The sequence below is a fragment of the Burkholderia sp. LAS2 genome, assembly GCF_018417615.1.
GTDB classification, from domain to species: domain Bacteria; phylum Pseudomonadota; class Gammaproteobacteria; order Burkholderiales; family Burkholderiaceae; genus Burkholderia; species Burkholderia sola.
In genome coordinates this window covers 513,480-571,150 of the sequence record NZ_CP071053.1, presented here as the reverse complement: position 1 = coordinate 571,150, position 57,671 = coordinate 513,480, and the positions used below count along the sequence as shown (strand labels likewise).

At 68.4% G+C, this 57,671-nt stretch carries 46 protein-coding genes (2 of these 46 cut by a window edge); 25 read left to right on the top strand and 21 right to left on the bottom strand.

The window, feature by feature from the left end; all coding sequences use genetic code 11:
• A protein-coding gene (gene asnB / locus JYG37_RS22925) for an asparagine synthase (glutamine-hydrolyzing) (protein WP_050015037.1) crosses the window boundary here: on the top strand, positions 1 to 1,639 show its 3' portion. 332 nt of this gene lie to the left of the window's left edge; only the last 1,639 of its 1,971 coding nucleotides appear in the window; its start codon lies beyond the left edge, outside the window; the stop codon is at positions 1,637 to 1,639.
• Positions 1,640 to 1,682: 43 nt separating this feature from the next.
• On the opposite strand, the gene JYG37_RS22920 is transcribed toward asnB, so the two are convergent.
• From JYG37_RS22920 to JYG37_RS22900, 5 genes are all read right to left on the bottom strand, one after another.
• Positions 1,683 to 15,203, bottom strand: a complete 13,521-nt coding sequence (locus JYG37_RS22920; protein WP_213346483.1) for an LWXIA domain-containing protein — start codon at positions 15,201 to 15,203, stop codon at positions 1,683 to 1,685.
• 252 nt (positions 15,204 to 15,455) lie between these two features.
• On the bottom strand, positions 15,456 to 16,244 hold the full coding sequence (locus JYG37_RS22915) for a lytic transglycosylase domain-containing protein (RefSeq protein WP_050015041.1): 789 nt from the start codon (positions 16,242 to 16,244) through the stop codon (positions 15,456 to 15,458).
• Positions 16,244 to 16,918, bottom strand: a complete 675-nt coding sequence (sctR, locus tag JYG37_RS22910; RefSeq protein WP_006480865.1) for a type III secretion system export apparatus subunit SctR — start codon at positions 16,916 to 16,918, stop codon at positions 16,244 to 16,246. The genes JYG37_RS22915 and sctR overlap by 1 nt, the downstream gene beginning before the upstream one ends.
• 3 nt (positions 16,919 to 16,921) lie before the next feature.
• Positions 16,922 to 18,076, bottom strand: a complete 1,155-nt coding sequence (gene sctQ / locus JYG37_RS22905) for a type III secretion system cytoplasmic ring protein SctQ (protein WP_213346482.1) — start codon at positions 18,074 to 18,076, stop codon at positions 16,922 to 16,924.
• Positions 18,077 to 18,488: 412 nt separating this feature from the next.
• Entirely contained in the window at positions 18,489 to 18,887 is a 399-nt protein-coding gene (locus JYG37_RS22900) for a winged helix-turn-helix domain-containing protein (protein WP_050015044.1), read from the bottom strand.
• A 417-nt stretch (positions 18,888 to 19,304) separates the two neighbouring features.
• On the opposite strand from JYG37_RS22900, the gene JYG37_RS22895 reads away from it, so the two are divergent.
• The gene (locus JYG37_RS22895; RefSeq protein ID WP_050015046.1) at positions 19,305 to 20,507 is read left to right on the top strand and encodes a Fic family protein; all 1,203 of its coding nucleotides are present in this window, start codon (positions 19,305 to 19,307) and stop codon (positions 20,505 to 20,507) included.
• Positions 20,508 to 20,628: 121 nt separating this feature from the next.
• Here JYG37_RS22895 and JYG37_RS22890 read toward each other — a convergent pair whose 3' ends face one another.
• Together JYG37_RS22890 and JYG37_RS22885 are read right to left on the bottom strand one after the other, a co-directional pair.
• Positions 20,629 to 22,839: a xanthine dehydrogenase family protein molybdopterin-binding subunit gene (locus JYG37_RS22890; protein WP_050015048.1), complete on the bottom strand. Its 2,211-nt coding sequence runs from the start codon at positions 22,837 to 22,839 to the stop codon at positions 20,629 to 20,631.
• A 2-nt stretch (positions 22,840 to 22,841) separates the two neighbouring features.
• Positions 22,842 to 23,303 (bottom strand): (2Fe-2S)-binding protein, encoded by a 462-nt coding sequence (locus tag JYG37_RS22885; RefSeq protein WP_050015050.1) that lies wholly within the window; start codon positions 23,301 to 23,303, stop codon positions 22,842 to 22,844.
• A 181-nt stretch (positions 23,304 to 23,484) separates the two neighbouring features.
• Here JYG37_RS22885 and JYG37_RS22880 point away from each other — a divergent pair, with 181 nt between their 5' ends.
• The 9 genes from JYG37_RS22880 to JYG37_RS22840 all read left to right on the top strand — a co-directional run bounded on the left by JYG37_RS22880 (position 23,485) and on the right by JYG37_RS22840 (position 32,137).
• Complete coding sequence (locus JYG37_RS22880) at positions 23,485 to 24,411, top strand: AraC family transcriptional regulator (RefSeq protein WP_050015052.1); 927 nt, start codon at positions 23,485 to 23,487, stop codon at positions 24,409 to 24,411.
• 340 nt (positions 24,412 to 24,751) lie between these two features.
• Positions 24,752 to 24,970 carry a hypothetical protein gene (locus JYG37_RS22875; protein WP_162484455.1) on the top strand — a complete coding sequence of 73 codons (219 nt, stop codon included), beginning with the start codon at positions 24,752 to 24,754 and terminating at the stop codon, positions 24,968 to 24,970.
• A 1,213-nt stretch (positions 24,971 to 26,183) separates the two neighbouring features.
• Entirely contained in the window at positions 26,184 to 26,507 is a 324-nt protein-coding gene (locus tag JYG37_RS22870) for a hypothetical protein (RefSeq protein ID WP_089489544.1), read from the top strand.
• 111 nt (positions 26,508 to 26,618) lie between these two features.
• Positions 26,619 to 27,209: a hypothetical protein gene (locus tag JYG37_RS22865; RefSeq protein WP_050015056.1), complete on the top strand. Its 591-nt coding sequence runs from the start codon at positions 26,619 to 26,621 to the stop codon at positions 27,207 to 27,209.
• A 73-nt stretch (positions 27,210 to 27,282) separates the two neighbouring features.
• On the top strand, positions 27,283 to 27,564 hold the full coding sequence (locus tag JYG37_RS22860; protein WP_050015058.1) for a hypothetical protein: 282 nt from the start codon (positions 27,283 to 27,285) through the stop codon (positions 27,562 to 27,564).
• 44 nt (positions 27,565 to 27,608) lie between these two features.
• Positions 27,609 to 29,234 carry a chemotaxis protein CheA gene (locus JYG37_RS22855; RefSeq protein ID WP_213346480.1) on the top strand — a complete coding sequence of 542 codons (1,626 nt, stop codon included), beginning with the start codon at positions 27,609 to 27,611 and terminating at the stop codon, positions 29,232 to 29,234.
• 153 nt (positions 29,235 to 29,387) lie between these two features.
• A complete protein-coding gene (locus JYG37_RS22850) occupies positions 29,388 to 29,972 on the top strand; it encodes a hypothetical protein (RefSeq protein WP_213346479.1) in 585 nt (194 codons plus the stop codon).
• A gap of 107 nt (positions 29,973 to 30,079) precedes the next feature.
• On the top strand, positions 30,080 to 31,501 hold the full coding sequence (locus JYG37_RS22845) for a sigma-54 dependent transcriptional regulator (RefSeq protein WP_425542634.1): 1,422 nt from the start codon (positions 30,080 to 30,082) through the stop codon (positions 31,499 to 31,501).
• A gap of 129 nt (positions 31,502 to 31,630) precedes the next feature.
• Positions 31,631 to 32,137 carry a hypothetical protein gene (locus JYG37_RS22840; RefSeq protein WP_124555998.1) on the top strand — a complete coding sequence of 169 codons (507 nt, stop codon included), beginning with the start codon at positions 31,631 to 31,633 and terminating at the stop codon, positions 32,135 to 32,137.
• 71 nt (positions 32,138 to 32,208) lie between these two features.
• Here the strand turns inward: JYG37_RS22840 and JYG37_RS22835 are convergent, their stop codons facing one another.
• Entirely contained in the window at positions 32,209 to 32,700 is a 492-nt protein-coding gene (locus tag JYG37_RS22835; RefSeq protein ID WP_011547320.1) for a hypothetical protein, read from the bottom strand.
• A 376-nt stretch (positions 32,701 to 33,076) separates the two neighbouring features.
• Between JYG37_RS22835 and JYG37_RS22830 the strand changes: the two genes are divergently transcribed.
• On the top strand, positions 33,077 to 33,754 hold the full coding sequence (locus tag JYG37_RS22830) for a LuxR C-terminal-related transcriptional regulator (protein WP_050015069.1): 678 nt from the start codon (positions 33,077 to 33,079) through the stop codon (positions 33,752 to 33,754).
• A gap of 19 nt (positions 33,755 to 33,773) precedes the next feature.
• Here JYG37_RS22830 and JYG37_RS22825 read toward each other — a convergent pair whose 3' ends face one another.
• Entirely contained in the window at positions 33,774 to 35,327 is a 1,554-nt protein-coding gene (locus JYG37_RS22825; protein ID WP_050015071.1) for a methyl-accepting chemotaxis protein, read from the bottom strand.
• A 459-nt stretch (positions 35,328 to 35,786) separates the two neighbouring features.
• On the opposite strand from JYG37_RS22825, the gene panE reads away from it, so the two are divergent.
• From panE to JYG37_RS22785, 8 genes are all read left to right on the top strand, one after another.
• Positions 35,787 to 36,734, top strand: coding sequence for a 2-dehydropantoate 2-reductase (gene panE, locus JYG37_RS22820; RefSeq protein ID WP_050015073.1), 948 nt, complete (start codon positions 35,787 to 35,789; stop codon positions 36,732 to 36,734).
• 236 nt (positions 36,735 to 36,970) lie between these two features.
• The gene (locus tag JYG37_RS22815) at positions 36,971 to 37,930 is read left to right on the top strand and encodes an AraC family transcriptional regulator (RefSeq protein WP_050015075.1); all 960 of its coding nucleotides are present in this window, start codon (positions 36,971 to 36,973) and stop codon (positions 37,928 to 37,930) included.
• Positions 37,931 to 38,050: 120 nt separating this feature from the next.
• On the top strand, positions 38,051 to 38,995 hold the full coding sequence (locus tag JYG37_RS22810; RefSeq protein ID WP_050015077.1) for a substrate-binding domain-containing protein: 945 nt from the start codon (positions 38,051 to 38,053) through the stop codon (positions 38,993 to 38,995).
• Between the two features lie 5 nt (positions 38,996 to 39,000).
• Positions 39,001 to 40,578 carry a sugar ABC transporter ATP-binding protein gene (locus tag JYG37_RS22805; RefSeq protein ID WP_373452507.1) on the top strand — a complete coding sequence of 526 codons (1,578 nt, stop codon included), beginning with the start codon at positions 39,001 to 39,003 and terminating at the stop codon, positions 40,576 to 40,578.
• Positions 40,565 to 41,578 (top strand): ABC transporter permease, encoded by a 1,014-nt coding sequence (locus JYG37_RS22800; protein WP_034175227.1) that lies wholly within the window; start codon positions 40,565 to 40,567, stop codon positions 41,576 to 41,578. Before JYG37_RS22805 ends, JYG37_RS22800 begins: the two co-directional genes overlap by 14 nt.
• A gap of 46 nt (positions 41,579 to 41,624) precedes the next feature.
• Complete coding sequence (locus JYG37_RS22795; RefSeq protein WP_050015079.1) at positions 41,625 to 42,713, top strand: alcohol dehydrogenase catalytic domain-containing protein; 1,089 nt, start codon at positions 41,625 to 41,627, stop codon at positions 42,711 to 42,713.
• Positions 42,714 to 42,742: 29 nt separating this feature from the next.
• On the top strand, positions 42,743 to 44,290 hold the full coding sequence (locus JYG37_RS22790; RefSeq protein WP_124555990.1) for an FGGY-family carbohydrate kinase: 1,548 nt from the start codon (positions 42,743 to 42,745) through the stop codon (positions 44,288 to 44,290).
• Positions 44,287 to 45,045, top strand: coding sequence for an SDR family oxidoreductase (locus tag JYG37_RS22785; RefSeq protein ID WP_204384372.1), 759 nt, complete (start codon positions 44,287 to 44,289; stop codon positions 45,043 to 45,045). Before JYG37_RS22790 ends, JYG37_RS22785 begins: the two co-directional genes overlap by 4 nt.
• A gap of 50 nt (positions 45,046 to 45,095) precedes the next feature.
• On the opposite strand, the gene JYG37_RS22780 is transcribed toward JYG37_RS22785, so the two are convergent.
• The 8 genes from JYG37_RS22780 to JYG37_RS22745 form a co-directional block, all read right to left on the bottom strand.
• A complete protein-coding gene (locus tag JYG37_RS22780) occupies positions 45,096 to 45,236 on the bottom strand; it encodes a hypothetical protein (RefSeq protein WP_012339712.1) in 141 nt (46 codons plus the stop codon).
• 172 nt (positions 45,237 to 45,408) lie between these two features.
• Complete coding sequence (locus JYG37_RS22775) at positions 45,409 to 45,993, bottom strand: nucleotidyltransferase family protein (protein WP_089489535.1); 585 nt, start codon at positions 45,991 to 45,993, stop codon at positions 45,409 to 45,411.
• A 102-nt stretch (positions 45,994 to 46,095) separates the two neighbouring features.
• Complete coding sequence (locus JYG37_RS22770; protein WP_213346477.1) at positions 46,096 to 46,338, bottom strand: M15 family metallopeptidase; 243 nt, start codon at positions 46,336 to 46,338, stop codon at positions 46,096 to 46,098.
• 108 nt (positions 46,339 to 46,446) lie between these two features.
• The gene (locus JYG37_RS22765; protein WP_213346644.1) at positions 46,447 to 46,842 is read right to left on the bottom strand and encodes a type II toxin-antitoxin system VapC family toxin; all 396 of its coding nucleotides are present in this window, start codon (positions 46,840 to 46,842) and stop codon (positions 46,447 to 46,449) included.
• Complete coding sequence (locus tag JYG37_RS22760; RefSeq protein ID WP_021158157.1) at positions 46,839 to 47,078, bottom strand: type II toxin-antitoxin system Phd/YefM family antitoxin; 240 nt, start codon at positions 47,076 to 47,078, stop codon at positions 46,839 to 46,841. The genes JYG37_RS22765 and JYG37_RS22760 overlap by 4 nt, the downstream gene beginning before the upstream one ends.
• A gap of 85 nt (positions 47,079 to 47,163) precedes the next feature.
• Positions 47,164 to 47,847: a Fe2+-dependent dioxygenase gene (locus JYG37_RS22755; RefSeq protein ID WP_213346476.1), complete on the bottom strand. Its 684-nt coding sequence runs from the start codon at positions 47,845 to 47,847 to the stop codon at positions 47,164 to 47,166.
• Complete coding sequence (locus tag JYG37_RS22750; protein ID WP_124638452.1) at positions 47,844 to 48,599, bottom strand: tetratricopeptide repeat protein; 756 nt, start codon at positions 48,597 to 48,599, stop codon at positions 47,844 to 47,846. The genes JYG37_RS22755 and JYG37_RS22750 overlap by 4 nt, the downstream gene beginning before the upstream one ends.
• A 3-nt stretch (positions 48,600 to 48,602) precedes the next feature.
• The gene (locus JYG37_RS22745; RefSeq protein ID WP_213346474.1) at positions 48,603 to 50,846 is read right to left on the bottom strand and encodes a TonB-dependent receptor; all 2,244 of its coding nucleotides are present in this window, start codon (positions 50,844 to 50,846) and stop codon (positions 48,603 to 48,605) included.
• Between the two features lie 321 nt (positions 50,847 to 51,167).
• Here JYG37_RS22745 and JYG37_RS22740 point away from each other — a divergent pair, with 321 nt between their 5' ends.
• Positions 51,168 to 51,407 (top strand): FitA-like ribbon-helix-helix domain-containing protein, encoded by a 240-nt coding sequence (locus tag JYG37_RS22740; protein ID WP_060733370.1) that lies wholly within the window; start codon positions 51,168 to 51,170, stop codon positions 51,405 to 51,407.
• Positions 51,404 to 51,823 (top strand): type II toxin-antitoxin system VapC family toxin, encoded by a 420-nt coding sequence (locus tag JYG37_RS22735; protein ID WP_050017416.1) that lies wholly within the window; start codon positions 51,404 to 51,406, stop codon positions 51,821 to 51,823. Before JYG37_RS22740 ends, JYG37_RS22735 begins: the two co-directional genes overlap by 4 nt.
• Positions 51,824 to 51,962: 139 nt before the next feature.
• On the opposite strand, the gene JYG37_RS22730 is transcribed toward JYG37_RS22735, so the two are convergent.
• Positions 51,963 to 53,258 (bottom strand): aspartate carbamoyltransferase, encoded by a 1,296-nt coding sequence (locus JYG37_RS22730; RefSeq protein WP_050017417.1) that lies wholly within the window; start codon positions 53,256 to 53,258, stop codon positions 51,963 to 51,965.
• A 223-nt stretch (positions 53,259 to 53,481) separates the two neighbouring features.
• On the opposite strand from JYG37_RS22730, the gene JYG37_RS22725 reads away from it, so the two are divergent.
• A complete protein-coding gene (locus JYG37_RS22725; RefSeq protein WP_050017418.1) occupies positions 53,482 to 53,616 on the top strand; it encodes an entericidin A/B family lipoprotein in 135 nt (44 codons plus the stop codon).
• Positions 53,617 to 53,710: 94 nt separating this feature from the next.
• Here JYG37_RS22725 and JYG37_RS22720 read toward each other — a convergent pair whose 3' ends face one another.
• The 3 genes from JYG37_RS22720 to JYG37_RS22710 all read right to left on the bottom strand — a co-directional run bounded on the left by JYG37_RS22720 (position 53,711) and on the right by JYG37_RS22710 (position 56,370).
• Positions 53,711 to 54,259, bottom strand: a complete 549-nt coding sequence (locus JYG37_RS22720) for a permease (RefSeq protein ID WP_213346472.1) — start codon at positions 54,257 to 54,259, stop codon at positions 53,711 to 53,713.
• Between the two features lie 201 nt (positions 54,260 to 54,460).
• Positions 54,461 to 55,393 carry a DMT family transporter gene (locus tag JYG37_RS22715; protein ID WP_213346470.1) on the bottom strand — a complete coding sequence of 311 codons (933 nt, stop codon included), beginning with the start codon at positions 55,391 to 55,393 and terminating at the stop codon, positions 54,461 to 54,463.
• 182 nt (positions 55,394 to 55,575) lie between these two features.
• Positions 55,576 to 56,370 carry an AraC family transcriptional regulator gene (locus JYG37_RS22710; protein WP_213346469.1) on the bottom strand — a complete coding sequence of 265 codons (795 nt, stop codon included), beginning with the start codon at positions 56,368 to 56,370 and terminating at the stop codon, positions 55,576 to 55,578.
• A gap of 170 nt (positions 56,371 to 56,540) precedes the next feature.
• Here JYG37_RS22710 and JYG37_RS22705 point away from each other — a divergent pair, with 170 nt between their 5' ends.
• Positions 56,541 to 57,374 (top strand): molybdenum cofactor biosynthesis F family protein, encoded by an 834-nt coding sequence (locus JYG37_RS22705; RefSeq protein ID WP_124638470.1) that lies wholly within the window; start codon positions 56,541 to 56,543, stop codon positions 57,372 to 57,374.
• Positions 57,371 to 57,671 carry the beginning of an SDR family oxidoreductase gene (locus tag JYG37_RS22700; protein WP_050017423.1) on the top strand. Its footprint extends 509 nt past the window's final position, so the window shows 301 of its 810 coding nt (coding positions 1-301); its start codon is at positions 57,371 to 57,373; its stop codon lies beyond the right edge, outside the window. The genes JYG37_RS22705 and JYG37_RS22700 overlap by 4 nt, the downstream gene beginning before the upstream one ends.

Here is a 57,671-nt window from a genome sequence, read left to right as displayed (position 1 = left end):
CGCGGCGATCGTCGCGTGGGGCGTCGAGGCCACGTTGCGGCGCGCGACCGGCATGTTCGCGTTCGCGCTGTGGAATCGCGCGTCGCGGGTGCTGACGCTCGCGCGCGACCGGATCGGCGAGAAGCCGCTCTACTACGGCCGGATCGGCGACGCGCTCGTGTTCGCGTCCGAGCTGAAGGCGTTGCGCGGCTATCCGGGCTTCGACGGCACGATCGACCGCGACGCGCTGTGCCTGTATCTGCGCCAGTCGAGCGTGCCCGCGCCTTACACGATCTATCGCGGCATCCGCAAGCTGCCGCCCGGCACGTACATCCAGTTCGAACATGCGCGCGACACGCCGCGCGTGCGTGCGTACTGGACGCTCGAACAGGCGATCGAGGCGGGCCGCGCGCAGCCGTTCGAGGGCAGCGCCGGCGAAGCCGTCGATCAGCTCGACACGATCCTGCGCCAGGCCGTCGCGCGGCAGATGGAAGCCGACGTGCCGCTCGGCGCGTTCCTGTCGGGCGGCATCGATTCGTCGGCGATCGTCGCACTGATGCAGGCGCAATCGGCGTCGCCGGTCGACACGTTTACGATCGGCTTTCACGAGGCCGGCTACGACGAGGCCGGTTACGCGAAGGCCGTCGCGCGCCATCTCGGCACGCGCCATACCGAGCTTTACGTGACGGCCGACCACGCGCTCGGCGTCGTGCCGAAGCTGCCGTCGATCTACGACGAGCCGTTTTCCGATGCGTCGCAGATCCCGACTTTTCTGGTGTCCGAACTGACGCGCCGGCACGTGAAGGTGAGCCTGTCCGGCGACGGCGGCGACGAGCTGTTCGGCGGCTATACGCGCTACTTCCTGACGCCGCGCCTGTGGCGCAAGCTGCATCGCGTGCCGGCGGCGGTGCGCGCGCGGATCGCCGCCGCGCTGCATGCGTTGCGGCCCGATCACGCGGACCAGCTCGCGGCCGTCGCGCAGGGCGCATGGGGCGGCGGCGTGGAAGCGCGCGAATCGTCGTCGCGCATCGGCGATCGCCTGCACAAGCTCGGCCATGTGATGACCGCCGAGAGCCGCATCGGGCTGTACCGGCTGCTGATGTCGTCCGTGCATCATCCGGAGCGCATCGCGCTGGCGGGGCAGGAGCCGCCGACGCCGCTCGACACGGTATCCGCGTGGCCCGCGCACCTGAGCTTCGCCGAGCAGGCGATGGCGATCGACACGCTCACGTACCTGCCGACCGACATCCTCGCGAAGGTCGATCGCGCGGCGATGGCCGTGAGCCTCGAGACGCGCATGCCGTTCCTCGATCATCACGTCGTCGAATTCGCGTGGCGCGTGCCGGCGTCGGTGCGCTTGCCGGAAGGGCAGTCGAAGGCGCTGCTGCGCCGGCTGCTCGACCGGTACGTGCCGTCCGCGCTGATCGACCGGCCGAAGCAGGGCTTCTGCGCGCCCGTCGACCACTGGCTGCGCGGCGCGCTGCGCGACTGGGCCGACGCGCTGCTGCGGCCGTCGCGCCTGCGCGACGAAGGCTTCTTCGATGCGGCGGCGGTCGAGCGGCTGTGGCGCCAGCACCAGACGGGCCGGATGAACTGGCAGCACCAGCTGTGGACGGTGCTGATGTTCCAGGCGTGGCTGGAACATCAGCGGGCGACGTGATGCGGCGTGCCGCGCGCGGCGCCACGCGCACCGCACGCGGGGATCAGCCGACGATCAGCGGCGTGCCGACCGACAGGCGGTTCGGATCGCGTGACACCGACGGATTGAGCTGCAGGATCTCGTTGAACGCGCGCGTATCCTGCTCGCCGCGCGTCATCGCCTGCTGATCGGCGCGCGACACGTGCGCGGCGTCGAGCAGCGACTGGCGATGCTGGTCGGCGATGACCCACAGCGAATCGCCCGCGACGACGATGTAGGGCTGCGGCGACGCCGACGGTTGCGCGGTCGACGGCGTGGCGCTGGCCGATGGCGAAGCCGGCGCGGCAGGCGACGCACTGGGCGATGCGCTCGCCGAAGCGCTTGGCGCGGCGCTTGCCGAAGGACTGGCCGAACGGCTGGCCGACGCGCTCGGCGACGCACCGGGCGCGAGATTCGATTGCGACGAATTCGACGAATTCGACTGATTCGACGAACCGGACCCCGAGCCGAAGAACGTCGTCAACAGACCTTCGATCAGCTTGTACGCGAACGCGCCGACCGGAATCAGCACGACGGCCGTCGGGATCTTCTTGATCAGCGGCGTCGCGTTCGGGAAATGCGTGTTCAGACGCCCGCCGAGCAGCAGCGCGGTGGACACGCCGGTCGCGATCGCGAGATCGTAATGGCCGCCGCTCCACTGCACGCCGGTGCCGAGACCGCCGTACGCGACGGCCATGAAGTCGCTCGCCGAATCGGTGAAGCGCACGATGCGGCTGCGCTTGTCGGCATTCACGCGGTGCGCGCCGATCGTGTAGACGAGGCCCGCATACGTGGCGCCGAACGCACCGCTCGCGATGGCGGCCGAGCCGTAGGCGAGATCGAACGCCCCGTGCGCGTGCACCACGCCGCTGATGCCGACCGCGAGCGTCGCGGTCGACGTGATCGCGGCGCCCGCGCGGCCCGCGATCCCGAACAGGTGACGCGGGTTACCGGTATGGAGCTGCTGCAGCGACGTGCCGCCGACGGTGCCCTGCATCTGCGCGAGCACGTCCGCGGCGAGCGCCTTGATGTGGGTGGTCGCGTCGTCGAAACTCATCAGCCCGACGCGGTTCAGTTCGACATACTGCGCGGCCAGCGTCCGCGCTTCGTTCGAGATCTGCTCGAGCTGTGCGCGCCGGTTCTGGCCGTAATCGTGCGCGCCCGAGCGCAGCTGCCGCGACAGCGTGACTTCGAGCCGCGTGAGCACCGCCTGCGCGGCTTTCGGATCGCCGGCCTGCAGGCTGCGCACCGCGCCCTGGTGCATGACCTGGAACACGCGACCGAGACGCGAGCCCAGCAGGAACGACGACGTCGCGCTGCTCAGCATGTCCTGCCGCAGCACGTGCGTCGCGCCGAGCGTATCGGCGATCACGAGCGCGCCCGCACCGGTGACGAGCGAGCTGAAGCCGATCGACTTCCACAGCTCCGCCTTGCGGAACGACGGCCGATGCACGCGCAGCGCGTTGATCTGCGCGAGCGCCTGCAGTTCCTCGATCATCTTCGCCTGTTTCGGGTTCGCCGCGATCTGCCGGCCGACGCTGATCGGCTTCGACGGATCGTTCTTCAGCGCTTCGCGCTCGACCACCGATTGCCAGTACGCGCGACTGTCGGGCAGCGGCCCGGCGGGATCGGCGGTCGACACGACGGTGCCGCGCGCCGGTGCGCGGTCGCCCGCTTCCGCGAGCCAGCGTTCGCCGAAGCGGCGGGCGAGTTTTTCGGTGCGCGTGGCGGGCGGATGATCGGCCGACGCCCACTGCGTCATCGCATGCTCGATCGTCGCCTTGCGCGCCTGGTTGACGAGCGCGGTCGTGTTGCGTTCGTACAGTTCGCCGCGCAGCGTCGCGAGCGCGTCGTCGGACAGCCCTTTCGACTTGCCGATGCGCGCGATCTCCGCGAACAGCACCTGTTGCTGGTTCGCGAACGCCTCGGGGCTCACCGGTTCGAACACGCGCGTGAGCGCATCGGCGCCGTGCAACCGTGCGAACTTGCCGTGACGGTCGGTCTGGTAATAGTCGACGATCCGTTCCGCCAGCGCCCGCGTCAGGTCCTGGTTCGCGATGAAGTCGGCGCCGTGCGTGCCGTACGACAGCCCGACGTGCAGCCAGTCGATCGCCTTGCGGTCGAGTAGCGCATCGAGCAGCTCGACGTGGCCGGCGCCAGGCACCGGTTCGAGCACGGCGTCCCATCCGTGAAAGCTCAGCATCACGTTCGGCGCGGGCTCGCCGGCGTGATCGTGCGACCACGTCTCGAACGACGTCATCAGCCGTGTGTACTCGGCATAGCTGTCGTTGGTGCCGGCGATCGTGCGGCGGTCGTCCGCGGAGACGAGCGGGCGGCCCGACGCCGCTTCGAGACGAAGCTGGAAGCCGTGGCGCGATGCCGCGGTGAGCCATTTGTGCAGATGCGCGATGTCGTCGAGCTCGAGCGTGCGCGTGGTGCCGTCCGGCGCCTCGCGCGTGATCGTCGCGTCGGCCTCGTTGTAGCGCGCGCCGATCGGGGAGCCGAACTGGCGCGCGCGCCGGATGAACGCCGGATCGTGCTTGCCGCCGCGCGCGGCCGCGAGCGTATGCGGATCGACCGGAATCGACACCACCGGCATCGCGCCGCCATATTGCTCGACGTAGCGCACCGCGAGCGCGGGATCGTCGCGCAGGTTGAACGCACGCGCCATCGGCGCGACGCGGTCCTGGATCTCGGCCGGTGCGCGCACGAACGCCTGGATCGCGCGCTTGTCGATCATGCGTGCCGCGCTGTGGCGCGTGGCGTACGCCTGCATCCACTTCACGAAGCGGTTGTGATCGCCGCCGGGATCGGCGACCGGCCCGCGCGACGGCATGCTCGACACCTCGCGCGCGAGACCGATGGGGATGCCGAGCGCCTTCAGCATCGGTGCGTCGGCCAGGATCGTCTGCGGTTCGTCGGTCAGCGCGAGGCCGCCGGCATCGGGCTGGTTCTTGCGTGCGGTGACCGCCTTCACGCGGTCGATCGTCGGGAACCAGTCGGCCACCTTCGCGGCGCCGTAGCGCATCACCCATTCCGCGACCGTGCTCGAACCCAGGCTCGGCTGGTAGGGCCGCAGCGTCAGCGGTTTGGCCGCCGGCGTTTTCGGCGGCTTCGGCGCATTCGACGCGTTTGCCGCGTTCGCGGCGCGGCGGTTGCGCCGGCCGCCCTTGCCGCGCAGCGCATTGCGCACCCGGCTGGCGGGGCCGGTTGCGCCGCTGGCGCCGCCGCCCGCCGGCTGCGCGGCTTGCTGGGCCGCGGCGAGGTCGGCCTGAGCGGCTTTCACGCGATCGATCTGGCCGGCGATCTGCGTGCGGATCCACCGCGTGGCGAGGTCGAACTTCTGCGGCAGCGCATCGAAATACGACTTCTCGTCGAGCAGCTGCGTGAGTCGTTGCGCGAGCGCGGCTTTCTGCGTGGCGGTCGCGCGCGGATCGAACGCCTCGGGCGCGAGCGTCGACAGCAGGAAGTGCTGGTTCGCGCCGAACGGGCCGCGCCCGAGCGGCATCTCGTCGAGCGGGCGGCCCGCGTCCGGGTGGTCGCGCAATTGCTCGGCGTTGTCGTACCAGAGCGCGTTGCCGTCGTGGATCGCGATGATGCCGCGGCGCGTATGCAGCGATTCGGCAACCGGATGATCGGTCTCGTACACGTACACGTAGTGATCGCCGCCCAGCGCCTTCAGTTCCAGCGCACGCATCAGGTGCAGCGTGTTCGCGCCGCTGAAGTCGATCGCGAGCTGCTTGCTGTCCGGGACGAGCTTCGGCGGCAGGAACGGACTGTCGGCGCCTTCGATCTCGGCGATCTTGCGGCGCACGCCGGGGTCGGCTTTCGCGAGGCCGCGCTGCACGCGCGTGCCGAGTTTCTGCATCGGCGGCTTCTCGTCGCCGAGCGCCTTGCGCATTTCCGCCGGCGCGAAGCCGCCGTAGCGTTCGACCGTGTCGTGCGCGACGTCCGTCACGACGAATCGCACGCCGCGCCGGCCGCCGGACAGGTTGCGCGCGCGCCGGCGGAATGCGGCGCCGAGATCGCGCGGCGCGATCGTCGCGTCGCCGAGCGAGGTCGACTCGTGATAGGTCCAGTCGTGCGCGGCGTTGCGCGTCGCGTAGCCGAGCACCTTGCCGGTTTCCTTGTCGATCGCGTAAAGCGTCGCGCCGTCGCCGGCCGCTTTCGCCGCCTGCTTCGGCCGGCGAAAGCGCGGCGCGTCGGCAAGCGACTTCAGCGTCGTGACGACGTCCGCGTCGGGCGTCGCGGCCGCCTGTTCGGCTTCCCACGTGCGGCCGTCGCTGCGCGCGGTGATCCGCGCGGCGCCGCCGTACTCGCGCAATTCCGCGAGCGGCACGGGCGACACGTAGAAATCGACGTCCGCCCGTTCCGCGCTGCCGTTGTCCTTCAGCGCGCGATAGACCGCGTCGGGGATCGACACGGCCGGATCGGCGGACGCCTTGTCGACGAACGTACCGTGCTCGTCGGTGCGCATGCTCGCGACGAATTTCGGCTGCGCATGGCGCGCGTCGATCGACGCGTCCGGCCGCGCTTCATGCTCGGCGATCAGCACGTGCGCATTCGTGCCGAACGCATCCTTCATCTGCTGGAGCGACGCGAGTTGCGAACCGTCGATGCGGATCAGGTCGCGCTTGCCGTGCGAGGCGAGGTGATCGAGCGCATGCTGGCGGCGCGCGGCGTCCGCCGCCGCTGCGGGCACCGGCGCGTTCGACCCCGGCTGCGGCGCGGGCGCCGGCATCTCGCGCGGCACGCCGAGCGCGTGCATCGCGTCGGCCTGGCTCGCATAGTACGCGCGATAGGTCGCGTGGCCCGGCACGGACGGCGCGACGTCGCCGAAGGCGGTCGCGAGCCGGCGCAGCCCGGCTTCGTCGCCGGGCATCACGTGGTCGGCTTCGCGTGCGATCGTATCCGGCAGGCGGGCGTCCCGGGCGATGTCGATGCCGCCATCGTCGAGGATTTCGCGGCGCACCGCGAACGCATTCGCCTGCGCGCGCGCTTCGGCCATCAGCGCGCTGTCGGTCAGCGCGTCCGGCGACGAGCGGTCGAGCGCGAGGCGGCGCGTGATCGTCTCGACCGCATGCTGCGCTTCGTGTGCGAGCGTGTAGACGAGCGTGCCGGCGCCGTGGAACTGCCCGTCGAGCACGATCCGCTGCTTCGCGGTATCGATCCGGCTGCCGCGCCCGGGCCGGCCCACCACGATTTTCCAGCCGGCCTCGCCGGCCAGCGCGACCTGCTGGCGCAACAGGCTCGAGCGGTCGACGAGCGCATGGGCGGCCTTGGGCAGCGGCGCGCCGCCGAACCGCATCCGGATGCGCGTGATGACGGACGGCTTCTGCACGAACGCGTCGGGCGGCAAGTGCTCGGTGATGCCGGGATGCGCGAGCTCGATCGCGCCGCGCGCGATGCCGTCCTCGAGCATCACGCGCAGCGTGCCGATCTCGCGGACGATGCCTTCCACGTTCAGCTTCGGCGCATCGGTCATGACCGTCGACGGATCGCTCAGGTAGAAGTCGCCGTGCGCATCGAACACGCCTTCGAAGTCGTAGTACAGACGGTGCTGCGCGGTGATGTCGCGCGCGCGGTCGAGCTGCGCGAACGCGTCGCGGGTGACGCGCGACGGCAGCATGCCGGCCATCACGTCGTGGCTGCTCAGCGACGCGAACGGCGCGTACATCACGGCCACGCGATCGAATGCCGCGAACGGGCCGCCGACCGTCAGCGTGCGCAGCCCGTGTGCGCGCAGCGCCGCGAGCCCTTCCTGTTCGAGGCGGATCGATTCGATGTGGCCGAGAATCGCGCGATTGTCGGTGCCCTCGTAGAGACCGATCGCATTGCGGCGGCCCAGTTCGAACACGGTCTTCTCGATGCCGGCGCCGGTGGCCGCGCCGGTGAAGCGCTCGACCGGCACGCGTGCGGCCGGATCGCCGCTCGCGTGGACGCCGTTGCCGTCGACGTCGAGCGCGCCGAGGTCCGGGCGCTGGTGCGGCGCCGGATCGTAGCGCAGCCACGCGTTGGTATGGCTGAGCCGCGCCTCGGCGCCGAGTCCGACCGCGATCGTCGGCGGCGCGTAGACGGGGCGCTGCCAGACGTTCGCGAGCCAGGCGGCGGCGTCGCGGCCGTTGCGTGCCGACAGAATCACCGACGAGCCGGGCAGGCCGAGCACCGAGCGGTGCGCGAGCGTGACCTCGACCGGCGTGTACGGCCGGCCGTCCGGATCGACGAGGCGGCCTTGCGCGTCGGTGACGCCATGCACGATCACGATGCGGCCGTCGCGGTCGTAGGACAGCGGACCCGAGCGATCGAGCGTCAGCGCGTCGACGCCGGCGACCGGCTTGCCGTCGAACGGCGAGGCCTTCACCGCACGTGCGCGCGACCATGCGGTTTCTTCGGCGAGTGTCGCGGCCGTCTCGCGTGGCGCCGGCATCGTCACGCCGGCGCGCTGCGCGGCCTGCGCCTGGCGCCGGTACAGCTCGCCGTAGGTGACGCCGCCGTCGAGCGACGTCGGGCTGTGCTCGAACGCGTCGGCGAGGCGCGCGAGCGAGGCGGCGTCGCCGGCCCGCGCGCGGCCGTATTCGTTGGCGATCGCGTCGGGCAGCGCGACGTGGCGGCCGATGTCGATGCCGAGGTTCGCGCGGATCTCGTCGCGCACCGCGAATGCGTTGACCTGCGCGCGCGCCTCGGCGAGCAGCGCGCTGCGCACGTAGCGCTGCGTCGAGCCATAGTCGAGCCCGAGCGTGCCGGTCGCGGCCTCGAGCGCATGGCGGGCTTCGTGCGCGAGCACGTAGACCATCGATCCGGTCGACTGCAGGCCGCCGTCGATCGTGACGCGCCGCCGTCGCGTGTCGATCTTGCTGCCGCCGCCCGGCTTGCCGCGCACGACTTTCCAGCCTGCGTCGGCGCCGAGCCGAAGCTGCTGCGACAGCAGGCTCGATGCGTCGATCAGCCGGTACGCTTCCTTCGGCAGCGGCGCGCCGCCGAAGCGCATCCGCACGCGCGTGATGACCGACGGCTTTTGAACGAACGCATCGGGCGGCGGCGTTTCGGCGAGTCGCGGATGCGCGAGTTCGACGTGGCCGCGCTCGAGGCCTTGCGTCAGCGCGCGTTCGATCACCGCGAGCCGCTGCAGCGTGGTGAAATGCTCGCCCGCGCCCATGCCGATCGCACCGGGGTCGCTCAGCAGGAAATCGCCGCCGCGTGTGAAGAGGCCTTGCAGGTCGAAGCCGATGCCGGTGCGTTCGACGACTTCGCGAATCTGCCGGATGTGCTCGAGCGCCGCGCGCGACACCACGCGCGGCAGCGCGCCCGTCTCGAAGCCGAAGCTGTGGAACACGCCAAGCGGCCGGTACAGCACGGCGACGCGATTCAGCGCGGAGAACGGACCGTCCATCGTCACGGTCTTCAGCCCGTACGACGCGAGATCGTCGAGTGCGATGCTCTCGTCGATCGCCGCCTCGATCTGGCGCGCTTCGGACGTATGCGGGCCGTTGTCGTAAACCGCGAGCGCGGCATCGTGACCGAGCGCGAACACGGTTTTTTCGGCACCGGCGCCGAGCAGCTCGCCGACGTGACGCTCGACGTCGATCCGCGCCGCCGGATTGCTTTCGAGGTGCACGCCTTCGGCGTCGGCCGCCAGTTGCCCGAGATCGTGCGGCGCCGCGGGCGCGGGATCGTAGCGGCGGAATGCGCCGGTGTCGAGCAGCGCCGCGTGTTCGCCGACCGCGTGCGGGGGCGGCGCATACACCGGCCGCTGCCACAGATTCGCGAGCCCGGCGGCGGCCGCCTCGCCGCCGTGCTTCGCGGACAGCACGATCGAATAGCCATCCTTGACCAGGAACGACGGCGCCTGGTCGAGCGCGTATTCGTGCACGCCGGCCGGCCGCCCGCCGGCGAGCAGCGTGCCGTCCGGCAACGTGTCGGCGTGCAGCATCAACACGCCTTCGTCCTCCAGCATCGTGAAGTGGCGGCTGCGCGCCGCCTGCAGGTCGGCCGCCGCGGGCACGGGCCCGTCGCCGAACGGCGACGCATATTCGGCATGCGCGCGGCTCCATGCCACGCGTTCGTCGAAGCTGCGCACCCCGTGCGGCACGTCGCCCGTCTCGTGCGTCTGCGGCGCGGGCATCCGGCGCGGGATGCCGCCGCGGCGCTTCTGGCGCGACCATACGTCGTCGTAGAAATCGCGGTAGGTCTCGCCGTCGCGGCCCGACACGGGCGCATCGGCGAATGCGTCGACGAGGCGTCCGACCGTGCCCGCATAGTCGCGCGACGGCGCGCGCCATGCGGCGCCTTCGCGCTCGATCGCATCCGGCAGGCGCACGTGCGCGGCGATGTCGCCGCCGCCCGCGAGCTCGATTTCGTAGCGTGCCTCGAACGCGTTGATCTGCGCGCGCGCCTCGGCTTCGAGCGCCTTGCGCGTGAAGCGGCTGCGGTTGCCGTAGTCGAGGTTCAGCACGCCGGCCATCGCCTCGACCGCATGGCGCGCTTCGTGCGCGAGCGTATAGGTGATGCTGCCCGGATGCTGGAGCGCGCCGTCGATCGTCACGCGGCGCTTGCGCGGATCGATGCGGCTGCCGCCGCCGCGCTTGCCGAGCGTCACGCGCCAGCCGGCGTCCTGCAGCATGCGCAGTTGCGTGGCGAGCGTGCCCGACTGCATCGCGAGCGCCTGCGCGGCTTCGGGCAGTGCCGCGCCGCCGAAGCGCATCTGCATCCGCGTGACCCAGCCCGGCTTCGCGGCGCCGGCGTCGGGCGGGGCGGTCTCGGTCGTTTCAGGGTGCGCGGCGGCGAGGCCGATGTCGTCGTTCGCCGCGGTGCGACGTTCGCCGCCCGTCGGCGCGCGGTCGGCCTGGCCGTCGGCGTCGTCGAGCGCGCGTGCGCCGCGGTTGGCCGCGGCGGTTTCGCGTTCCGCCATCCGCTCGGGCGTGCCGGCGTGTTCCGGCTTGACGAGCACGAGCACGCGGTTCGGCGCGCTGAACACGCCATCGAGCGCGTTGACCGGCTCGGGCGGCGCAGCCGTCCGCGGCATCGCCGGTTCGTTCGGGCCGCGCTTGCCGGCCAGCACGATCACCGTGTCGTCGGCAGCCGCGCGGGGCGCAGCCGGCGGCGCTTCGTCGGGCGCGATGCCGGCCGGCAGGCCGGCTTCATGGGCCGCGACCGTCTCCGGCGCGGGATCGAAGCGCAGCACGCGCGCGCCCGCGCGCAACTGGCCGTCCGCCCCGAATGCATCGGGCGCGGCTGCATAGACGGGCTTCTGCCAGCGGTTCGCGAGCTCGGGTGCGAGCGCCGCGTCGTGTTCGCCGGCGACGACGATTACCGGTTCCGCGAGATCCTGCGGGCGCGGCGACGATGGCCGCGCACCCGGCGCGTCGGGCGTCGCGCCGCTGCGCACCACGTAGACCGTGCGATCGCCGATTTCCATCGGCTCGGCGTTCGGCCCGCGCGGCACGGCGATGCCGGCCGGATCGGACGTCGCCGCGCGCGCGACGGGCGCGTCGTCCGTCAGATCGACGACCTTCGCGTTGACGCGCGGCGGCGTGCCGTCCGGCTTCGCGCGCGTGCCCGGGCCGGCCGGCTCGTCGGCCGCGACGGGCCGCCAGCGCATCGATTGCGTGTCGGCGCTGCGCCGGTTGGTGCTCGCGGTCGTGCTGCTTTCGGCATCGGTTTCGTCGCGCTGCTGCTGTACGCGGGCGTGTTCCTCGCTGGTGCGGCGCGTGCTGCGCGCGTCGGCGGATACGCTCGCGGCTTCGCCTTCGGCCGCCGTCTGCGCGAGGCGGCGCGGCGCCTGCGCGCCGGCGACCGTCTGCCGGTATGCGTCGCTCGCCTGGTCGAGCACGTGTTGCAGCACGTCGAGCGGCGTCTTCGCGACGATCTTCGGCGTCACGCTCATCTCGCCGTCGGGGCCGAACGACATGCGTTCGCCGGTGCCGGCCACGTCGTCGACGCGCGTGCCATTGGTCCAGGCCTTCGGCGACACCGAGACGACGGACAGCGTGCCGTCCTCGCCGAGCACCACCGATTTGCCCGGCGGCAGGCGCTTCGCGGATGCGCGGTCGAGCACGCGAATCGGCGTGTTGTCGTAGGTGAGCACCTTGTCGCCCACGCGCAGCGTGCCGTCCGGCGACACCTTGACGGCTTCGCCGTCGAGCGTCACGCGCGTGCGACCGGCCGCGAGCGACGACGCGTCGCCGCTGTTGAGAATCCGGCCGATCGTCTGGCTGTCGACGCTGACGGTCTTGCCGTCGGCCCCGCGGATCGGCACCGGCTGGCCGATGCGTGTGCGCACCGACGTCACCGCGCGTTCCTTGAGGCCGCCGGCGGCCATCAACGCGACGTTGGTGATCCCGGACTTGAGCTGCTCGCCGGCCGCTTTCTTGTCGCCGGTGACGAAATACTCGTAGCCCGCTTCGCCGAACGCCTCGACCGCGCCGCCCACGCCCGTCACGACCGCGGTGGTCCGCGCGCCGGTGGCGAGCACCGACGCGACCTTCGGCGTGCGCGTGAGCGCCGTGACCGCGCGCGTGAACAGCTTGCTGCCGGCCAGCTTCGCGGCGCCCGCCGCGCCCATCGGCACGAGGTTGATGAAGTCGGCCCGCGCGCCCGGGTCGGTAAACGGATTGAGACTGCGCCCGTGGTCGGCGCGATTGGCGAGATCGAGTCCGGCGCTCGTCATCGTCGCGCCGATCGCCGTATACATCATCCCCGCACCGAGGATGTTCAGCGGCACGCCGACGATCGCGCCGATGCCGGTGCCGTCGAGCAGCGTGCCGAGACCTTCGAGCGCCATCCCGCCGACCATCATGCCGATGTTCAGGCCCGTGCTCGTCAGCGTGTTCAGAAAACTGTCGAAGCCGCTTTCGTGATGCGCGGCCTTCGACACGAGCTGCAGCGTGCCGTCCGCGTTGTGGCCGGTCGCGATGTCGACGGTGCCGTCCGTCGACAGCTCGTTGTTGTCGATGTAATCGTTGATGTCGTCGTAGTTGCTCGCCGTCTCGTCGACGTACTGCGTGCCGTCCTTGCCGCTGACCTTGAACAGCGCGCTGGTGGTCATGCCGGCATCCTTGGCCGCGTAGACCATCGGCAACACGCTGACCTGCGTCGTCGCGCCGCCGCCGATCGACAGCAGCTTGTCGCGCACGCTGTTGATCGTCTTCAGCTTGTCCTTGTCGGTGTAGCGCGCGACGTCGTCCTTCGTCGGCGATACGGGATCCGAACCGTCGCTCGACGCCGCGTCGTTCTGGACGTCCGGCTGCATGCCGAGCGCGACGCCGATCAGATTGCGCTGCTCGTTGTCGGTCAACTTGCCGAACGCGATCGTGCCGCCGTTGTTCGTGCTCGCGCTGGCTGCGTCGAGCAGCGAATTCGACAACTCGCCGCGATGCGCTTCGTAGAAATCGTGCAGCGCCTTCTTGTAGTCGTTCTCGGCGTCCGAACCGGGCGCCGCATAGCGCAGCCGTTCGTCGAGGCCGGCGTCGAACCCGTCCATCAGCACCTGCTGGTGCGACGTTTCGCTCAGCAGTTGCAGACGCTGTACCGCGTTGTCGGCCTGCGTGACGGCCGCCTTCGCCTTGTCGAGCTCGTCCTGATACAGGTTCGGACGCGGCGCCGACGGCGCCGGGATCATGTCGTCGCCCGAGACGGTGCGAAAGCGCATGGGCGGCGGATTCGCGGCTGCCCAGTCGTCGTACTTTTTCTGCACTGACTCGAGCGTGCTCTTCGCCTGCGTCTGCTTGATGTGCGCCTGCGACAGCGCGAGCTGGGTCGCGCGCTCGTTGACCGAATCCGACATCCGGCTGTCGGCCGCGCGGATCGCGCCCGCGACGGTCTGCATGCGCTTCACGTCGAGCATCGTCGGGCCGGCCTGTGCGGCGGTCGGGCCCGACGACTGCGGCAGCAGGAACGGGCGGTCGAGCAGCGGCGACGCGGGCAGCGACGATGCGCCATTGGACCCGGGCAACGTCGGCGAGGCCTGCGGCGACGCGCTGGGCAGCGTCGGCGTGCCGGTGGGGGCGGCCGACGTCGCCGTCGACAACGACGATGCCGGCACACCCGGCAGGCCGTTCGCGGTCGACAGCGACGGCGTCAGCAGCGGCGTTTGAAGCGTGGGTTTCGTGAAGATCGATTGCGCGTTCACCCGCGCCTTGAGCTGCGACGCCTGATCGTCGTACTGCTGCGCGAGCGACGCGCCGTACGCGACGACGAAGCCGTCGTGCGCGATGCTCGCCTGCTGCTTCGCCTGATCGAGCTTCGCATACGCATCGCCGAGGTCCAGGTCGACCTGCGGATCCTTGATCATCGCGTGCGGATTGTCCTTGTGCCACGCGCTGGATGCGTCCTGCTTCTTCGTATAGTCGGCCTGCAGCGTGTCGACCTGCCGCTGCGCGGACAGCATCTGCAGATAGCCGCCGCTCGTGTTCGCGGCCGTCTGCGCGCGGGCGAGCGCGGTCTTCGCGTCCGACACCTCGTTCGCGACGACCACCGTCGGTCCTTCCTTGCCGCTGGCCGAATCGTAGCGCTGCTGCGCGTTCGTGAGCGCCAGGCTGTCGTTGGCCGCGCCGTACGCGGCGTTCGCATAATTCGCATCCTTCGCGGCGGACGTGACGGCCTGCTGCGCGGCATCCTGCGAAGCGGGCGCATCGGGCATCGTGACCTGCAGCTCCAGCGGCTGCAACGCGTCGTTCAGCCGCCCGACGCCCGCATCGAGCGCGGCCTTGTAGTCCGGATCGGCGAGGTACGACTGGAACTGCGTATACGCGAGATTGGAATTCGCGACGTCCGCGAAGTATTTCGACGCACCCACGGCCGCCTTCGCGCTCGCGGTCTGCCAATTGTCGTAGAGCCGGATCTGCAGCGGGTTCTTGCAGTCGCCCGGTTGCGGCACCCAGTTCGGATCGTTCGCATGATCGGGGAAGGCGTCGAGCAGCGTCTTGAACTGCTGGTCGGCCGCGTGCTGCGCGTCGCCTGGGTCGGTCACCTTGCCGGAATCGTCGATCTTCATCCCGGCCGGCATGTCGGCGTTCGCCTGTTCGCCGTACAGGATCATGTAGCCGGCGTCGGTCGTCACGTTCAGCTCGCGCTGCGCGGTGTCGGCCGTCGTGCGCGCCTTCGCGTAGTCGGCCTGCGCGGTCTTGCGGTCGTCGGCCGTCGACTCGGGATCGCGGTTGACCAGATGCAGCACGTTCTGCGCGCCTTGCAGCGTCTGCGACGCGTTGTCGTATTTCGTTTGCGCGTCCTGGATCGCTTTCTGTACCGCGCGCGTCTTGTCGTTCTCGACCGTGATGTCGGGCGGCGGCGCCGTATATTGCGCGGCCATGCTCTGGATCAGCGACGTCGCGGACTGGATCTCGGCGTTGGTCGGCTTCGACGGATCGGTGGCCAGCGATGCGGTGACGGGAATCGGCGGCGCGGCGCTCGGGTTCGCGGGCCCGGCGGCCGGATCGTCCTTCTTCGGCGGCGGTGGAGGCGGGGGCGGCGGTGCAACGATCGGATTCAGCGTTTCCGACAGGAAGCGCTGCCAGTTGACACCCAGTCCCAATCCGTCGATCAACAGCATGCTCGTCTCCGTTGAGCCGCGCGATGCGCGGCACGCGCGGCGTCCTGCACGCCGCGACGTGATCGTTCGAGTGTACGGACGCACCCGGCGGCGGGAACGCCGCTGTTTCGTAGCGGCAGGAAGCGCTCGGCGCCCCGGCGTCGCGCGGGCTACGAGATGCGCGCGGCGTGCGGCAGCCATGCCGCGCGGCGTCGTTCGGACCCCTGAAAGCGGCGCGGACGCGCGCGCCCGGCGCCGCGCGCGATCATGCGATTACTGATCGAGACACCGCACGCACAGCCGCTTCGCCTGGCTCGCCGGCAAGCCGCGGCACATCATCACGACCGGGCGCGCATGGCACGACGGGGCGTCGGCGGAGGCGGCCGGCAACGGCAGCCGGCGCGCGCGGTCGGGCGGCGTGGTCGCGGCCGCCTCCATGCGTCGCTGCCGCGCCGGCGGCGGCACGTCGCGCACGACCGGGATCGGCTCGATGCCGCCTTCGTGCGCGTTGCGCTGCGCGCTCGCGACGACGCGGCTCACGTAGCCGCTCGAGAAGCCCGTCGTGAAGTTGCCGCTGTAATAGCACGACAGCGCCGCGCGCAACGCGGCCTGCGTCGCGCCGCCGGTGCCCGACGAGCGCGCGAAGCATTCGGTCAGGATCGCGCCGCCGGCCCGCAGATTGCGGCACGGCTCGAACATCGTCGCTTCGTCGAGCCCGTATTTCGCGAAATTGCGTTCGTTCACCTGCGCGAGACCGACGCTGTAGCTGAAGCCGCGCGACGACAGTGCGCGCGCGGTCGCGCGCGCCTCGTCGAGCGAGGCGGGCTGGCGCGCCAGATGCCCGCCGACCACGCCGATCGCATACGGATTGAAGCCCGACTCGGTGCGCACGAGGGCGGCGAGCGTAGCGGGGTCGACGTTCGGCGCGCACGCGCGAGCGAGTTGCGCGAAACCGGCGGCGCTGCCGGTTGCCTGCGCGACGCCGGGCTGGCCGCACGCGAGCACGAGCGCGACGAGCGCGGCAACGCACGCGGCGGCGGTTCGCAGGGCGCGTGCGCGCATCATCCGGCTCCGGCGACCCGATACGACAGCACGAGCCCGTGCACGAGCAGCGACCAGCCGTCGAGCGCGACGAACAGGAGCAGCTTGAACGGCACGGAGATCGTGGTCGGCGAGATCATCTGCATCCCTAATGCCAGCAGGATGTTCGCGACCAGCAGGTCGACGACGATGAACACGATGTAGATCACGAAGCCGATCTGGAACGCCTTCGTCAGCTCGGCGAGCGTGAAGCTCGGCACCAGCACGAGCAGGTCGTCGTCCTTGATGCCGTCCGCGCGGTTCTTCGGCCACACCGATGTCGCGGTGCGCACGAAGAATTCGCGATCGCGCTGCCGCGTATGCGAGACGAGGAAATCCTTGATCGGCGGCAGCGCGGCATCGGCGAGCGCGCCGATGTCCGACGTCGACAACTGTCCCGACGCATCGAAGTGGCGCGCCTGCAGCGCGTCGCGGATCGACATCCCGACGGGCGCCATGATGAACAGCGACAGGATCAGCGCGATGCCGTTCAGCACCAGGTTCGGCGGCACCTGCTGGATCCCGAGCGCGGAGCGCAGCAGGCCGAGCACGACCACCAGCTTCGTGTAGCTCGTCACCATCAGCGCCGCGAACGGCGCGATGCCGAGCGCGGCGATCACCGCGATCAGCGCGACCGGATTCGGCAGGTTGCCCATCGTTCAGCGCTCGCGCGGCGCGGGTTGCGTCAGCGTGACGACGCGTACGCCGAGCTTCTGGCCGACCGCGATCAGATGGCCGGTGCCGATCAGCATCCCGTTCGCGACGAGATGGATCACGCTCTGGTTGATGCCCTGCTGCAGCTCGATCACGGCGCCCGGCTGCAGCGCGCTCAGTTCGCCGAGCGGCATCGACGTGGGCGGCAGCTCGAAGCGCAGGTCGACCGCGAGGCCGTCGAGCGAGCGCGGTGCGTCGGCGGGCGGCGCGTCGTGCGTCGTCGTCGGCGCGGAGTCGGTGCGGGTCGGTTCCAAAGGCATCTCCCTGATTCGTTCGACGGTCAGCCGGTTGCCCGACGGCCGTCCGGTGATCTCCCACGCCGGCGCGGCCGGCAGCCGCGCGACGCACAGCAGGTTCTGCTCGTGCGCCTGCCAGCGCTCGATCGCGATGATGTCGCCGCCGACGACGTCGGCCAGTTCGGCCGTCGTCAGCTCGGTGCGGCCGATCTCGAACACGAGCGGCACGGGCAGGCTCGCGTAGGCCGCGCGCGCGGCGGCGCGCGCGGCCGGCGCGGCCGCGAAGAATACGGCCAGCGCATCCGGCGCGTCGAACAGCAGTGCGCCGTGGCAGCGCCACGCGGCGTCGGCGCGCCGCAGCTCGAACCGCAACGCGGACGGCAACGCGTGCCAGGCCGGCGCGTTGTCCGCCGGCGGCAGCAGTTCCACGCGCTGCCGCGTCGCCGTCTGCAGCACGGCCGCGAGCGGCGCGGCGAGATCGGCGAGCAGCGCCGCGCGGATCACGGCCGGAACCGCCGGATCGGCCGCATCGCCGAGCCATTCGGTTTCCGCGATCGGGTCGATCCACAGCGTGCCGGCGGCCGGGCCGACGACGAAACGGTACGCATGTGCATCGGCGGCAGGCTCGGCGTCGACGCGCCAGCACACCTCGTACGCATGCTCGCCGAGCGTGACCGGGACGGCGCCCGTCGCGCAATACGCATGCGACAGCCCACGCGCGGCGGCGGCGGACAGGCGCGGCAGGTAGGGCGACGCGTCGAGCGCGACCGCGGCCGGCGCGGCGGCGGGCGGCGGCGAAGCGGCGGGCATGGCCCGGTTCGCGGCGTCGCCGGCGTCGGCATTCGTCAGGAACAGCGCAGGCACGGCGGGATCGGGGCGGATTCGGCGTCGGTTCGACGGGTTGTTCTGATGCCGGCGGCGCCGAGGGGCGCGCGGCTGCTGCGTCGATTGTAGGGACGGCGATGGCCGCGTGCCGCGCCGGAATCCGTAGTCGCGACCAGCGCGCGCAGACGGCGGGAGCGCGGCGCTACGAAGCGTGACGAAGTGCGGCAGGGTGCAGCGGCGTGCGGCGGCGGGCGATGAAGCGGGCGGCGCGACGGCTGGCGGTCAAAGGCGACCGCCGCCCGGAGGCGGCGGTCGGGGCGCGATTGGCTGACGGGGCCGGACGGCGGGCAGGCCGCATCCGGCTGGCAGGTCGCGAGGGGCTGCGGATCCGCGCAGCGCGGTGGGGAGGCGTTGCCGGCGCGCGGCGAACGGGCGGCGCGCGGGCGAAGCGTTACGCGTAGTCGGCGGACATCGCCGGCTGCGGCGCCGCGCGCATGATCGGCGCCGCGTCGTGGCGCTCGACGTGCGTCATCGCCGCACCGAACAGCACGAGACGATAGCCGACCGCGTAGATCGGGATGATGCGCAGGTTCTTGTCGTGTTCGAGCTGCAGCTTCGAACGGATCCGCGAAATATGAGTGTCGAGCGTGCGCGACGACACGCCGAGCTCGCGGCCCCATACGGCTTCCTGGATTGCCTGCCGCGGCACGATCTTGTTCATGTTGTCGAGCAGGAATTCGACGACGTCGAATTCGCGCGGGGTCACGTCGACGACCTTGTTGTCGATTTCGATCGTGCGGCGGACGAAGTTGATTTTTATGTTGTCGATGTACAGGTATTTGCAATCCATGGTGGCCCTCGCATGTCCGTAAAGGAGTGTTTGCGGGGTCCTGTGCTGCAACTTCCGGGCCAGGGAGATGGTTGTCCGGCGGTGCGAGCCCGCGGCAAGGGCGCGGACGGCGGGGAAGCGTTGAATTTAAAAGAATTTTTAACGGGGAGCGCCGGGCGACCGATGAAAGCGGCCGGGCAATAGTGAAGGATTGTTACGTAGCATCGGGTGGCGACGTTACGGGCGTTACGTCTGACGTAACGTGTGGGGAGGGCATCGTAACAAGCGGCACAACCGGGGTTAGCGGCATGCGATGGGAACCCTACATTGAACCCTACATTTAACCCTACGTGGTTCAATGAAAAATCAATATAAATCAGCAACATAAGTTATTATAATGGCCGACATTGAACCCTACATGGAACCATACAGGGAAGCATGACGACCGTCGCTACCTTCGAACCGTTGTTTCCCGAGGATCGCGTACTCGATCCGCTGCTCGAGCAGGCCGCCGAACTCGTCGATTCTTCGCAGCGGTTGCTTGCCATACGCGATACCCCGTTGGCCACCGCACTCGTGCCGCAATTGCGCGCGATGAACTCGTACTACACGAACAAGATCGAAGGCCAGCACACGACGCCTGCCAAGATCGAGGCGGCGCTGCATCGGGATTATTCGACCGATCTCGTCGAACGCAAGAAGCAGCGCTTTGCGGTCGCGCATATCGCGGCAGAAGCCGCGCTCGAGGAAGAGTGGCGTGCGCTACCGGTCGCTGCGTTGTTCGAGCCGGCGCGGATCTCGGCCATTCACGATCGCTTCTTTTCCTGCCTGCCTGACGACGAGCGAATGACCGCCGACGGCAATGTCGTCGTCCCGGGCGAATTTCGGCGCGGGGACGTGACGGTCGGGCGCCATCTGGCGCCGGAACCGGAAATGATCGCGCCGCTGCTTCAGGTCTGGGCGACACGTTACGCGCGCATTCGGGCCAAGGAATATCAACTGATCGGCATTGCCTGTTCGCATCATCGCCTCGCCTGGGTGCACCCGTTCATGGACGGCAACGGGCGCGTGGCGCGCCTGCATTCGCATCTCGGGTTGCGCGCTGCCGATCTGACCCACGGTCTCTGGTCGCCGCTTCGAGGGCTGGCGCGAGAGCATGAGCAGTATTACGCGAGGCTGAGCGAGGCCGACCAGACGCGTCGCAACGATCTGGACGGCCGTGGCAATCTATCCCAGGAAGGATTGGTCAAGTTCGCCCGGTTTTTTCTCGACTGCTGTCAGGACCAGGTCGGTTTTATGGTGCATATGACCCAGTTCGATGGAGTGACGGGACGGCTGCTGGATTTGCTGAGGTTCCTGGAGGCCAACCCATGGACGATTCGCTCGGAAAAATCCGTGATCAAACCGGAAGCGGCGGCGCTGGCGATGGAGTTCGTGGCGCTGCGCCGGACCGTCACGCGTGCGGAATTCGCGCAGATGCTGGGTGTCAGCGACGTACTGGCGCGCAGGATCGTTCGATCGCTGCTGGACTACGGGCTGCTGACCTCGCCTTCGCATCGCGGCGAGCTTTCTTTTGGATTGCCGTTGAATAGCCTGCGGTTTCTGTTTCCGAGGCTTTGGCCCGAAGTTGAGCAGGAGTGAGCGAGCGTGGCGGGCCGCGTCCTGTCATGCGGCTTCGGCCCGGATGAGCATGGTGTTGACGATGCGTTGAAAAACACCGGCCGCGGCGCATACCTTGCGCCGCAGCCGGCGTCCCGGCCCATCAAGCCTTCGCGCTCTCCGCCGAATCGAACGGCAGCACGTAATGCCGCTTGCCCGTCGCCGCGAAGATCGCGTTCGCCACGGCCGGCCCGACCGGCGCGACGCCCGGCTCGCCGACCCCGGTCGGCGCCTCGGCCGACGGCACGATATGCACCTCGACCTTCGGCATCTCGGCCATCCGCAGCACGTGATAGCCGTCGAAGTTGCGTTGCTCGACCTGGCCGTCCTTCAGCGTGATCGCGCTGTGCATTGCCGCGCCGAGCCCGAAACCGATGCCGCCTTCCATCTGCGCGGCGACGATGTCGGGATTGATCGCGATCCCGCAGTCGACCGCGCACACCACGCGCTCGACCTTCACCTTGCCGTCCGCATCGACCGACACCTCGGCCACCTGCGCGACATAGCTCTTGAACGCCTCGGCCACCGCGATCCCGCGCCCGCGGCCCTTCGGCAGCGGCTTGGCCGGATCCCAGCCGGCCTTCTGCGCGGCCAGCTCCAGCACCGCGCGCATCCGCGGCTCCTTCGCGAGCAGGTCGCGGCGGAACGCGTACGGATCCTTGCCGGCCGCATGCGCGGCTTCGTCGATGAACGCCTCGACCGCGTACGCCGTGTGCGAGCTGCCGACCACGCGCCACCACAGCACCGGCAGGCCGACCTGGGTCGTGGTGAGTTCGACCGACACGTTCGGCACCGCGTACGGCAGATTCGCCGCGCCCTCGACCGACGTCGCGTCGATTCCGTTCTTGACCATGAATGCCTCGAACGGCGTGCCGGCGAGGATCGACTGGCCGACGATCCGGTGACGCCAGCCCACCAGCCGACCGTCCGCGGTCAGGCCCGCGTCGAGCTTGTGGAAGTACATCGGCCGGTAGAAGCCGCCCTGGATGTCGTCCTCGCGGGTCCATTGCAGCTTGACCGGCTTGCCGTCCGCGCCGAGCGCCTTCGCGATCGACACGGCCTCGACCACGTAATCCGACCACGCGTTCGCACGCCGGCCGAAGCTGCCGCCCGCATACAGCGTGTGGATCTTCACCTGTTCGGGCTTCAGTCCCGCGACCTTGGCCGCGTTGCCCTGGTCGACCGTCTGGAACTGGTCGCCGGCCCAGATCTCGCAGCTGTTCGCCGTCAGCTTGACGACCGCGTCGAGCGGCTCCATCGGCGCATGCGCGAGATACGGGAATTCGTACGTCGCGCTGATCTTGCGCGCCGCGCCGGCGATCGCCGCATCGGCATCGCCGTCCTTGCGCGCGGACGCGCCCGGCTTCTCGGCGAGTTGCCGGTATTCGCGCATCAGCTCGTCCGAGCCGCGCTTTTCCGCCTTCGTTTCGTCCCAGTCGATCTTCAGCGCGTCGCGGCCCTGTTTCGCGGCCCAGAAGCCCGTCGCGACGACCGCGATACCGCCCGGCACCTGCACGACCGAGACGACGCCCGGCACGGCCTTCGCGGCCGTCGCGTCGAACGATTTCACCGTCGCGCCGAAGCGCGGCGGCCGCTGCAGCAGCGCGACGCGCATGCCGGGGAACGTCGTGTCGAGCGTGAAATGCGCGGTGCCGTTCGATTTCGACGATGCGTCGACGCGCGGAATCCGATGCCCGATCAGCTTGAAATCGGCCGGCTGCTTCAGCGTGACCTTGTCCGGCACCGGCAGCTTCGACGCATCGGCGACGAGCGTGCCGTATGCGGCCGTCTTGCCGCTCTTTGCGTGCGTGACGACGCCGTTGGCGGTGGTCAGTTCGGCGGCCGGCACCTTCCAGCGGGCCGCGGCGGCCGACACGAGCATCGCGCGCGCCTTGCCGCCCGCTTCGCGCAGTTGCTGCCACGAGTTCGACATGGCCGAGCTGCCGCCCGTGCCCTGCATCGTGCCGAACGCGAGGTTCGCATAGCGCTTCGCATCGGCCGGCGCGCTTTCGACGCGCACGCTCGACCAGTCGGCGTCGAGCTCCTCGGCGACGATCGTCGCGATGCCCGTATACGCGCCCTGGCCCATTTCGACGTGCTTCGCGATCACCGTGACGGCGCCGTCGGGCGTGATGCGCAGGAAGGCGTTCGGCGCGAATTCGCCGGCCGGCGCGGTCGCGGCGAGCGCGCGGCGGCCGAGGCCGGCCCAGTCGAAGCCGATGGTCAGGCTGACGGCGGCAGCGGCGCCCGCGGCTTTCAGGAACGTGCGGCGCGACGGGCGCACCGCATCGGTGTGGTCGAGTTCGATCGTCATGGTCAGGCTCCCAGTGTCGCGGCCGCATCGTGGATCGCGGCCCGGATGCGGGCGTAGGTCGCACAGCGGCAGAGGTTGCCGTTCATCGCGGCGTCGATGTCCGCATCGGTCGGCTTCGGGTTCTGTTCGAGCAACGCGGTGGCCGACATGATCTGGCCGGACTGGCAATAGCCGCATTGCGGCACCTGCAGCTTCACCCACGCGGCCTGCACGGCCTGCGCGGGCTTGCTTTGCACGCCTTCGATCGTCGTGACGTGCTTGCCCGCGATGCCGGCGAGCGGCAGCACGCACGAGCGTACGGCCTGGCCTTCGAGATGGATCGTGCACGCGCCGCACTGCGCCATGCCGCAGCCGAATTTCGTGCCGGTCAGTCCCGCGTGTTCGCGAATCGCCCAGAGGACGGGCATCGACGGATCGGCGTCGAGCGTGACGTTCTTGCCGTTCAGGACAAACGAGGTAGGCATGTTGTATGTCTCCGTGGGGAAAACCCGCCTTACGGGCAGGTTAGCCGGGAGTGTGCGCGAGCAGCCCGAATTTGCGTCTACCCAATCCTGCAAATTTATTGAACAATCCTGCAAATCCCCGGCACGCCGCAGGCCGTTTCGCTATGCTCGCGCGACACGGGAAATCATTCGAGGATGCGTCATGGACATGACCGATATCGTCGCGTCGCGCGAATCCGGGCGACGTGAGCTGGCGTCGCTGATCGGCCGTTTCGCGCCGGCGGACGGCTCGCATTCGACGGCCGTACCGGGCCTGATGCTGCATCGGCACACGCGGCCGGTCGATCTCGGCTGCGGCGTATCGCGCGCCGCGCTGGTGATCGCCGCGCAGGGCGCGAAGCGCGTGATCGTGGCCGGCCAGGCTTACGAATACGACACCCACAATTGCCTGATTACGTCGATCGACTTGCCGATCCTCTCGCGCGTGACGCGTGCGTCGGTGGACGAACCGTATCTGTGCCTGTCGCTGACGCTCGATCCGCAGCGCATCGTCGAGCTGGCGGCCGAGATGCGGCTGCCCGAGCCCGATGCGGGCCCGGAAGGCGAGGGGATTGCGCTCGCGGAGCTGACGCCGCCGCTGCTGGACGCGGCGCTGCGGCTGCTGCGGCTGCTCGATACGCCGGCCGACATCGCGGTCGTCGCGCCGCTGATCGAAAAGGAGGTGCTGTATCGGCTGATGACGAGCGGGCAGGGCACGCGGCTGCGGCACATGGCGATCGCAGGCAGCCAGACGCACCGGATCGCACGCGCGATCGAATGGATCCGCGATCATTTCGCGGAGCCGATGCGCGTCGAATCGCTCGCGCAGGCGGTCAACATGAGCGTGTCGTCGCTGCACCATCATTTCAAGCACGTGACGACGCTCAGCCCGCTGCAGTACCAGAAGCAACTGCGGCTGCACGAGGCGCGGCGGCTGCTGTTGCTGCGGCAGGGCGGCGACGTCGGGTCGGTGGCGGCCGTCGTCGGCTACGAAAGCGCGTCGCAGTTCAGCCGCGAATACAGCCGGCTGTTCGGCGCGCCGCCGATGCGCGACGTCGTGCATCTGCGCAAGAAGGAACTGCTCGGCTGACGGGCGGCGCGCTCCGGTCTTGCGCAGTGCCGACGGTCGCGCCACGGTTCGCGACTGTAATCGTCGCCTGTCCGATGCGGGCCTTCGTCGAAATTGAACGTTTGTGTCTCACGCGCGAACCTTGGGGACAGGGAAGCACCCACGGAGATTGCTGGATCGTTACGGTTCGATGCGACGAAACGCGCGATGAATCAGGCTTTCACGAGATTGAAGACGTGAAAGCCGTCTTGAATCGAAATGTTTCAGTGATGAGAATCAAACGGATAGCCGAGTGAAGATGTCTGTTCGATGAATCGATCGTCGTCGCTTCGTGCGCGAAGGTGAATCGAACGGTGAAAAAATGAAGGCGCCCGTTTGTGTGGGAATTGGACGTTTTCATTCGTTCGGTTATTGCGACTGCAACACGCCCGATGGCACGATTTTTCGCCGCGTGATCGTGCGGGTATTTTCACGGATGAATCAAATTCCTTTTGCATTTCTGGGTGAACCCGTGTTCCGGCCGTATCGGCGGCCGTTCGGCGTGAAGCATCGAGCGACCGGCCCTGGTTCGTCGGGGTAATGGACGGCTGCTGGCATGCCGCAACACGCGGTTTGTCAGTGGAAAAACACGAACCCCGAGCGGTGAGTCGAGATTCGCCTCTCAAGATTGAAACACCCGTTCACACGGGTGTCCGCCAATGCCCAGCGAGCCGGATTCTTCCATCAAATCACGATATTGCGTCACGATCTTCAATGATCGCTGTAGGGGGTGCCTCATTATCGCGATACATTCATGAAACAAAAAAACGCCGTTTCTGGAGAAATGATCAGGCCTGGCGGCCGCACGCCGCATGCAATGCTCGGTGGAATATCGCATGGCATGAGGTTTGCGATATAGGACGCACCGGCGAGCGGTCGACACGATGCAACAACGATGTGGGGGCGGCCAGTTCGTCACATGCCTGTCGGGGAAACGGCGATGAACACTATAAGCAGTGGCATGATCCGCGCATTTCTTGCGCACCAAAGGGGTAGTGGGAACGATCGGGGTAGCGCTTGCGACGCCGTGCCAGCGTCGTCGGTAGCGCGTTGCCTGTTTGCCGCCCTCCGCGCGCGCCGCGTGGTGGCGCGCTCGTCGCTTCGCGCGGCCACCCGCCGACAGCGGCGCTCCACTTCATTCAGCATTCCCGGATGCGGCCTGCTGTTCGTGCCGGACAGCGTGGCGCCGATTCCTCTTCAACCGTGCAGCGCCGTTTCGATCGCGCCGGGCCAGCCCCGGTGCCGGCCGGACTAGATCGAACGCGCGTCGGCCGGTTATCCGGAAGGCCTTTCTTCGTCAGCTCAGGGAGCAGACATGTCGTCTGGCTGCAATGCCGGCCCGTTATCGCCCGGATGAAGGGTGCGTGTCGAGCGGGCACTGCATTTTGCGGTAGTCAATATAATCGCTGATTTTCAATTCCGGAAACGGGCGCCAGTGCCGGCATTCGTTTTCGACGTGGAATTGAAAATCGCGAGCCGGAAAGATGTGCGCGTCATTTCGGTTAATTGAATCAAGGGTGTTTTTTGTTCATCTCAATGATCGTAAAAATAATAGAAAACACCTATCAATAAATTTTGGACAACTTAAAAACATAAAACTAGAATTCGGCTGTAAAAATAAAAAGCCGATTTCCGATAAAGCACTGATTTATCAATTTTATAGTAATCCTTACTTTTAAGGATTGCGTGCGGCTGGAAGGTCGATGGCGTGCGATCTTCCGTGCTCATTCTCTCCACGCCGTTAGGAGTCCACCATGAAGAAGCTTCTGATTGCAGCAGCAGTTCTGGCGGTTTCGGGTGCAGCGTTTGCCGGCAGCGGCACGGTGTCGAGCAGCACTTCGTCGAGCGGTGGCCAGACGATGGCCGGGGTTGCCGGGTTCGGCCACTTCTCCGCGACCGATTCGGGCTCGGCGCTCGGCGCAGCCGGCGCAGTGGCCGGTGGCGGCAGCAGCGGTTCGATCTCGTACACGAACCACACGCAAACGTCGACGGTCGGCGGCTTCGGCTTCGGCGGCGCACAAGCGGGCGGCAGCAGCGGCGCGAATGCCGGCTCGACCGGCTGGACGTATCACCACTAAGCCGCGACGCGTAGCGTTCGTCATTGGCTGGCGGGTCGGATGCCGGGTCTTGCCCCGCGAGGGCAGGCCCGGCTCCGCCACCGTCGAACTTCCTCACAGCAAGGAATTGCTATGAAAGCCAAAGTCATATTAGCGACAGCGCTCACCGTCATTTCGTCCGCTGCTTTGGCGGCCGGATCGTCCACGACCAACCAGACGCAATCCGTCGCGGCGGGTGTTTCCGGTTCGGTGCTGGTCGGCTCCGGCAGCTATACCAGCAATTCGACTTCGACGGCCGGCGCGAATGCGGGCAGTACCGTGACACCCGCCGGCTCCGCCGGCACGGCGTCCGCGTATCACAACTCGACTTCGACGGCCAGCGGTTGGGGCACGAACGGGGGCGCGTTCGCGGCAGGCGGCGGTATCGGTGCCGCGGGCTCGTTCGCTGGAAACGGCAGCACGAACGAGAACGCGAATGCGCTTTCGGGAGGGGTGACCGCCACGATCGTACTCGGCGCGAACCACTACACGGCCACGGGCGCGAACGACCACGGCAATGCCAACGCGGGTGCCGTGGGGTGGACGGGCGGTGGCGGGTCGGGCGCGATCACGGGCTCGAATCACTACAACTCGTCGACCGTGTGGAGTACCGGTCCAGCCGGTTCGCCGTCCGCATCGGGCGGAAGCCAGGGCGACTCGAGCGCGACCGGGAGCAGTCATTAGTCAGGTGTGGGGGGGGCCAGTTTCCCAGCGACGCTGGTCTCTTTTCCGCATCGTTGTCACGTAAGGAGTTGGCATGAAGCAGAACCTGATTGCCGCCGCTCTGATGTTCGCGTCTCTGACGGCGTATGGCGCTGACCGTGCTGCCGATGGTGGGCAATCGACTATGCAGACGTCAAACAAACCTGACCAGACAACCAAACCGTCAGAACAACACACGCTTTCGTCGGGCAGTGCCATCGGCGGACCGGACACCCAGCAGTGGCAGGGCATGTCGGCCGGCTCGTGGTCCCAGCTGGGCAGCGGCTGGAAGCAGTTCGGGGAAGCAGCGAAAACTGAAGGCATTCAGGGGAATTAGTACGGTTGCCTGGGTCGGAGGTCAAACCTCGTCCGGAGAGTGAAATGAACAGCAACAGGATCAAGGTGGCATGTGCGGCGATGTTCGCGATGACCACGATCGGTGCCCAGGCGCAAACCGCCGATTCGACGTCGAGTGCGCAATCGTCGACATCGTCGACGGCGATCAGCCAGGGCGGTGGGTCGAGCATGAACACGAACACCACGAGTTCGCGCGGCGGTAATGCCAGCAGCAGCAGCGGCGTGCGCGGTAGCGGCAATTCGAGCGTGAACGTCAACGTGACGATGCCGTCCGGCACGGCCGGCGGCAACGTGACGCCGCAGAGCGTGAACTCGCTCCAGTCGTCCGGGGCGCCCGGCACCAACCCGTACAACACCCAGATCTCGGAAAACGTCAATTACTCGGGCACGCAGACGATCAAGACGAACCCGTCGATCCAGGCGCCGGGCCTCACGACCACGCTGTCCGATACCTGCATGGGCTCGGTGAGCGTCGGCGTGTCGTTCCCGGGGTTCGGCGCGACCGGCGGCACGACGCTGGTCGACCAGGCCTGCGTGCGGCGTCTCGATGCGCGTGAATTCCGTGCGATGGGCCTGACCGACGTGGCGCTCGCGCTGCTGTGCCAAAGCGACGCGAACCGGCGCGCGGTGGAAGCGACCGGGCACCTGTGCCCGGGTACGACCGCGCCGCTCGCGCGTTCGAACGTGGCGCCCAGCGTCGAAGCGACCGTCGCGGACGACATCAAGTATCGCGATCCGATCGTGCGCGACCGGATGGGCCTGCCGCCGCTCGGCTCGGCCGCACCCGCGCCCGCACCGACGCGCCCGATCGAGACGGCTTCGATGCGCGCTGCGCCCGTTTCGGTGCCGGTCCCGGTCCCGGTGCTCGCGCCTGTCGCCGCCGCGCCGGCCGTCGCGACGCCAGCCGTTGCCGCCGCTGCTCCAGCCGTCGCAGTGCCGACGGTTGCCGCCGCAGTTCCGGCCGCCGCGGCACCGGCTGCTGCTGCCGCGCCTGCTGTCGCCGCCGCACCTGCGGCCTCGGTGGTACCGGCGGCCGCAATGGCAGCCGTGCCGGCTGCAGCCGTCATCGCCGCACCGGCTGTGGCCGACAAGGCAGCGCCGGCACCTGCCGCACCGGTTGCCGATACGAAGGCAGCGGAGCCCGCGCAGCCGGTCGCCGGCAAGGCCGCCGAGCCCGCCCCGGCGGTTGCCGACAAGACGCCCGAGCCTGCCCCGGCCGTCGCGGACAAGGCCCCCGAGCCTGCTCAGCCCGTCGCCGACAAGGCGCCGGAGCCGCTGCCGGCCGCGACCGACACGGCCCAGACCGCCGGCGAGCCGGTTGCCGAACCGATGCCGGCGGCAGCCGTCGTCGCGGCGCCTGCCGCCGATGCGAAGGCGGCCGAGCCGGCGCCGCAGGCAACCGCCGAAGCGCCTGCACCGGAGGCCCCGCAGCCTGCCGTCGCCGCTGCGCCTGCCGACATGCCGGCAGCGGACGCGAAAGCGCCGGACGCAGTGGAATCGGTTGGCACCGCGGCTGCACAAGCCGCCGGCATGCCTGCGCTGACCGATCCGGCGCAAGCGTTGCCGCCGGCCACGGTCGACCAGCAGGCCGCACCGGCGGCACCGATCGCGCCGGCGCCGGCCATCATCTCGACGAGCACCTCGTCGTGAGCATGCGGGTCGGTTTGCCGTGCGACCGGCACGCTGGTCGCACGGCAGGCGCTCGGCCCGATGCCCGACCCGCTTTTCCGGTTTGACGGGTGTTGCTCCCATCCCCGAGGTCAACACCTCTTTTTGCGTGACGAGTGCAAGGAGGCCTCAATCATGAGGATCTTTTTGATCGCTTTGTTGCTGGCCAGCGTGCAAGCCGCTGCGCAGTCGGTTTTCCAGAATCCCGCGGTCTTCGTCATCCTGAGCGAGCAGACCCTCGCGAACGCCGCGAGCGTCCAGCAGGCGCTGTCGACGCTCGGCCGTCCCGACAACACGGCATGCGCGCCGATGATGATGATCGGCGATCCACAGATGATCTACATGATGCCGGAAGCGGGTCACGCGCCGTCGTGGCAATCGCCGGTGTACGGCCGGGGTGCGCCGTTCGACGCGCAGAACGGGCCGAAGTCGACCGGCAAGACGGTCGGCGCGATGCAGCACGCCGAGGACATGCGGACGCAGCCGTGGAGCGACGGCAGCACGATCACGCAGCAGATCGCGGGCGAGTCGAGCGTCACGGCGGCGGACCGGGTGAACGAATGGCGGCACACCGGGCTCGACAGGATCGAGACGGCCCGCGCGTCGGACGTGACGGTGAACGGCAGGACCTACCGCGCGTATCGCGACGATCTCAACGGCCACGCGCAACCCGTCGTCGAGCCGCAGATCTACACGCAGCGCGTCGTGTTCTGCCGATGACGCATCGATTCGAGGACGGAGCGGCGTCGCGCCGCGGCGCTGCGAGCGCGCGACGCGCGATCGGGAAACGGCTGCTCCGATACACAACCTTATGCGGCGAGGCGATCGTGAACCATTGCTGTCAGCTGAGCATGTCGGGCGCCCGGGATGTCGAACGGCAGGTGAGCGCGCTGCCGTTCATCGCGGTCCGGCATCCCCCCGTCGCGCCGTCGCGGCCGCTCGTCTACCTGTCGCGGCAACACGATGCCGCGCTCGTCGATGTGCTCGCGTCGCGCGGCTGGGACGTATGGCACGCCAAAACCGTGGCGGACGCGCTGAATCTCGTCAAGGCGAACCGTCCGCACGCGGGCATCGTCGATTTCGCCGGTTTCGCGGCGCCGGACGTCGCGTCGTTCGAGGCGCTGCTGCGCGACCCGCGCGTCGGCTGGGTCGCGCTCGCCGACGGCGAGCGGCTGCGCAACATCACGATCGCGCGCCTGATCCGCCATTGCTGCTTCGACTACGTGCGCGATGCGACCGCCTACACGACGATCGGCTATCTCGTCGGCCATGCATACGGGATGCTGACGCTCGCGGACGGCGACCCGGCCGCGGAAGCGCCGCCGCCCGGCGGCGCGATGATCGGCGCGTGCGACGCGATGCGCCGGCTGTTCGCGACGATCCGCAAGGTCGCGAACACCGAGGCGACCGTGTTCATTGCCGGCGAATCCGGCACTGGCAAGGAACTGACGGCGGCGGCGATCCACCGGCAGTCGTCGCGTGCCGACGCACCGTTCGTCGCCGTGAACTGCGCGGCCATCCCGACGACGCTGCTGCAGGCCGAACTGTTCGGCCACGAGCGCGGCGCGTTCACCGGCGCGCACCAGCGCACGATCGGCCGCATCGAGGCCGCGCATGGCGGCACGCTGTTTCTCGACGAAATCGGCGACATGCCGTTCGAGAGCCAGGCGAGCCTGCTGCGGTTCCTGCAGGAGGGCAAGATCGAGCGGCTCGGCGGGCACGCGTCGATTCCGGTGGACGTGCGGATCGTGTCGGCGACCCACGTCGATCTCGAGGCCGCGATGCAGGCCGGGCGATTCCGCGCCGACCTGTACTACCGCCTGTGCGTGCTGCGTATCGACGAGCCGCCGCTGCGCATGCGCGGCCGCGACATCATGCTGCTCGCCGATCACGTGCTGCGGCGCTACCGCGGCGACGGCTCGTACCGGATTCGCGGCTTCACGCCGTGCGCGATCGCGGCGATCCACAACTATCCGTGGCCCGGCAACGTGCGCGAGCTGATCAACCGGATCCGCTTCGCGGTCGTGATGACGAACGGCCCGCTGATCTCGGCCGCCGATCTCGAGCTGCGCCCGTACACGTCGTTGCGGCCACCGACGCTCGCGCAGGCGCGCCGGCAGGCCGAGCGGCACGCGATCGAGGAAACGCTGCTGCGTCACCGCCACCAGCATGCGGATGCCGCGGCGGAGCTCGGCGTCTCGCGCGCGACGCTGTACCGGCTGATGAACACGCACGGGCTGCATGACTGACGCGCCGCGGCGCGCGACCGCTCAAGACCGCGCGGCGGCAGCCGTTAAAACAGCAAATGGCCGCGGCCGGCGCGCGCATCGATCGGCGCGCAACCGGCACGCGGCGCATCACGTTTATCCGAGGTCATCGTGGCAGAGTGCAATCACTGCGGCAGGACGTTCCTGGTCGGCGGGCGGTCGATCGACGGCCGCCGCTATTGCAGCCCGGCATGCGCACGGGCGCATCCGGTCGTCGTCGAGGCCGAACGGGTGCCCGACGCGAAGGTGCGGCAGTACGTCGACGACTGGCGCTACGGGCCTTGCCCGATCTGCCTGCGCGAAGGGCGGCCGGTCGACGTCCACGCGTCGCATCGCGTCGTGTCGCTCGTGTTCGTCACGCGCTGGGCGACGCGGCGCCACGTGTGCTGCCGCCGTTGCGGCCGCAGAAAGCAGGCGGTCGCGCTGCTCGCGTCGGCCACGCTCGGCTGGTGGGGGCTGCCGTGGGGCATCGTGCTGACGCCGATCCAGCTCGCGCGCAACGTGCTGGGCCTGGCCGCGCGCGATCCCGAGGCCGCGACGCCGCAGTTCGAGGCGCTCGTGCGGCGCAAGCTGGCCGCGCGCCGGCTCGCGCGCGCGGAGCGGGGCGCTGGCGCCTGATCGCGTGCTTAGGCGCGCCATGCGCGCTAAGGGCCAGTTCGCTCAGGGCCCGTTATTAGCGTGAACAGGCCCTATGCCGGCCGATCGAAGCCCGATGCGACCCAGCGTTCGGCGCTGGCCTTGTTGAGCTTGAACCCGGCCGACACCTTCGCGTCGGCCAGCAGCTCGCCATACGGATCGAACGCCTTGAGCTGCGCATACGGCTCGAACTCGTCCGGCACGATGTCGAGCGTCACCGACACATCCTGTCCGGCTTCGTCCTGCACCGTCACTTCCTTGTGCAGCAGCGCGCGCCGCTGCTGTTCGTGCCGCATCAGCACTTCGGTCGCGGTTTTCACGAGCGTGCGGAACGCGTTCGCGTCCATCGGCTTCGGGTTCTTCTTGTCGCGGCCCATGGTCCACGGCCCGACGAGCGCGGGCTCGGACTCGCCGTCCTTGACCATCTCGACGGCCCAGCCGTCGTCGTCTTCGTTCTTGATGATGCGGGCCGTCCAGCCGTTGTCGCGCCAGAGGCCGTCTTCGTGGATGGAGGTATCGTCGGATTGCAGGTCGGAATCGGTCATGAGCAAAGCGGGAGGTCGGGCAAGCCGGCGAAGGGGCGGTGGCGCGCGGCCGGCATCGGCGCGTCGCTCGCCGCCGGCGGCCCGGGGTGGCATGCAAACGCGCAATTTTACCTGCTGACCGGTCGTGCGGCGCGCAATACCGGCCATCGGGCCGATGCCGCGACGGTCGATCGACGGCCGCCGGGCGTCGAGCCGGTGCAAATATCAAACGCGTATTACGTCTTCGGCGGCCAATTCGTACGCCGTCCGATATCGCGCGCAGGCAGACATTCATAGAATCGACATTCAGGCTAAAAATAGCCTGAATGTCCTTTCAACGCCCAACCGGTCGCGCGCGTGTCGTGTGGCGCGGCCGGTGAACCACCAGGAATTGCGCATGAGGAAATTTAATGTTCGCATCGTCGTCGCGTACGACTGGCCGTTGACGCTGGCCGGTATCGAGCAGATCGCAGGCGGCGCCTGCGCGATCGAGCTCGCCGCGGTTTACCGGAGCGCGGCCGAACTGGTCGCGTCGCTCGGCGGCGTCGACTGTGACGTCGTGCTGGTCGACTATGCGATTCGCGGCGACGAGCAGATGGACGGCCTCGCGCTGTTCGACTGGCTGCGCCGCACGCGGCCGAACGTCGGGATCGTCGCGCTGGTCGCGAACGAGAACCCGCTGATCTTCCGGTCGATCGTCGCGATCGGCGGCGTGAGCGTCGTCAGCAAGCTCGACGAGGTCGGCCATATCGTCACGGCGATCCATTCGAGCTACAGCGGCGCGACCTACCTGTCCCCGTCCGTGCGCCGCGCGGTCGAAGCGCTCGGCACGCGCGGCGATACGCCCGTGAAGCTGTCGGCGCGCGAGATCGAGGTGATTCGCCTGTATCTGTCGGGCGTGCCGATCAAGACGATCGCGCAGCGCCTGAGCAAGGGCAAGCAGACGGTCAGCGCGCAGAAGATCAGCGCGATGAAGAAGCTCGGCGCGAGCAACGACGTCGAGCTGATCCAGCGCGCGGCGGGGCTGGGGCTCGGGAGCGGCGAGGCCGCGCGGCGGGCGGGCAGCGCGGCGTGAGTGCGGGGCGGGTTTGCCGTCAGGCCGGCAGCGCGAACCGCGTCACCGCGTCGCGCAGCGCCTCGGCCTGGTCGCGCAGCGAATGCGCGGCGGCCGCGGCCTGTTCGACGAGTGCCGCGTTCTGCTGCGTGACCTGATCCATCTCGCCCACCGCGCGGTTGACCTGCTCGATCCCGGCGCTCTGCTCGCGCGATGCGTGGCTGATTTCGTCGAGGATCTCGTTCACGCGCCGCACCGACTGCACGATCTCGGTCATCGTCTCGCCCGCGTGCGTGACGAGCGTCGCGCCGTGCTGGACCGTCTCGTTCGACGACACGATCAGCGACTTGATCTCCTTGGCCGCCGTCGCCGAGCGTTGCGCGAGCGACCGCACTTCGGCCGCGACCACCGCGAAGCCGCGGCCCTGTTCGCCCGCCCGCGCCGCTTCGACGGCCGCGTTCAGCGCGAGGATGTTGGTCTGGAACGCGATCCCGTCGATCACGCCGATGATGTCGCCGATCTTGTGCGAGCGATCGGTGATCTCGTTCATCGTGCGCACGACGTCGTCGACCACTTCGCTGCCGCGCGTCGCGACCTGCGCGGCCTGGCCGGCGAGCGACGCGGCCTGCGCGGCGCTGTCCGCGTTCTGTTTCACGTTCGCCGTCATCTCGTCCATGCTCGACGCGGTCTGCACGAGCGCGGCCGCCTGTTCCTCGGTGCGCTGCGACAGATCGGTGTTGCCGGACGCGATCTCGCTCGCGCCGACGTTGATGTTCTCGGTGCCCATCCGCACGCGCGACACCATGTCGATCAGCCCGCCCTGCATCGTGTGCAGCGCATGCAGCAGGCTGCCGCGATCGTCGTGCTTCACGGTCACGCGCGCGGTCAGGTCGCCCTGCGCGATGCGCTGCGCGGCGTCGAGCGCCGCTTCGAGCTCGCCGCCGAGGCTCGCGCGCACGCTTTTCAGCACCATCACCATCACGGCCGTCGCGATCGCGCCGAGCACGGCCGTCATCGCGAACCAGCGGCCGACGCTCGCGAGCACCGCCGAGCGCACGTCGTCCATGTACATGCCGGTCACCAGATACCAGTCCCACGGCGCGAAGCGCTGCACGGCGCTGGTCTTGTCCTGCGGCTTGTCCGCGCCCGGCTTCGGCCACAGATATTCGACGAAACCCTTGCCGCCTGCCGCGTTGCCGGCCTTCACGATCTCGACGAACAGGTGCTGGCCGTTCGGATCGGTGAAGTTCGACACGTCCTTGCCGTTGAGCTCGGCCTTGATCGGATGCATCACGATCACCGGCTTCGAATCGTTGACCGACACATAGCCGTCGGCGCCGTGGCGCATCGCGGCGATCGCCTCGAGCGCCTTCTGTTTCGCATCGGCTTCCGGCAGCGCGTTCTGCTGCGACAGCTTGTAGTAGTGATCGGTCACGCTCGCGGCCTGCGCAACCAGCGACGCAAGCTGGTCGCGGCGGTCCGCGATCATCGACGCGCGGGTCTGCCATGCGCCGAGCCCGGCGATCACGAGCAGGCCGAGCCACAGGATGACGATCATCGAGGCGAGTTTCTGATTCAGGGAGAGATTGCGCATGGTATGAGGTCGGTCAGTCGTGGAAGCTCGCCGGGACGGCGTGACGGGATACATGTTTTGACGGCGTGAAACGCGGGGCGCTGTAGGCGGGAAATCCCTTAGAAGATGCTGCGAAATCAATCGGACGCTGTCTTGCGTTTGTTCCAGCAAATCAAGCAGCACGCGAGCGAGAGGAATGCCTCGTGCACGTGTGCGTACCGTTCGTAGCGAATCTTGAGGCGGCTGCGAAAAAGTTAACAGACCTAAGCCGTGATTTCGCAACAGCTTCTATGCGGCGCGTTATAAGGCGTCGCGCCGGACCGGAAAACGAACCCCTCCGCGCCTTCACAGGCCGGGGGGATTACCGGCGCGGGCATCTATGCATATGCATAACAGCGGCCGCTATACTGTCGGGCGATGATCGGCGTCGCGCCCGCACGGGCGGCAGCACGATGACGATGAAACCGAAAGGAGGCAACGATGCGGATTCTGGTGGTAGGGGCCGGCGCGGTCGGCGGATACTTCGGCGGCCGGCTGGCTGCGGCGGGGCGCGACGTGACGTTCCTGGTGCGCGACGGCCGCGCGGCCGCGCTTGCGCGCGACGGGTTGCTGATTCGCAGCCCGCGCGGCGACCTGACGCTCGCGAACGTGCAGACCATCCGCGCGGGCGACGCGGGCGCCGGCGTCGCGCCGTTCGATCTCGTGCTGCTGAGCTGCAAGGCGTACAGCCTCGACGACGCGATTGCATCGTTCGCGCCGTTCGTCGGCCCGCAGACGCTGATCCTGCCGATGCTCAACGGGATGCGTCACGTCGACGTGCTGCGCGAGCGTTTCGGCGCGTCGCAGGTGCTCGGCGGGTTGTGCGTGATCGCGGCGACGCTCGATCGCGAGCAGCGCATCGTGCACCTGAACGACACGCACGGCGTGTCGTTCGGCGAACTGGCCGGCGGCGAATCGCCGCGCGTGCGCGCGGTGGCCGACGTGCTCGGCGGCGCGGGCTTCGACGCGACGCTCAGCGACGACATCACCGCGCGGATGTGGGACAAGTGGGTGTTTCTCGCGACGCTCGCCGCGAGCACGTCGCTGTTTCGCGGGTCGATCGGCGACATTCTCGCCGCGCCGGACGGCCGCCGCCTGCTCGAAACGATGCTCGCCGAATGCAGCGCGATCGCCGAATACAACGGCCACCGGCCCGACCCGGCGGCCAGCGAGCGGATGCAGCGGATGGTGCTGACGCCGTCGCCGCTGACCGCGTCGATGCTGCGCGACGTCGAGAACCATGCGCGCGTCGAAGCCGATCACGTGATCGGCGACCTGCTCGCGCGACGCGACCCGCAGGCGGCCGATACGCTGTCGCTGCTGCGGATCGCGTACAACCACCTGAAGGCGTACGAGGTGCGCACGGCGCGCGAGCACGCGGCGGCGTAAGCCGGCGAGGGCGGCCGCCGCGCCGTTCCGCGCTGCAACAAATTTGCCGTCCGACGCCATTCCCGCGCGCGGGCGGCAAAAAAGTATCGAAAATCAGGCGTAAAGTTGGTGGAGCCGCGCGCTCGATCGACCTACATTGCTTCCCATGCGACCGGTCGCCGTGCCGCGCGAAACACGCGGCACGCGCGCCCAGCCGAACAGGCCGGCCAGCAATATATGGGAATGGAGACGCCAACATGATGCACCCCGATCTCGAAGTGGTCGAAGTGCGACGCGACGAGTCGTTCAAGGTCTGGTCGCACGGCTATCCGTATCGCACGATCCGCTGGCATTTCCATCCCGAATTCGAGCTGCACCTGATCGTCGCGACGCACGGCAAGTATTTCGTCGGCGATCACATCGGCTCGTTCGGCCCGGGCCATCTCGTGCTGCTCGGCCCGAACCTGCCGCACAACTGGGTCAGCGACATGGCCGAAGGCGAAACCGTCGAGCGCCGCAATCTCGTGATCCAGTTCGATCCGTCGTTCGTGCGTCGCTGCATGGACGCATTCCCCGAATGCCGCGACGCGCAGGCGCTGCTCGACGACGCGCGGCGCGGAGTCGGCTTCGACACCGCGACGAGCGCCGCGATCGCGCCGTTGTTCGACGAACTGCTGACCGCGCGCGGCATGCGCCGCATCGCGCTGTTCATGACGATCCTCGAACGGCTGTGCGGCGCGGCGGAGCGCACGCTGCTCGCGAGCCCCGCGTACGACCAGGCCGACGTCACGCCGACACGGCTCAGCCACGCGCTGTCGTATATCGGCAAGAACCTCGCTTCCGAGCTGCGCGAATCCGATCTCGCGCAACTGACCGGGCAGAGCGTCAGCGCGTTCTCGCGCGCGTTCCATCGCCATACGGGCATGCCGTTCGTCCAGTACGTGAATCGTCTGCGGATCGAATCCGCGTGCCAGATGCTGCTCGCCGACGACGCAAGCATCACCGACATCTGTTTCCAGGCCGGCTTCAATAACGTGTCGAACTTCAACCGCCAGTTCCGCGCGGTGAAGGGAATGGCGCCGTCCGAATTCCGCGCGCTGCAGCGCCTGAACGTGCGCAGCCGCGAGCTGGCGCTGCACGCGGCGCCGACCGGTAACCCGCTGCCGCCGCGCGTGCTGACGCCCGGTGCGCCCGAACTCATGCCGCAGCCCGGATGATCGCCGGGCCGCCGCCCGCCCGAGTTTTACCCGCCGTTTCACCCAGCCGATCGCGTCGCTCACGTCGCGAGGGGCGCATTCACCCACGAAAAAGCCGCACACAATTCTGGAGACACCGTCATGACGCACGCATCGCCCGCTTCATCCCCCCGTCGCGCCGCCCGCCTGGCGGCCGTTGCCGCGCTCGCCGTCGCGGCGCTGTTGCCCGCCGCGGCCGCGCATGCCGCGCCGCTGCGGATCGGCATGACGTTCCAGGAACTGAACAACCCGTACTTCGTGACGATGCAAAAGGCGCTGAACGACGCGGCCGCGTCGATCGGTGCGCAGGTCGTCGTCACCGACGCGCATCACGACGTCAGCAAGCAGGTGAGCGACGTCGAGGACATGCTGCAGAAGAAGATCGACATCCTGCTCGTGAACCCGACCGATTCGACCGGCATCCAGTCGGCGATCACGCAGGCGAAGAAGGCCGGCGCGGTGGTCGTCGCCGTCGACGCGAACGCGAACGGCCCGGTCGATTCGTTCGTCGGCTCGAAGAATTACGACGCGGGCGTGATGTCGTGCGAATACCTCGCGAAGGCGATCGGCGGCAGCGGCGAGGTCGCGATCCTCGACGGCATTCCGGTCGTGCCGATTCTCGAACGCGTGCGCGGCTGCAAGGCCGGACTCGCGAAATTCCCGAACGTGAAGCTCGTCGATACGCAGAACGGCAAGCAGGAGCGCGCGACCGCGCTGTCAGTCACCGAGAACATGATCTCCGCGCATCCGAACCTGAAGGGCCTCTTCAGCGTGAACGACGGCGGCTCGATGGGCGCGCTCGCCGCGATCGAGGGGTCCGGCAAGGACATCAAGCTGACGAGCGTCGACGGCGCGCCCGAGGCGATCGCCGCGATCCAGAAGCCGAACTCGAAGTTCATCGAGACGACCGCGCAGTTCCCGGCCGACCAGGTGCGCATCGCGCTCGGCATCGCGATCGCGCGCAAGTGGGGCGCGACGGTGCCGAAGGCGATCCCCGTCGACGTGAAGGTCGTCGATCGCGGCAACGCGAAGGGTTTCAGCTGGTGAACGACGTGCGACGCGACGCGAAGGGCGGCGGCGCGGCCGACGCCCTTCGCACGGAGAAGCCGATGGACACGATACTCAGGCTCAGCCACATCACGAAAAGCTTTCCCGGCGTGAAGGCGCTGTCCGACATTCATCTGGAGATCGCGCGCGGCGAGATCCATGCGCTGCTCGGCGAGAACGGCGCGGGCAAGTCGACGCTGATGAAGATCCTGTGCGGCATCCACCAGCCGGATGCCGGCACGATCGAGATCGACGGCGCCGCGCGCCATTTCGCGGACTATCACGACGCGGTCGCGGCCGGCGTCGGCATCGTGTTCCAGGAGTTCAGCCTGATTCCGCACCTCGATGCCGTCGACAACCTGTTCCTCGGCCGCGAGCTGCGCAACCGCTGGGGCGCGCGCGACCGCAAGCGGATGCGCGCCGCGGCGGCGAGCATCTTCGCGCGGCTCGGCGTGGCGATCGATCTCGATGCGCCGATCCGCACGCTGTCGGTCGCGCAGCAGCAGTTCGTCGAGATCGGCAAGGCGCTGTCGCTCGACGCGCGCATCCTGATCCTCGACGAACCGACCGCGACGCTCACGCCGGCCGAGGCCGAGCACCTGTTCGCGATCATGCGCGAGCTGAAGCGGCAGGGCGTCGCGATGATCTTCATCTCGCATCACCTCGACGAGATCTTCGCGGTGTGCGACCGGATCACGGTGCTGCGCGACGGCCAGTACGTCGCGACGACCGAGGTCGCGCACACCGACGTCGAGCAACTGGTGCGCATGATGGTCGGCCGCCGGATCGAGAGCAGCTTTCCGCCGAAGCCGGTCTTGCCGGCCGACGCGCCGGCCGTGCTCGAAGTCGATGCGCTGCAGATCGAGCGCGACGGCCCGGTGAACCGCTTTGCGTTGCGTGAAGGCGAGATCCTGGGTTTCGCGGGCCTGGTCGGCTCGGGCCGCACGGAAACCGCGCTCGCGGTGATCGGCGCGACGCGTGCGCATCGCAAGGCACTGCGCGTGCGCGGCGCGGCGGCGAAGCTCGCCGATCCGGCCGACGCACTGCGTGCGGGCATCGGCATCCTGCCGGAAAGCCGCAAGACGGAAGGGCTCGTCACGTCGTTCTCGATTCGCGACAACATCTCGCTGAACAACCTCGGCAAGTACCGGTCGATGCGCTGGCTGATCGACCGGCGCGGCGAGGCGCGCACCACGCACGACGTGATGCGGCGCGTCGGCGTGAAGGCGCCGTCGATCCACACCGAGGTCGCGACGCTGTCCGGCGGCAACCAGCAGAAGGTCGTGATCGCGCGCTGGCTGAACCATCACACGTCGGTGCTGATCTTCGACGAGCCGACGCGCGGCATCGACGTCGGCGCGAAAGCCGAAATCTACGGGCTGATGCGCGAACTCACCGCGCGCGGCTACGCCATCATCATGATCTCGTCCGAATTGCCGGAAATCGTCGGCATGTGCGATCGCGTCGCCGTGTTCCGGCAGGGCCGCATCGAAGCGACGCTCGCCGGCGACGAGATCGATCCCGACACGGTCATGACCTATGCCACGACCGGCACGCGAGGAGCGACCCATGAACCTGCCTGATTCTTCTTCCACGCGTTCGACGACGCTCGCGGCCACCGCCGGAAACGGCGATGCGCCGCCGCCCCGCGCGATGTGGGCGCAGCTACGCCGCTCGACGCTGTTCTATCCGCTCGTCGGCCTGATCGTCGTATGCATCGCGATGATGATCGCGAGCCCGAGCTTCCTGTCGGCCGCGAACCTCGAGAACGTGCTGCGCCAGGTGTCGATCAACGCGATCATCGCGGTCGGCATGACCTGCGTGATCCTGACGGGGGGGATCGACCTGTCGGTCGGCTCGGTGATGGCGCTGTCGGGCACGCTCGCGGCCGGGCTGATGGTCGCGGGCGTCAACGCGGTCGCCGCGCTCGCGATCGGCATCGCGGTCGGGCTCGGCTTCGGCTTCCTGAACGGCGTGTTCGTCGCGTTCGCGGGGATGCCGCCGATCATCGTCACGCTTGCGACGATGGGCATCGCGCGCGGCCTCGCGCTGATCTATACGGGCGGCTATCCGATCGACGGGCTGCCCGACTGGGTCGCGTTCTTCGGCAGCGGCAAGGTGCTCGGCATCCAGGCGCCGGTGCTGATCATGCTGGTGGTCTATGCGATCGCATGGCTGCTGCTCGACCGGATGCCGTTCGGCCGCTACGTGTACGCGATCGGCGGCAACGAGCAGGCGACGCGGCTCACCGGCGTGCGGGTCGCACGCGTGAAGCTGATCGTCTACACGCTGGCCGGGCTCACGTCGGCGCTCGCCGCGATCGTGCTGACCGGGCGCTTGATGAGCGGGCAGCCGAACGCGGGCGTGGGCTTCGAGCTCGACGCGATCGCGGCCGTCGTGATGGGCGGCACGTCGATCTCCGGCGGGCGCGGCGCGATCCTCGGCACGCTGGTCGGCGCGCTGCTGCTCGGCGTGCTCAACAACGGGCTGAACATGATCGGCGTGAACCCGTACGTGCAGAACGTGATCAAGGGCGGAATCATTCTGCTCGCGATCTACATCAGCCGCGAGCGATCGCGGTAACTATTGATTAATCCGGTATCCGAATCACTCATAAAAGAGACAACCCATGACGACACCCGAAGCCCAGCCGCGCATGACCGCGGTCGTCTGCCACGGCCCCGAGGACTATCGCGTCGAACAGGTCGCGATGCCGCGCGCCGGTACGAACGAGCTCGTGATCCGCATCGCCGCGTGCGGGATCTGCGCGAGCGACTGCAAGTGCTACACCGGCGCCAAGATGTTCTGGGGCGGACCGAGCCCGTGGGTGAAGGCGCCGGTGATTCCCGGCCATGAATTCTTCGGCTATGTCGAGGCGCTCGGCGACGGCGCGGCCGAGCATTTCGGCGTCGCGTTGGGCGACCGCGTGATCGCCGAGCAGATCGTGCCGTGCGGCAAGTGCCGCTATTGCAAGTCGGGCCAGTACTGGATGTGCGAGGTGCACAACATCTTCGGCTTCCAGCGCGAGGTCGCCGACGGCGGGATGGCCGAGTACATGCGCATTCCGCCGACCGCGATCGTCCACAAGATTCCGCTTGGCGTATCGCTCGAGGACGCGGCGATCATCGAGCCGCTGTCGTGCGCGATTCATACGGTGAACCGCGGGGACGTCCAGCTCGACGACGTCGTCGTGATCGCCGGCGCGGGCCCACTCGGGCTGATGATGACGCAGGTCGCGCACCTGAAGACGCCGAAGAAGCTCGTCGTGATCGACCTGATCGACGAACGGCTCGAACTCGCGCGCCAGTACGGCGCCGACGTGACGATCAACCCGCAGCGCGACGACGCGCGCGAGATCGTCCGCGCGCTGACCGACGGCTACGGCTGCGACGTGTACATCGAGACGACCGGCGCGCCGGTCGGCGTGAACCAGGGGCTCGACCTGATCCGCAAGCTCGGCCGCTTCGTCGAATTCAGCGTGTTCGGCGAGGATGCGACCGTCGACTGGTCGATCATCGGGGACCGCAAGGAACTCGACGTACGCGGCGCGCACCTCGGGCCCTACTGCTATCCGGTCGCGATCGACCTGCTCGCGCGCGGGCTCGTCACATCGAAGGGCATCGTCACGCACGGTTTCGCGCTCGAGGACTGGGACGACGCGATCCGCGTCGCGAAATCGCCCGAATCGATCAAGGTGCTGCTGAAGCCGGCCCGCTGACGGCCGGCGTGCGCCTCACCGGAGACATCATGGAATACGTGATAGGCGTCGACATCGGCACGCAGAGCACCAAGGCGCTGTTGGTCGACCGGCACGGCACGATCGTCGCGCGGCGCTCGGCCGGCTACCAGCCCGATACGCCGCGCCCGCTGTGGGCCGAGCAGTGGCCGCAGGTGTGGTTCGACGCGGTGCGCGACTGCATCGCCGGCTGCGTGAGCGATGCGCGCGTGCAGGGCGTGCCGGCCGATGCGATCCGGGCGGTGTGCGTGAGCAGCCTGTACGGCGGCTCGGGCATCCCGGTCGACATCGACATGCGGCCGCTGCATCCGTGCCTGATCTGGATGGACCGGCGCGCGACCGCGGAAGTCGACTGGGTCAACGCACACGTGAACGTCGAGCGGCTGCGCGTGATCACCGGCAACGGCGTCGACAGTTACTACGGCTTCACCAAGATGCTGTGGCTGCGCGACCGGCGGCCGGACGTTTGGGCGAACGTGCGCTATTTCCTGCCGCCGAACGCGTACGTGATCTACCTGCTGACCGGCGAAGTCGCGGTCGATCACAGTTCGGCCGGCAATATCGGCGGCGTGTACGACGTCGCGCGCCGCGAGTGGTCCGACGATGCGCTCGACATGCTCGGCATTCCGGCGACGATGATGCCGGAACGGCTGGTCGATTCGACGGACGTCGTCGGCGGGTTGCTGTCGCAATGGACCGCGCCACTCGGGCTGCCGGCCGGCACGCCCGTCGTCGCGGGCGGCGTCGATGCGGCGGTCGCGACCTTCGCGGCCGGCGCGACGCGTACCGGGCAGCACGTCGCGATGATCGGCACCAGCATGTGCTGGGGCTACGTGAACCGGCACGTCGATGCGCGGCACGGCCTCGTCAGCATGCCGCACGTGTTCGACGGGCAGCGCGACCTGTACGTGTTCGGCGGCGCGATCACGGCCGGCGCGTCGGTCGCGTGGTTTCGCGACCAGTTCTGTCACGCGGAAATCGATGCGGCGCGGCTGCTGCCGCACGGCGATCCGCACGCGCTGCTCGAGGAGGCGGCCGAGCGCGTGCCGGCCGGCGCGGACGGCGTGCTGTTCCTGCCGTATCTGATGGGCGAGCGCAGCCCGGTGTGGGATGCGAAGGCGAGCGGCGCGTTCGTCGGGCTGAGCCTCGCGCACACGCGTGCGCATCTTTATCGTGCGGTGCTCGAAGGCGTCGCGTTCGCGTTGCGTCACAACATCGAGGCCGGCCGTCGTGGCGCGGTGGCGCTGGACGATCGACTGATCGTCGTCGGCGGGGCCGCGCATTCGGCGCTGTGGATGCAGATCATCGCGGACGTGACGGGTTTTCCGGTGTGGACGATCGAGCAGGACGTCGAAGCCGCGATGGGCGCCGCGTTGCTGGCGGGTGTGGGTGTGGGGCTGGTGTCGCGCGATGACGCGCAGGGCGGCTGGGTCACGCTCGTCGAGCGCGCGCGGCCCGATGCCGAGCGCGCGAAAACGTATGACGCGCGTTTTGCGCTCTACACGGCGCTGTATCCGGCGCTCAAGCCGATCATGCACAAGCTGGGCACGTCATCATGAACACACGATTCGATTTCAGCGGGTCAACGGTGCTCGTCACGGGCGCATCGAGCGGCATCGGCCGCGCGTGCGCGATCGCGCTGGCGCACGCAGGCGCGCGCGTCATCGCTGCAGCGCGAGACATGGCCGCGCTCGACGCGCTCGCCGGCGAGATTGCGTGCGATACGTTGCGCATGGATGTCGGCGGCGACCAACACGCGATCGATGCCGCGCTCGATGAGTACGATGCATTCGACGGCCTCGTCAATTGCGCGGGAATCGCGTCGCTCGAACCGGCGCTCGATGTCGACGCCGCGCATTTCGATCGCGTGATGGCCGTCAATGCGCGCGGCGCGGCGCTCGTCGCGCGGGCGGTGGCGCGCAAGATGATCGAGCGCGACGGACGCGGCGCGGCGAACGCACGGGGCAGCATCGTCAACGTGTCGAGTCAGGCGGCGCTCGTCGGCCTGCCCGCGCATCTGAGCTATTGCGCGTCGAAGGCGGCGATGGACGCGATCACGCGCGTGCTGTGCATCGAACTCGGGCCGTACGGCATTCGTGTGAACAGCGTGAACCCGACCGTCACGCTCACGCCGATGGCGCAGTTCGCGTGGAGCGCACCGGAAAAGCGCGCGCCGATGCTGGCCGCGATTCCGCTCGGCCGGTTCGCGCAGCCGGACGAAGTCGTCGAGCCGATCCTGTTTTTGCTGAGCGACGCGGCGTCGATGATCAGCGGCGTGTCGTTGCCGATCGACGGCGGGTATACCGCACGCTAGACCGCGTCACGGCAGTCGCGGGTCGAGTGCGCGGCGCGGCCGGCGCGCGGCTAGACCGGATCCTTGCTCGGCGGTCCGTCCGGCTGCTGCGGGTTGTCGTGATGGCCGGGCGGCGACGAGAACGGATCGTCTTCCGGATCGCGGTTCGGGTCGGCCGGTGGTTCGGGCGTCGGGGTCGTGTGGTCGCTCATGGAGAACTCGTGCAGTGCGTGACGGCGGTGGCGCGGCGGACGCGCCTCGTCTCCGTTATAGCCAATCGGTCGCGCGTTTGCAGCGGGATTCTTGCGATGGCTTGTCGATCGTCGGAGAAATCCGCCTATTGGCAGGGTTCGTGCGGGAACGTGCGGGCCCGCGCAATCAATGTCAGCGCAAATCCGCCGGTGTATCGACGTCGCGCAGGATGCCGGGATCGTCGACGTCGAGCAGGGCCACCGGCGCGCTGGCGAACAGTGCGCGAGCGCCCGCGTCGCCGTCGAGAGTGGCGAGCGCCTCGAAGTGGTGCGCGGCGAAACCGACCGGATGGCCGCGCACGCCGCGATGCGCGGGTGCGACGATCGACGCGCCGTCGGCGTCGAGCGCGCGTGTGACCGTTTCGTAAGTGGAAGCCGCGATCCACGGCATGTCGCCGAGCGCGACGAGCCAGCCGCTCGCATCGGGCGCGGTGCGAACGCCGGCCGCGAGGCTCGCGCCCATGCCGCGCAACGCGTCGGGGGCATAGACGACCTGACAGCCGGCTTCGTTCAGCAGGATCGCGAGCTTTTCGGCGCCGGGGCGCACCACGGCGATCACGTCGGCGGTGGCCGCCGCGAGACGGCGGGCGGCGGCGACCGCCACCGGTGTGCCGTCGGGAAGCCGGGCGAGCAGCTTGCTGTGCAGGCCGCTCGGGTCGAAGCGTTGACCAAGGCCGCCGGCGAGCAGGACGCCGGTCGCGAGTGACGCATAGGACATCGGCGCGCGGGGAGTGAGACAGGTGTTGCGATTGTGCGGGAGCACACGGGGATCGGCAAGTGAGGATGTTACCGAGTCACCTGTGTCGGATCGGGAAAACCGTCATCGCGATGCTTCGTCGAGCATGCTTTCGTCGACAGGACCGTAAATTGCGTGAGATTCGTTCTGCATGACGGCCCAATAGCGATCGTCGAACGACCAGTGCCACCATTCGGACGGGTAATTCGTGAAGCCGGCGCGGGTCAGTGCGTCGATCAGGATCTTGCGGTTCGCTGCGGCCGGGCGGCTGATGAACGGGTTGTGCGTGTAGCACGAGCAAGTGGCGCGACGACGGTTGCGAGCCACGAGCCGATATTGAATGAAGCGGTCGTGGTCGTTTTGGTCAGACGAATCGCCGATATGCCAGAGTCTGGCGGAAGAGGCGCCGCCGTTCGACCCACGGGCGCACGACGCTTACCAGAGCGTCTTGACGTGCGCGTACGCGCGGATTTTTTCGTCGCGGGTGACGAGCGGCGCGCCGAGCCGCCGCGCGGTCGCGACGAGCATGCGATCGGCCGGATCCTTGTGGAACGTGCCGGGCAGGTCGGTGGATTTCGCGGCGATGTCGGCATCGACCGGCACGAACCGCATGCCGTCGATTTGCGCGACGGTGGCGAGCCATGCGTCGACATCCATTGTCAGGGCGAGGCGGTCGTTGCGCACCAGCATCGCGATTTCCCACGCGGAGATGGCCGATGCGACGAGCGTGCCTTCGCCCCGTGCGCGATCGATCGCGCTTCGCGCTTTCTTGCTGAGCGCAGGGTCGCCCGCCACCCACCACACCAATGCATGCGTATCCAGCACGATCACCGCGACGCCTCCCAATCATCTTCCGCAATCGGATCGAGAGGATTGTCGTAGCGCATGACCGAACCGCGCAATATGTCCAACGGCTGAGCTTCGCGCGAGCGATACGGGCGGATCTCGAGCGTCGGTTTGCCGTGGTCGGTGACGATCAGGCTTTCGCCCGACGCCTCGACGAGCCGGAAGTATTCGAGTGCGCGAGCCTTGAATTCGGATTTCGATACGGGAGCGTGCGGCATCATGATTTGAGCATGGTCATACGACGATGGTCATTTTAGACCCGCGTTTCGACGCCGCGCAAGCGCTGTGGAGCGTGCCCGGCTCACGCTATGCATCCGCCCACTTCCTCAACAGGTTGTGATAAATCCCGGTCAGCGAAATGACCACCGGGTCCTTCGCCCCTTTTTCCGCGGAAAGCGCCTGAATTTGCGTATCGAGCTGAAACAGCAGCGTGCGATCGCCATCGTCGCGCACCATGCTCTGAATCCAGAAGAACGATGCCACACGTTCACCGCGCGTCACCGGCGTCACGTGATGCAGGCTCGACGCTGGATACAGCACGAGGTCGCCTGCCGGCAGCTTCGCGCGATGCACGCCGTAGGTATCCTCGACGCATAGTTCGCCGCCGTCGTATGCGTGGGGTTCCTCGAGGAACAGCGTCGCCGACAGATCGCTGCGCACACGAAAATCCGTGCCGCGCAGCAGCCGGATCGCGTTGTCGACGTGCGTGCCGAACGTCTCGCCGCCTTCATAGCGATTGAACAGCGGCGGAAACACCTTGAGCGGCAGCGCCGCCGAAAAGAACAGCGGATGGCGGGCGAGCGCATCCTGGATTGCGTCGCCGACGGTGCGCGCGACCGGTGAACCTTCCGGCAATTGCCGATTGCGTTTCGCGAGCGCCGACTGCGCGCCGGAGGTTGCGTTGCCATCGACCCATTCGGCGGCATCGAGCAGGTCGCGGCATTGCGCGACTTGCGCTCGGGTCAGTACGCCGGGGATATGAAGCATCATGATGCGGTTTCCATTGCGTGCGGCGCCAGCTGCATGGCCGCCGAACGAAAAGCGTCGAGCGGCGACGACACGAGATACGCACGCATCTTCGCGATGAACGCGGGTGTCGCGGTGGCCGGCACGCGCGCGAGCCAGGCGAGCGCTTCGTCGACGCGCCCGCGTTCGGCGAGCAGCCGCGCATAGTTGAACTGGCCACGAAAATCGCCGGCGTCGGCCGCACGGCGATAGTGGTCGAACGCGGCGTCGATATCGACCGATACGACCCAGCCGTCCTCGTAGAAGCCGCCGATCAGGTTGATCGATTTCGCGTGACCGAGCGCGGCCGCGCGGCGGAACCAGTCGAGCGCGTCGGCGCGGTTCTCGTCGACGCCGTTGCCGAGGGCAAGTGCGGTCGCGTAGTTGTACATGCCCCAATCGAGGCCTGCCTGCGCGGCGAGCCGATACCAGTACACGGCGACCGGCGCGCACGCGGCCGTGCCCCAGCCGAACTCGTAGCAGCGCCCGAGCATGTTCATCGCCATCGGGTGGCTGGCCCGCGCCGCGTGCCGGAACCAGTTGAACGCGGCCGCCGGATCGCGCGCGACGCCGTGCCCGTCGAGCAGGTATTGTCCGTACACGGCCTGCGCGTCGACGATACCGTGGTCGGCCGCCGCCGCGACCCACGCGGCGGCGCGCTCGGGCGGCCCGGCCAGGATGTCGGCGAACTCGCGCGGCGAGACCGACGCGAGCGCCTTCAGCGATACGGCCTCCATTGATCAGTAGCGCGCGTTCAGCGTGACGAACGCCGAGCGGCCCGGCGCGATCGACGCATAGTGCGCCGGATACGCCTGATCGAAGTACGTGCGGTTGAACAGGTTGTTCACGTTCAGTTGCAGGTCGAGCTTCTTGTTGATCCGGTACTGCGCCATCGCGTCGAAGCGCCAGTACGACGGCACGGCGCGCAGGTTCGCGGGATCGCCGAACACTTCCGACATGTAGAACGCGCCGCCGCCGACCGTGAACTTCGGCGTGACGTCGTAGTTCGACCACATCGTGAGGCTGTGCTTCGGCGTGTTCGGGAAGCGGTTGCCGTTGTTCGCGGCGTCCTTGCCGTTGTCGCGCAACGCGCTCTTCATGTACGTGTAGCCGCCGAACACCTGCCATTGCTTCGTGATCTGGCCGGCGAGGCCGAGCTCGAGGCCCTGCACGCGCTTGTTGCCGACCATCGCGTACTGGTTGTTCGGCAGCGTCACGCGCGCGTTCGTCGTATCGATCTGGAACAGCGCGGCCGTCAGCGACAGCTGGTCGTTCAGCACGTTCCATTTCGTGCCGAGTTCGATGCTGCGGTTCTTCTCGGGCGCCATCTGGTCGGCGTTCGGGCCGACGCCGCCGCGGCCCGGCGTCAGCGACTGCGTTTCGCTGCCTTCGCCGAGCAGCATGCCGGCCGGCGTCGACGACGTCGCATACGACGCGTAGATGCTGCCGTTCCGTGCGGGCTTGAACACGAGGCCGGCTTGCCAGTTGAACAGCGTGTCGTCGCGCGTGTAGGTCTTGCCGCCGTTGGCCTTGGTGTCGGTGAAGCGGGTCGAATAGTCGTCGACGCGCACGCCGGCGTTCACCTGCCAGCGCGGCGTGAGCTCGATCGTGTCGAAGCCGTAGATCGACTTCGTCGTGGTGCGCGCATGCGCATAGTCGTTGTTGCGCGTGATCGAACCGGCCCACGGATCGTTCGGGTTCGGCGACCACAGGCTCGTGCAGTTGTAGCCCGACGGCGCACCGATGCCTTTCTGGCAGATCGTGCCCTTGTCGGTTGCCACCGTGTACGAATCGCGCTTGCCCCATTCGCGGGACAGCTCGATGCCGGTCGTGAAGCTGTGCTTGAACGGGCCCGTGCGGAATTCGCCGAACAGCTCGGTCAGGTTCGCGAGGCTGTTGATCGAGCTGTCGCGGTTGTTGTTGCGGCGCCAGACCTTGCCGTTCACCACGTTGCCCTGGCTGTCGTCCGGCTGCGTCCAGATGTAGTCCTGCGTCGATTCCGTGTAGCGCGTGGTGTTGCGCACCGTCAGGTTCGGCGTGATGTCGTGCTCGATCTTGATCGTGCTGATGTCCGACGTGGTCTTGCGGAAGTCGCGGTCGATCAGGCCGTAGAAGTTGTGGCGATCGACGGGCGCCGGATAGATCGTGCCGACGTTCGCGGGCTTGTTCGACGTCGTGTAGAAGTACGGGATCCCGCCGTCGGGCATGTCGTCGGTTGACAGGTGGTAGTAGCTCGCGGTCACGCGCGTCGGCGTGCCGAGGCCGAACGCGATCGACGGCGCGACGCCCCAGCGCTCGTTGTTGACGGCGTCGCGGCCGGCGACGTCGTTGTTGTGACTCATCAGGTTCAGGCGGAACGCGGCGTGATCGGCGAACTGCCAGTTGCCGTCGGCGGTGAAGCGGCGATAGCGGTCGGTGCCCAGGCCCGCGCTCGCGGCGGCCGTCGTGCCGAGATGCGGGGCCTTCGTGATCAGGTTGATGCTGCCGCCGGCACCGCCGCGGCCGCCGTACGCGCCGTCGGAGCCTTTCGTGATCTCGACGCGCTCGGTGTTGAAGATCTCGCGCGTGGTGGCGCCCGTGTCGCGCATGCCGTCGACGAACATGCTGCCCTGCGTGTCGTAGCCGCGGATGAACGGACGATCGCCGAGCGGGTTGCCGCCTTCGCCGGCGCCGAACGTGATGCCGGGCACCGTGCGCAGCGCTTCGGTCAGCGTCGCCGCGCCGCTGCTCTGGATCAGTTCCTGCGGGATCACGGTGACGGATTTCGGCGTGTCGACGAGCGGCGCGGTGAATTTCGCGGAAGCGGAAAAGTCGGCCTTGAAGCTGTGCTCGGTCTTGCCCTGGATCTCGATTGGTGCAAGGTGGCCCTCGGTGCTGACGGGCGCCGCGGGCGGCGTGCCGTCGGCGAACGCGGGGCTCGCGGCGAGCACGCTGCACAGGGTGGTGAATTTACCGAGCCTCAGCTCGTCGGGACGGGACTTCATGGTGCGCTTCGACCTCGCGGTGTGGCCCCGGGGCGGTGCGTTGCGGAAACGTGCATGCCGCCGGGAATTATTACGATTTGTTTTCAGGCGGCATTCTATGTAATTTCTTGTTGAATGAGAAGCGTTCTTGTTCGCGTTTGTGCGGGGATTGTTGACGAATGTTGCAGAGGGTTTGTGGGGGATTGCGGGGCGGGAGGATGGCCGAACGGCCGAATGGGAGAGGCGTGGCGGGCGGCTTACAGTGGCCGAATCTTCCTTCGACTCAAATGACTGCAAGGTGTTAGTATGACTGCATTGCAGGCAAATGTAGTGAGGCGCATCATGCCCATGATCACCGTTCGAAATTTGCCCGACGAAGTGCATCGCGCGCTTCGAATCCGGGCTGCGCAACATGGCCGCAGTACCGAGGCCGAGGTGCGAGACATCCTCGAGCAAGCCGTTCGGCCGGGAGGGCGGCTGAGACTGGGAACGTTGCTCGCTGAAATCGGGCGAGAGGCTGGCGGCATCGATTTCGAAGTTCAGCGTGATAAGACGCCAACCGATCCCATGAGCTTCGAATGATCCTGGTCGATACCAACGTCATTTCCGAGCCGCTGCGGCGCGAGCCGAGCGCAGCCGTGATCGAATGGCTCGACGCGCAGAACGTCGACACGTTGTTTGTAGCCGCAATCAGTCTGGCGGAGATTCGGTTCGGCGTGGCCGTGTTGCCGGTGGGGCGCAGGCGGGACTGGCTCGAGCAAAGCATCGAGCAGCGCGTCGTGCCGTTGTTTCGCGGCCGGATCCTGCCGTTCGACGATGCGGCCAGCAAGGCGTATGCGAGCCTTCGCGCCAAGGCGCGTGGTACGGGCAACGCGATGGCGTCTGCCGATGGCTTCATCGCGGCAACCGCCGCCGCGAACGGTTTGATCGTGGCCACGCGCGACGTCGCGCCGTTCGAGGCAGCGGGCTTGCGTGTGATCGATCCCTGGGCCAGCTGACGCCGGCTCGGCCGCCGTCACGTTACCGGCGTCGAAAATGACAGCGCGCCGTGCAAGCCGGCGCGTTGGGTGCGTGCCGGCTGCGCGCGGCCCTTGAACCGGGGCAATCTCGGTTCAGCCGCGCGACACCGGCTGCAGGTCAGTCGATTCCGTGAAACACCGCATCCTCCGGGCCGAGGTACGCCGGCGGACGCCACGTCGCATCGCGCATCGAGTGCTGGACGAGATTCTCGACACCCAGCAGCACCGCGAAGATCGCCATTCGCACCGGAATGCCGTTGTCGGTCTGCCGGAAGATCGCGAGACGCGGGTCGCGGTTCAGGTCGACCGACAGGTCGTTCGCGCCCGGCCGGCTATCGCGCGGCAGCGGGTGCATGATCAGCGTGTCGGGCTTGCATACCGAATCGACGAGCGCCTGGTTGATCTGGAAATCCGGCGTATAGCCTTCGAACGACTCGTCGGTGAAGCGCTCTTTCTGAATCCGCGTCGCGTAGACGACATCCGCGCCGCGCAGCCCGGCCGCGAGGTCGTTCGTCTGCTCGACCACATGGCCGTTCGTCGAAATCTGGTCGACGATGTACGCCGGCATCTCGAGCGTCGGCGGCGATACGAGCGTGAACTTCAGCCCGCGGTACAGCGCGAGCAGCTTGACGAGCGAGTGCACGGTGCGGCCGTATTTCAGGTCGCCGACCAGCGCGATGTGCGCGCCGTCGACGATCTTGCCGAGCCGCGAGAATTCGCGCTGGATCGTATACAGGTCGAGCAGCGCCTGGCTCGGGTGCTCGCCGGGGCCGTCGCCGCCGTTGATCACCGGCAGGTTCGTCGCGCGTGCGAATTCGGCCACCGAGCCTTTTTCCGGATGGCGGATCACGAGCGCGTCGACGTAGCCGGCCATTACGCGGCTCGTGTCGTAGATCGATTCGCCCTTGGCCATCGACGAGAACGTGAAGCCCGTCGTGTCGCACACCGAGCCGCCGAGCCGGCAGAAGGCCGCGCCGAACGACACGCGCGTGCGCGTGCTGGCCTCGAAGAACAGGTTGCCGAGCACCGCGCCTTCGAGCACGCGCGAAATCTTGTGGCGTCGCGCGATCGGCTGCATGACGTCGGCCACGCGGAACAGCGCCTCGACCGAATCCCGCGAGAACTGCTCGACCGAGATCAATTGCGGCTTGCCTTCGAACAGGAACTGCTTCGCGAGCCCTTGTTTATCTACGCTTTGCGTATAGTTCTCGCCGTCCGGCGCTGGGCGTTCGACGATTTCCGACACGAAGCGCTCGACGATCTCGGGCATCCCGCGCGATTCCTGGGAATCGTCCGGAAGCAGCCAGGTATCCAGCGCGCGCCGGCTGACGCCGATGCGATTCGCGAATGCCTCGCGGGTCATGTTGAGGCGGCGCATCGCGTCGCGGAGGAAGGCTTGCTGGGGAACGGTCATCGGCGGCTCCTGGGCGAAAAATATACGCGGTGCGTATATTAGTTCCTCGCGCAATGAAGTCAAGAAAAATCTGTGCGCACGCGCGGCCGGGCCGTACTGGCGCGCGGCGCGGCTCTCCGTATAATCAGGTCAGGCCCCGTGTCCGGCAGCGTGCCGGGCGCCACGCCACACACGATTCACACGATTCGCCCGGTCGGGCTTGTTGATTCCAAGGAGAATGAGAATGACGCGTACGATTGCTGCAATGCTGCTGGTGCTGACCGCCGCGCTCGCCGGTTGCAATACGGTCGCCGGCGTGGGCCAGGATATTTCGAAGGGCGGCCAGGCGATCAGCGATTCGGCTGAAAAGGCCAAGTAAGCCGACCGGTTCAGGCATGCAGAAGGCGCCGGGCCTTCCCGCGATGGCGGGGCGGCCCGGTGCCTTTTTCGTGCGCGGGTCGATGCCGGCGGCGTCAGGCGTGTTCCACGAACGCGTAACGGCCTTCGACCTTGCGCGGCGTGAACCAGCCGTAGTCGGGGAACAACCGGTTGCGGACGAACCACACGTAACCGACCAGCACGACCGTGATCGCGAGGCTCGGCAGCGCGGTCGCCGGATCGCGCCCGAGGTCGGCGACGGTCTTCGGCATCTGCAGCAGCGACAGCAGGATGAACGCGTGATACGCGCCGACACGTTGGGTCGCAAAGCCCCAGATGAACAGCAGCGACAGCGGCACGGTCAACGCGAGGAATACGGTGACGAGGACGGTGCCGGCGCCGGATGCGAAGAAGTAGTACGCAAGCATCAGGCTGATGACCAGTTGGGCGATGCCGAGCGCGATCAGGATCCGGACGTGCACCTTGTTCTTGCGGCAGCGTTCGGGGTCCGGGCACGACGCGATCAGATGCGCGAGCACGCGATCCCTGAGCCCCTGTCCGGACAGTTCGGCCAGCGCGTCGGCTTTCCTCGTTCCCGCGGACAGCAGCACCGCGATGCTTGTTTTGGCTTCCTTCCTGTTCATTGTTTGGCGGATTGTTGTTCGAGGGTGGTCAAAGGGGCCGGCCACGCGAATATTGCATCTCGCGCAGCCGTGCGCAACGGTTTTGCGGTGCGCGGACACATTCCTACAGTCGCCGGCTGCATCGTGGCGAAGGCGGGGAGCGGCAGGCGATGCGACGGCAGGGCGCCGCCGCCGTTTCCGCCGGGACGCGATGAGCGCGAGTCAGTCGATGGCGGTCCGCGCAGCGATCGTCGCGCGTGATTCGGCGGGCGGCTCGCGCCGTCGCGTCGCGCCGACCAGCATGCCGGCGACGACGAGCGCGATGCCGGCGACACGCGTGCCGGTCAGCGCTTCGCCGAACAGCGCGACCGCGAACAGCACGGCCGAAACCGGCGCGACCGCGGTGAACAGGGCGGCCTCGGTGCCGCTCGTGCGCGCCGAACCCGCATACCAGCACAGGTAGCCGAGCACGGTCGGGATCAGCGCGTAGTACGCGATCGCCGACACGGCGCCGACGGTCCAGCCGCTCGCCACCGCGCGCCATTCGAACGCGGCCGGCACGAGTGCGAGCACGAAGCCGAGGCCCGACATCGCGGTGGAAAGCGCAAGCGGCGGCAACGGCGCGGCAAGCCGCCGGTTGAGCAGGATGAAAATCGCTTCGCATGCGACGGCCGCCAGTACCAGCGCATCGCCGGCAAGCGTCTGCAGCGACGGCATCGCATGGCCTGGCGCGAACGTGACGAACAGCACACCGGCGGTGGCGAGCGCGGCGGCCAGCCAGTCGCGCGGCGTCTGCCGCTCGCGCAGCACGACGGCCGCGATCAACGTCGACATGGCCGGCAGCGTGCCGAGCATCACGCCCGCATCGAGCGGCGACGACAGCTTCGTCCCGCTGATCAGCAGCACCGTATAGCCGACGCCGCCCGCCGCCGCCTGGATGACGAGCAGCACGGCGTCGCGTGCGCAAATGCGGGGCCAGCGCATGCGCTGCGCGCGCATCAGCGCGAACAGCAGCGGGGTCGCGATCAGGAAGCGCAGCGCGGTGGCCGCGAATGGCGACAGGCCGCCGGCCGCGAGACGGCTCGCGATGACGGTGCTGCCGACGCCCGCCATCGCGGCGGCGAGATAGAGATAACCAATCAGTCGTGTCTTCATGCGCCGCATCGTCGCGTACCGGGCACGGGGCGTCTTGAACGAAATTGCAGCAGAGGGAGGCGTTGAATACGGTGCGCCGTCGACATGTCCGGACGCAATGGGGCGCGGCTGCCGTCGAGGTGGCAACCGCATTTCGAATGAAGTGCGCCCGGCGGCCTCGCGCGCGCCGGCGATAGCGCGACTTAACCCGCCTGCGTGAACCGCCCCGGCGTGATCCCGAACTGGCGCGCGAACGCGCGCGTCAGGTGGCTCTGATCGGCGAAGCCGGCTTCAGCCGCGGCATCGGCGATCGGCAAACCGCGGGCCAGCAACGCGCGCGCGAGCCGCGTGCGCGACTGAACCAGATAGGCATGCGGCGTGATGCCGAGCTCGCGCGCGAAGCCGCGCAGCAACTGGAAGCGGCTGACGCCGCTCAGGTCGGCCAGCTCGGCGAGCGACACGGGGGCGGCCGGCGCCGCGTCGAGCCGCTCGCGGGCGACGCGGACCGCGGGTGCGACGCCGGCCGCCGGCAGCGTGCGGTTTGCGTGCCGGGCAAGCAAACCGGCGACGAGCATCACGAGCGCTTCGTCGCGGGCCAGCGGCTGGGTTTCGCCTGCGACGATGCGTGCATGCAGCCGGCCGACGGCGGCCGAGAGGCGCGCGTCGCGCACGGCCGGATGCGCGAGCTCGACGCCGCCGACGCCTTCTTCCGCCGCGACGCCCGCGACCAGCGCGGGCGCGAGGTACAGCATCCGCCAGCGCCGGCCGGTGCCGGCCTCGAGCGGCGAACCGTCGTGCATCTCGCCCGGGTTGACCATGATCGTGTCGCCGGCCAGCGCGTCGACCTGCCCGCGGCCGCTCCACGACCGGTGCGCACCGCTGACGATCACGCCGACCCCGAATTCGTCGTGCGCGTGGCGCGGAAATGCGCGATCGGATTCGAGGCTGATCGTCTCGATGCCTTCGCCGGTGCGTCGGTAGTGGGTGACACGGTGCATGTGCGCTCCTCGCGCCGGTGGCGGCGCGGATCACGGGCACTTTAGCGCGTTCCGGCGCCGCGCGCCCTTCATCCGTTTGGCGGATACCGCGCGGCGCGCGCAGCCCGCACCATGTGCACATGAGCAGCGTACACGGCCCGCCGGGCCTGAAGCTGCGCGGGAGAGGGCAGGTGGAACGACAGGATCCGGTATTCATTCAGGTGGGCGCGCTCGCGGACGGCTTCGCGCCGGACGCGAACGTCCTCGCCCCCGTCGACGCACTCGTCGGGCGGACGCTGACGCTCGACGACGCATCGGGCGCGTGGCGTATCTATACGTTCGAGCCGGGCGCGCTGCAGTGGCGCGATGCGGCGACCGGTACGAACGGCCGCGCGGCGTGCCGCGTGACGCGGCTGCGCGACGGGCTGTACTTCGTCGACTACATCGATGCGACCGCTCGGGCGACGTCGGTGAGCCTCGTGATCGATCTCGACACCGGTGTGTGGACGGCGGTCGTCGGTACGCTGCCGACGGAAGCGGACACGCGCATCGATGCATTCACGCGCGTCGCGCACGGGCTGCCGCTGACGGCCGTCGATGCGCAATTCCGACACGGTACGCTGGGCGGCCACGCCCGGCCGGGGCCGCTGCATGCGCCCACGCGCGAGTTGATCGGCAAGCGGACGATGTACCGCTACAGCCCGACCGAATGCTACGAGCACATCTACCTGAACGAGAATTTCTACGCGTGGCAGTGCCTGCAGGGCGTCGAAGGCGGGCTGGCCGATGTCGACCGCTGTCATTACTTCAGGATTGCAGACGCGCTTTACTTGTTCGTGTGGCGTGAGAAGGTGGTGCCGACGCTCGGCGTCGTGCTGATCGACTTCGCGCAGCGCAAGACCGACGGCAAGATCTTCGGCTATCAGGGCAGCGATTTCGGCACGTTGTCGAATTTCCAGATCGGCGCATACGCGCAGGTGCTGAACGAAACCGTGCATCCGCTCGGCGACGAGGCGCGGCGATGACTGCCGTGCTCGGCAGCGGCCGCTTGCGTGCGGATTTCAGCGGTCGCGTCGTGCTCGTCACGGGCGCCGCGCAAGGGATCGGCGCGGCGATCGCGCGCCGTTTCGCGGAATCCGATGCGTTCGTCGCGGTCGCCGACCTGAACGGCGATGCGGCCGCCGCGCAGGCCGACGCGCTGGCCGGCGCGGGCGGCGACGCACGCGCGTACCGGGTCGATGCCGCGAGCCGGGCCGAACTGGATGCGCTCGTCGCCGCAGTCGAGCGCGACGGCGGCCGGCTCGATGTCGTCATCCACAATG

Bases quoted from the DNA above. Each gene is read 5' to 3' on its own strand.
- JYG37_RS22920 (WP_213346483.1), bottom strand. From the start codon at position 15,203: ATGCTGTTGATCGACGGATTGGGACTGGGTGTCAACTGGCAGCGCTTC.
- JYG37_RS22915 (WP_050015041.1), bottom strand. From the start codon at position 16,244: ATGCGCGCACGCGCCCTGCGAACCGCCGCCGCGTGCGTTGCCGCGCTC.
- sctR (WP_006480865.1), bottom strand. From the start codon at position 16,918: ATGGGCAACCTGCCGAATCCGGTCGCGCTGATCGCGGTGATCGCCGCG.
- JYG37_RS22900 (WP_050015044.1), bottom strand. From the start codon at position 18,887: ATGGATTGCAAATACCTGTACATCGACAACATAAAAATCAACTTCGTC.
- JYG37_RS22895 (WP_050015046.1), top strand. From the start codon at position 19,305: ATGACGACCGTCGCTACCTTCGAACCGTTGTTTCCCGAGGATCGCGTA.
- JYG37_RS22890 (WP_050015048.1), bottom strand. From the start codon at position 22,839: ATGACGATCGAACTCGACCACACCGATGCGGTGCGCCCGTCGCGCCGC.
- JYG37_RS22885 (WP_050015050.1), bottom strand. From the start codon at position 23,303: ATGCCTACCTCGTTTGTCCTGAACGGCAAGAACGTCACGCTCGACGCC.
- JYG37_RS22880 (WP_050015052.1), top strand. From the start codon at position 23,485: ATGGACATGACCGATATCGTCGCGTCGCGCGAATCCGGGCGACGTGAG.
- JYG37_RS22875 (WP_162484455.1), top strand. From the start codon at position 24,752: ATGAAGGCGCCCGTTTGTGTGGGAATTGGACGTTTTCATTCGTTCGGT.
- JYG37_RS22870 (WP_089489544.1), top strand. From the start codon at position 26,184: ATGAAGAAGCTTCTGATTGCAGCAGCAGTTCTGGCGGTTTCGGGTGCA.
- JYG37_RS22865 (WP_050015056.1), top strand. From the start codon at position 26,619: ATGAAAGCCAAAGTCATATTAGCGACAGCGCTCACCGTCATTTCGTCC.
- JYG37_RS22860 (WP_050015058.1), top strand. From the start codon at position 27,283: ATGAAGCAGAACCTGATTGCCGCCGCTCTGATGTTCGCGTCTCTGACG.
- JYG37_RS22855 (WP_213346480.1), top strand. From the start codon at position 27,609: ATGAACAGCAACAGGATCAAGGTGGCATGTGCGGCGATGTTCGCGATG.
- JYG37_RS22850 (WP_213346479.1), top strand. From the start codon at position 29,388: ATGAGGATCTTTTTGATCGCTTTGTTGCTGGCCAGCGTGCAAGCCGCT.
- JYG37_RS22835 (WP_011547320.1), bottom strand. From the start codon at position 32,700: ATGACCGATTCCGACCTGCAATCCGACGATACCTCCATCCACGAAGAC.
- JYG37_RS22830 (WP_050015069.1), top strand. From the start codon at position 33,077: ATGAGGAAATTTAATGTTCGCATCGTCGTCGCGTACGACTGGCCGTTG.
- JYG37_RS22825 (WP_050015071.1), bottom strand. From the start codon at position 35,327: ATGCGCAATCTCTCCCTGAATCAGAAACTCGCCTCGATGATCGTCATC.
- panE (WP_050015073.1), top strand. From the start codon at position 35,787: ATGCGGATTCTGGTGGTAGGGGCCGGCGCGGTCGGCGGATACTTCGGC.
- JYG37_RS22815 (WP_050015075.1), top strand. From the start codon at position 36,971: ATGATGCACCCCGATCTCGAAGTGGTCGAAGTGCGACGCGACGAGTCG.
- JYG37_RS22810 (WP_050015077.1), top strand. From the start codon at position 38,051: ATGACGCACGCATCGCCCGCTTCATCCCCCCGTCGCGCCGCCCGCCTG.
- JYG37_RS22800 (WP_034175227.1), top strand. From the start codon at position 40,565: ATGAACCTGCCTGATTCTTCTTCCACGCGTTCGACGACGCTCGCGGCC.
- JYG37_RS22795 (WP_050015079.1), top strand. From the start codon at position 41,625: ATGACGACACCCGAAGCCCAGCCGCGCATGACCGCGGTCGTCTGCCAC.
- JYG37_RS22790 (WP_124555990.1), top strand. From the start codon at position 42,743: ATGGAATACGTGATAGGCGTCGACATCGGCACGCAGAGCACCAAGGCG.
- JYG37_RS22785 (WP_204384372.1), top strand. From the start codon at position 44,287: ATGAACACACGATTCGATTTCAGCGGGTCAACGGTGCTCGTCACGGGC.
- JYG37_RS22780 (WP_012339712.1), bottom strand. From the start codon at position 45,236: ATGAGCGACCACACGACCCCGACGCCCGAACCACCGGCCGACCCGAAC.
- JYG37_RS22775 (WP_089489535.1), bottom strand. From the start codon at position 45,993: ATGTCCTATGCGTCACTCGCGACCGGCGTCCTGCTCGCCGGCGGCCTT.
- JYG37_RS22760 (WP_021158157.1), bottom strand. From the start codon at position 47,078: ATGATGCCGCACGCTCCCGTATCGAAATCCGAATTCAAGGCTCGCGCA.
- JYG37_RS22755 (WP_213346476.1), bottom strand. From the start codon at position 47,847: ATGATGCTTCATATCCCCGGCGTACTGACCCGAGCGCAAGTCGCGCAA.
- JYG37_RS22750 (WP_124638452.1), bottom strand. From the start codon at position 48,599: ATGGAGGCCGTATCGCTGAAGGCGCTCGCGTCGGTCTCGCCGCGCGAG.
- JYG37_RS22745 (WP_213346474.1), bottom strand. From the start codon at position 50,846: ATGAAGTCCCGTCCCGACGAGCTGAGGCTCGGTAAATTCACCACCCTG.
- JYG37_RS22740 (WP_060733370.1), top strand. From the start codon at position 51,168: ATGCCCATGATCACCGTTCGAAATTTGCCCGACGAAGTGCATCGCGCG.
- JYG37_RS22735 (WP_050017416.1), top strand. From the start codon at position 51,404: ATGATCCTGGTCGATACCAACGTCATTTCCGAGCCGCTGCGGCGCGAG.
- JYG37_RS22730 (WP_050017417.1), bottom strand. From the start codon at position 53,258: ATGACCGTTCCCCAGCAAGCCTTCCTCCGCGACGCGATGCGCCGCCTC.
- JYG37_RS22725 (WP_050017418.1), top strand. From the start codon at position 53,482: ATGACGCGTACGATTGCTGCAATGCTGCTGGTGCTGACCGCCGCGCTC.
- JYG37_RS22720 (WP_213346472.1), bottom strand. From the start codon at position 54,259: ATGAACAGGAAGGAAGCCAAAACAAGCATCGCGGTGCTGCTGTCCGCG.
- JYG37_RS22715 (WP_213346470.1), bottom strand. From the start codon at position 55,393: ATGAAGACACGACTGATTGGTTATCTCTATCTCGCCGCCGCGATGGCG.
- JYG37_RS22710 (WP_213346469.1), bottom strand. From the start codon at position 56,370: ATGCACCGTGTCACCCACTACCGACGCACCGGCGAAGGCATCGAGACG.